The sequence below is a fragment of the Staphylococcus sp. AtDRG32 genome (genome assembly GCF_004365845.1).
Taxonomy (GTDB): Bacteria; Bacillota; Bacilli; order Staphylococcales; family Staphylococcaceae; genus Staphylococcus; species Staphylococcus hominis.
Window position 1 is genome coordinate 1 of the sequence record NZ_SODE01000010.1, and the last position, 47,007, is coordinate 47,007.

The following is a 47,007-nucleotide window of genomic DNA, read 5'->3' on the forward strand; positions in this document are numbered from 1 at the left end:
GTCCTCCTGGGTATGTTTTTGTCGTTAAAAACATTGTACCGTAAAAGGACTGTTATATGGCCTTTTTACTTTTACACAATTATACGGACTTTATCCATTATAATAAGTAATTTAAAAGTTAAATCTCTCTTTTATATCAAAAAAGCGGAATAGAAACTCATAAAGAATGCTATTCCGCTTTTTATTGAATTAATTTAGATTATTCTTTTAATGCATCTTCAATAGATGTATAAGTTAAATCAAAGGAGTCTGCAACACCTTTATTAGTTACATAACCTTTATACGTATTTAAACCTAATGAAAGAGGCTCATTTGCTTTAAATGCCTCTTTATAACCTTTATTAGCAAGCAACTGTGCATAAGGTAAAGTAGCATTATTAAGAGCAATAGTAGAAGTACGTGGAACTGCACCAGGCATATTCGCTACTGCATAATGTACAACACCATGTTTAACATAAGTTGGATCATCATGTGTCGTGATTTTATCAGTAGTTTCAAAGATACCACCTTGGTCAATAGCAATGTCGACTACTACTGAACCGTCTTTCATTTGTTTAATCATATCTTCAGTAACTAAACTTGGTGCTTTCGCTCCAGGAATTAATACTGCACCAATAACTAAGTCACTTTCTTTAACTGCATTTTCAATATTAAGTGGGTTAGACATTATTGTATTAACACGACCGTCAAACAAATCTTCTAATTCCGCTAAACGTTTAGGATTTACATCTAAAATAGTTACATCTGCACCTAATCCTAAAGCAATTTTAGCAGCATTTGTACCTGCTTGTCCGCCACCAATAATGGTAACTTTGCCTTTTGGTACACCTGGCACGCCACCAAGTAGAATACCCATTCCACCGTTAACTTTTTGTAAGAATTCTGCACCAATTTGAGCTGACATACGTCCTGCAACTTCACTCATTGGTGTTAATAAAGGTAAAGAACGATCTGGTAATTGAACTGTTTCGTAGGCAATACTTACTACTTTATTATCAACTAATGCTTGAGTAAGTTTTTCCTCATTAGCAAGATGCAAGTATGTGAATAAGATAAGACCTTCTCTGAAATATTTATATTCTTCCTCTAATGGTTCTTTTACTTTAATCACCATGTCTACATCCCAAGTTGTTTTTGCATCGTTAACTATTTCTGCACCAGCTTGTTTATAATCTTCGTCTTCAAAATATGAACCAGAACCTGCGTTTGTTTCTACAAGTACTGTATGTCCTTGTTCAACTAATGCATGTATACCACTTGGTGATAAACCTACTCTGTTCTCATTATTTTTTATTTCTTTTGGAATACCGATTTTCATTCCATTCACCTCCACTCCTTATAGTAACGCTAAATTAATGAAAGCGCAATCATCAAAGGTGCACAACGTCCACATAATTGTTGAATTATAAATATTAAATATTCAGAAATTTATGTTAAAATTGAATTAAGAAAAGTTAAGGGGGACTTAAGATGTTAACTTATAAAAATATTTTAATCGCAGTTGATGGTTCACATGAAGCAGAATGGGCTTTCAACAAAGCTTTAGACGTTGCTAAACGTAATGATGCTCAATTAACTATTGTTAATATTATCGATTCAAGAACTTACTCTTCTTATGAAGTGTACGATGCTCAATTCACAGAAAAATCTAAAGGTTTTTCTGATGAACTTTTAAAAGGCTATAAAGAAGTTGCTTCACGTGCTGGTGTTACAAATGTAGAAACTCGTCTAGAATTTGGCTCACCTAAAGCAATTATACCTAAAAAATTAGCAAATGAATTAGGTGTCGACTTAATAATGTGTGGTACTTCAGGATTAAATGCAGTAGAACGATTTATCGTTGGTTCTGTTTCAGAAGCAATCGTTCGTCATGCACCGTGTGACGTACTTGTCGTGCGTACTGAAGAAATTCCAGATGATTTCCAACCTGAAGTTGCAACTCCTGAATTTAGAAAACAATTTTCTTAATAAAGTAATGTATTTAAATAAAAAGGCCTGAGACATAAGGAATTGTCTCAGGTCTCTTTAATATGTTAGAGATACATCATCAGGGTAGGACAACAAATTCAACATGACTTTTGTCCTATTTCCCTGCTATGTTCTAAAAAAACGATGAGATAAGTTTAATCTCATCGTTTTTTTAATATATCTTATAATTCACCGAATTTTACTGTGTCTCTTGCAATCATGACTTCTTCATTAGTTGGAACAACAATTACTTTAACTGGAGAGTGTGGATAATTTATGAAAGCTTCTTCACCGTGAGTAGATTCATTTTTCTTAGGATCCCAATAAACACCCATAAACTCTAAGCCTTCTAAAATTTTAGCACGTATTGGTGATGAATTTTCACCGACACCTGCTGTGAAGACAATAACATCAACGCCATGCATTCTAGCAGCATAAGAACCAATATATTTGTGAATTCTAGAAGCAAAAATATCTAAAGCAAGTTCAGCTCGTTCATCGCCATTTGCAGCTTCACCTAATAAATCACGTAAATCACTTGAAGTACCAGAGATACCTAATAATCCAGATTCTTTGTTTAAAACTGTTAAAACTTCATCAGCAGTTTTACCTGTTTTTTCCATAATAAATGGAATTAAAGCTGGATCAATATCTCCTGAGCGTGTACCCATTGTTACACCTGCTAATGGAGTGAAGCCCATTGATGTATCGATAGATTTCCCACCATCAATTGCAGCAATTGACGCACCATTACCAATATGACAAGAAATAATACGTAATTCTTCAATAGGTTTTTCTAAAATATCAGCCGCACGTCGTGATACATATTTATGGCTTGTACCATGGAAACCATATTTACGAATACCAAAATCTTCGTAATAGTTATATGGTAAACTATACAAATAAGAACTTTCTGGCATAGTTTGATGGAATGAAGTATCAAAAACTACAACATGTGGAATATTAGGTAATAACTTTCTAAAGGCACGAACTCCCATTAAGTTTGCAGGATTATGTAATGGCGCTAATTCACTTAATGACTCAATTTTTTCTTCTACTTCATCAGTGACTAAAGCAGATTTAGGGAATAATTCTCCACCATGAACAACGCGATGCCCTGTACCAGCAATATCATTAATATCATTAATAATACCATGTTTTTTGAAGCTATCTAACATGATATTAATTGCTTCTTCATGATCTTTAATATCTTTAACTCTTTTTATTTTTTCACCATTTACTTCAATAGTAAATATTGAATCTTTAATACCAATACGCTCAATTAAGCCCTTTGTAACTAATTCTTCTTCAGGCATTCTGATAAGTTGGAACTTTAAAGAAGAACTTCCCGCATTAATCGCTAAAACTAATTTAGACATGATTCATTGTCCTCCAATTTATATATTAAATATCCATATCTATTTAACCACTAATACAGAAGTAATTCAAGAATATCACAGTTTATTTTTGTGAATGATTTGCGTCCATCCATTCATTTAATTCGTTAATAAAACCATGGAATTGATTAGGATTTTTAAAATCCGGAATATTAGCTAATAACACTTCTACAGGCTTAGTTTCATTTGCTTTTTTCTTTTGTAGTATTAAAATTGATTTACGTGCATTTTCATTTTTAAACAATGTTTTAGGAAGGTTTAAAAATGCTTGCATTTCAGTTTCTGTAGTAATAAAATTTTGTAGCTGTTTCACATGTTCATCTTCAAAAATATTACTAGGTACTACTAAAAAAGCATAGCCACTTTGTTTTAAAGCATAGACAGCTTGTTCGATAAGTAAAAAGTGTGAATAACTATGACCTTCTTCAAATCCAAGTTTCATTTCTTTACTACGCCCATCTAAAGGATAATATCCAATAGGAAAATCTCCAATAACAACATCAGCTTCTTCCAATGGTAATGGCATAATTGCATCTTGAGGATACACATCGAATGGTATTTCTAAAAAATTCGCTAGATGCACACTAACTCTCGATAAAACAGGATCTACTTCAATTAAGTGATGCATAACTTCGCTATCTTTTAATACTTCATTCACTGTAGCGCTTAAATGACCTGCTCCACTTGCAATATCAACAATCTGTAATTCTTTATTATTTTCTGTAAATTTTTGTACTAAAAAACCTAAAATCAAACCAATAGAATCTGGTGTAATTTGATGATTTGCTTGAATATTTTCTTCTTGTAATAAGCTCAAGTAAGCAAATTGAAATGCTTTTCGACGATCTTGGAACGTTGCTTGTTCTAACAGTGTACGTTGATTACGATATACATCTTCCATTGCTAAGCCTAAATTTTCTATAAAGCTTTGACCATTTTCTTCATTTAACGACTTAGCTTTATCATCTAAAGTTCGGAATAATCTTTCCATAATAGTTTGTTCTTCTGCCATATTCAATTCCTTTCCAATAAAAAAATGTCCATAATGCAAATGTCTTAAAACGAAATCATTCATTTTAAAATACATATGGACAATATTAGTATTATATCTTTAATTTAATCGTTTAGTAGTGACTTAAATATTACGATATGCTTCTAAAGCAGCCTCGAAATTTGGAAAATCAGTACCTTCTTGAACTAACTCTTTATAAACTACATGATTGTTTTCATCTAATACGAAAACAGAACGAGCTAATAATCTCATTTCTTTCATAACAACACCATAATGTTCACCAAATGATAAATCTTTATGGTCACTTAACGTAATTACATTTTCTAGACCATTTGATGCACACCATCTTTTTTGAGCGAAAGGTAAATCCGCTGAAATTGTAAGTACTACACCATTTTCTTGAGAAGCCTCTTCATTAAATTTGCGAGTTTGTTGATCACATACACCAGTATCAATAGAAGGAACGACACTAATCAATTTCTTTTGCCCTTTAAAATTATCTAAAGTAACTTCATTTAAACTATTATCCAAAACTTTAAAATTAGGAGCCACATCTCCTTTTGAAACCTCAGTTCCTTCTAAATGTATAGGGTTATTTTTAAAAGTAATTTCTGTCATATTATATGACCTCCCATTAGTTATTTAAATTATAGTTTAATGATACGATAGTATTTAAACTTATTTCAATCATTTAAAACGCTAACTATTATTTTAATTTGAAATGATTTGCATAATATAATCAAAGGTATTTTTTAAAATGAGTAAAATGGTGACTATTATAAATACAATTTTGACATATCCTACACCTTTTTTGATTGCAAAATGTGCACCAGTATACGACCCAATCACCATACTAACTGCCATAATTAATCCATATGTTATATTTACTTGGCCAAGAATAATAAATAATGTTAATGCACCAACGTTTGAAGCAAAGTTTAATACTTTTGCATTTCCAGCTGCACTTAAAAAATCAAATCCAAACATTAATAATACAAATAACATAAATGATCCAGTACCACCGCCTAAGAATCCGTCATAAAATCCAATTAAAAGCAGGAGTGATATAAAGGCAATCGCTTTACTAATAGTAAGTTTAGAAAACGTTCTGACATTACCCCATTCTTTCTTAAAAATGGTGTAAATTAAAACAAGTGTCAATATGACTATAACGAGTGGTTTCAAAACTTCTGATGGTAAGAAAGTTGCTAAACTTGCTCCACCAACTGCAAATATAAATACAAACGGAAATAGTCTAAATGCTATTTTTTTATCCACATTTCCAGATTTTAAAAATTTGATTGCACTCGTTAATGAGCCAAACGCACTCGCTAATTTATTTGTACCTAATGCTAATGATGGCGGCATTCCTATAGCTAAGAGTGCAGGAATTGATATTAAGCCACCGCCACCCACAACAGCATCTATAAATGCTGCCAAGAAACCAAAACTAATAATAATGAAAATAATATGAAAACTTAGTTCAATAACGCCCACCTCTTATTAAATGACTTTACTACTTTCATATTAAAATAATTCATCAATGAGTGCATCAGTATGTTTATCTTTTTCAGTTTTATAATCTTTATTAATCTCTATTGTTTCTACATTGTCTGCTGCTTCTTGGACAAGATCATCAAAATTAAACACACTTTCATATTTAACAACTTTATCAAAATCTGGTTCAGTTACAGGGTTTTCAGGCGTGAAAATCGTACAGCAATCCTCATAAGGTTGTATTGAAACTTCAAATGTTCCTATTTCTTTTGCTTTTTTAATAATATCTTCTTTATCTAAAGAAATAAGTGGTCTTAAAATAGGAGTAGATGTAACATCATTGATTGCGTACATACTCTTTAATGTTTGACTAGCTACTTGACCTAAATTTTCACCATTTACGATAGCATTCGCTCCAATACGTTCTAAGATAATATCTGTCACTCGTAACATCATGCGTCTAGTAGATGTCATGGTATATCGTGGATGCACAGACTTATTGATTTGTTTTTGAAGTGCTGTGAAAGGAACAATGTGTAATTTAATTGGTCCTACACGTTCAGATAGTATGCGTGTCAATTCAATCACTTTGTCTTTCGCTTTTTCACTTGTAAATGGTGGACTGTGAAAATGAATAGCTTCTATTTTTACTCCACGTTTCATAATTTCCATACCAGCTACTGGTGAATCAATTCCACCTGACAACTGAAGAAGTGTTTTACCACCTGTACCAGTAGGTAATCCGCCAGCACCATTGATAACTTTAGTATAGATATACACGCCTTTTTTACGTACTTCTACTTTAATATTATGTGTCGGACGTTTAACATCTACTTTTAAATGATCAACTGCTTTTAAAATGGCGCCACCTAGTTCTCTTTGTAGTTGATACGTATCTAATGAAAATGATTTATCTACACGTTTTACATCAACTTTAAAAGTATCTCCATTTGCAAAGTCTTTAGCTAACGAAATACAAAGTTGTTTCATATCTTCAAGATTTTGTGTTGTTTTAAATACTGGACTAATAGACTTTATGCCAAATATCTTTGTTAAACGATTCATGACTTCATTAACATTTGCGTCCTCAAAAAGCGAGATAAACATGCGATCTCTCTCACATTTAACTCGTGTACCTTCTAATGAACGTAATGACTGAATAACATTTTCTTTTAATACATTTGTGAATCTTCTTCTATTTGTTCCTTTTAACGTAAGTTCTCCATATCTAACCAAAATATGATCATATTTCATTTATTTCAACAACTCCTTTATTTGAGCATAGATTAATTCAAGTTTATCTTTAAATTGTTCGATATCTTTTTCTGTTGTCGTTTCACCCATGGATAAGCGAACACTTCCCTCTATTCTGTTATCCTTAATACCCATTGCTAACAAAACTTCATTTAATTTTTCTCTTTTAGACGAACATGCACTTGTAGTCGATACCATAATATCCAATTTTGAGAACGCATTAACAAGCACTTCTCCTTTTACTCCTGGAAAAGCGATATTTAAAATATGCGGAGCGCTATTTTCTGGAGAATTAATATACACTCCCTTATATTGACTTAAACATTCTCTAATTACTTTATTATAGCGTGATAGACGATGATTAAGCTCATTTAAATTTTGAATTGCAATTTCCATTGCTTTCACAAGTGAAACATTCATTGCTAAATTTACCGTGCCACTTCTAATTCCATATTCTTGGCCACCGCCAAATATTGTGGGTTCAATTTTTTCCTTATTATCGATAATTAATATGCCTTGACCTTTTAAACCATTAAATTTATGACCACTAAAACTAATACTATTTACATCCTCTAATTGCATTGGAATTTTCCCTAAAGCCTGTACGCCATCTACGTGAAAATGTGCCTTAGGATATTGTTTTAATAATGATCCTATTTCTTTTATCGGTTGTATTTGTCCCATAACATTATTGACATACATACATGTAACTAAGCCCACATTATCCCTCATTAATTGTTCTAAATGATTAATATCTATTTGACCATTTGGAGTCACATTCACATATTTCAATATAAATCCTTGTGTTTCTAAATAACGCATCACTTCTAATACTGATGGATGTTCTAAGACTGAGGTAATGATTACATTCGCAAACTGTTTTTTTCTTAATGCAATACCTTTGAGTGCAATATTATTAGACTCAGTAGCACCACTTGTGAAAATGATATCAGTATTTTTATTGAGGTTTAACATCTCTTTTACACGCGACTTAGCCTGTAATAATATTTTTTCTGATTGTAAACCCATTTGATGAGGACTATTAGCATTATAATAAGCTTTCTCACTTACTTTTAGAAATGAATCTAAAACCGCTTGGTTCGGTTTTGTTGTGGCAGCATTGTCTAAATAAATCATATATATAGAACACTCACTTTCATCAATAACATATCTAAAACATATTTTAACTTTCTCGACTTAAAAATAGACACTCAAGCATTATACTATTTTTTTTTAAAAATAAAAGAGAATAACCTAGAAATATGTGGATGTCTAGGTCATTCTCTAACTATAAAAATGTATTATCCTTTAATTACTTCATTTTCAATATGTTTTGTTATACCAGGTTCTACACTTTCAAGTGCTTGCTCTGATACTTCAATTGAGCGTTTATAACGGTTATTTTTAAATAAACGTTCTGCTTCGTTTAAGCTTTTATCTACAGTATGATGATCTTTACGATATCTATTTCCATATTGAATTAATCGTTCTGCATAGACTGCATTGACTAATATATCATTCGCTTCATCTTCAAAAGTATTCATTTGAATTACGATTTTTGAAACTTTATCTTTAAGTTGTTTAACATGAAGCGGACGTTCGTTAAATTGTTCGCTGACCGCTCTTACTTCATGGTCGATTTCATTTTTCATAATAACAAATCGCTCTGGAACACTTGTTAAGTTTGAAGCAAGAAGTCGACGATAAATCTCTTCTTTTTTCGATTGAATTTTTAATAGATTATCTTCAGCCTCAGCTTCATCTTCTCTAAGTTGAATCAGATGATTTTGTAATTTTTCTTGTTCTTCATTAATCACTTTTACATGTTCATCTAAGTATTCTAAATTATCTTTTACTTCACTATATCTCACAGCAGATTTAGACATTTCTTTTAGAATATCATCATATACTACAACTAGATTTTGAATTTCATTTTCATGTTGTCTAATACTATGAACATCACTTTCATTAATGAAATAGTTTTCTCGAATATAGTCGATTTCTGTTCTAAGCGTATAATTCATTTCTCTCGCTTTGAATAATTCATTTGTAATATCTTCTTTTGTTTCTTCAACTTCATTTTTAGCTTTTACTTCATGCTCAATTAAATCATACATTTCATCAAGCTTATCATTAATTTGTTGCAATTTATCATTAGCTTCCTGTAATTCAAGACGACTAATCATAGGTTCTACAAAATTTAATTCAGTTTTTAAGCTTTGTAATGTACCATCAATTTTTACATGATCCAAGTCATAACCATTTACTTTTAAATCTCTACAACCATATTTTAAATCTTGGAATTGTCCGGGTAACTCTTTTTGAGTTTCTCTAATTAAATCTGGAATTTCATCCATGTATTCTTTTGTTTCATTAATAGATTCATTTAATCCATTAATATGATTATGAGCTTGTACATAGTTACCTTCTTCTTTCAGCATGTCATACTGATCAAGTTCTGGTTCAAAAGCCTCAATACGTTTTTCAAGAGGAGCTGCCGCTTCTCCAAATTGATGTCTATTTGCTAAAACATCTCTTTTCATTTCACGATAATCTGTTTTACATTTTTCATAGATTGCTTCGTTATCTTTATGTAGAGAAAGAATTTCATTTACTTCATCTACTTGTGACTGATAACCAGCTTCATATCTATCCATTAATTCATGAGCATCATCAATTTCAGTTTGAGCTCCTGCAAATTGGAATTTATCAAGTTGAAGCTCAGCGTCATGAATTTTTTCTTCTACTGGTGCTAAATAGTTATTAGTGTGATCTAATGTGTTTTGTTTTAACGCGTCATATTTTGTTCTCGTTTCACCTTTAAGATTTAAAGCTGATAACTTTTCTAAATTATCTTCAAAAGGTAACTGTTGAACTTTTAATTTACGTTCTTCTGCTTGCTCAACTATTTTACGTTTGTTAGAACGTAAATAAAACATAATACCGACAGCAATCAATATAATAATAATAATTGCTAATATAATGTATAAAACCATCTCATTCTCCTCCTATATTATCATTATTATAACGTATCTTATCTCGTCATTAAAATAAAATTCAAAGAATTGATTGAAAAATTTTTTACATTTATACTAATAATCAAAATATTGATAGAGAGGTTTTTATATGCCGACAATTAAAGAAACAAATTACAACTTATTAGGTAAACAACTTGCAAGTCTTATTGAAGATGAAACAAATCTAATCGCAATTTTAAGTAATACTTCAGCTTTACTCAATGACAATTTAGATCAAATCAATTGGTTAGGATTTTATTTAATTGAAAATAATGAACTTATTTTAGGTCCTTTCCAAGGCCATCCTGCTTGTATGCATATCTCTATAGGAAAAGGTGTATGTGGAACTGCTGTTGCAAACAACCAAACACAACTTGTAGATGATGTAAATACATTTCCTGGTCACATCGCTTGCGATGCTAATAGTAAATCTGAAATTGTCGTTCCAATTCATGTTAATAATGAAATCATCGGCGTGTTAGATATAGATGCACCTATTACGCAACGATTTAGTAAAGACGATCAACAAGGACTTGAAGAAATCGTTTCTATCTTAGAACACCAATTATCAAAATAATAAATTTAAATGATTCCTTGACACTTTAAAAAATAATGGTACAATGAATTTTGTGTGAATTAACGAAAATAGCAGTTGTATATTATTAAGCTCTATGTTGTTCCCGATGTGGACGTGTCGCGTAACTGTAGCTATAAGGTGAAGACACATAAAACAATATATCTTAATGAGCATACAACACTCTTTTTTGTTTATTCATTCCAACAAAAAAGAAAAAGGAGGAGTCTTATTATGGCTCGATTCAGAGGTTCTAACTGGAAAAAATCTCGTCGTTTAGGTATCTCATTAAGTGGTACTGGTAAAGAATTAGAAAAACGTCCTTACGCACCAGGACAACATGGTCCAAACCAACGTAAAAAATTATCAGAATATGGTTTACAATTACGTGAAAAACAAAAATTACGTTATTTATATGGAATGACTGAAAGACAATTCCGTAATACATTTGATATTGCTGGTAAACAACACGGTGTACATGGTGAAAACTTCATGATTTTATTAGCTAGCCGTTTAGATGCAGTAGTTTACTCATTAGGTTTAGCACGTACACGTCGTCAAGCTCGTCAATTAGTTGGTCATGGTCATATTGAAGTTGATGGTAAACGTGTTGACATCCCATCATACGCTTTAAAACCAGGTCAAGTTATCTCAGTTCGTGAAAAATCACAAAACTTAGATATCGTTAAAGAATCTGTTGAAATCAACAATTTCGTACCAGAATATTTAGATTTCGATGCTGACAGCTTAAAAGGTACTTTTGTTCGCTTACCAGAACGTAGTGAATTACCAGCTGAAATTAATGAACAATTAATCGTTGAGTACTACTCAAGATAAGTTGATTAATATTCTACCACCCTTTCCATTTTGGTCAGGGTGGTTTTTTATTTATAATTTAAATATATCATCTGGTATATCTGAAATAATTCCATCTACTCCTAAATGAATCAATTTCTTCACATCTTTCACTTTATTTACTGTATAAGGTATTACTTTAAGATGATATTCATGAGCACGCTTGATAAATTTTTTATTTATTAATTTATAATTAGGATTTATAAATTGTGCAAAAGAAGCTATATTTTCATAATCAGGTTGTTTGTACCAGTATTGCTTTTTACTTATTAAAACACCTAGTGCATATTTCTTTGTGTATTCAGACATTTTTTTAACACTTTCCACATCAAATGACTGAATAACGACTCTATGAGAGGGAATTTGAAATTTATCTAGTTCCTCAAGTAACGCTTTTTCAATGCCAGGATACTGTTCTGGTTTTTTTATTTCAATAAGTAATGTTTTAGAATACTTTTTAAATAAAGAAAGTACTTCGCTAAAAGTAGAAATACAGGTATTTTTAAAAGATTCACCATGTTTGATTCCAAAATCAAATTGTTTTAATTCTTCTAAAGTAAAATCTTTTACTTTACCCTTTTGATTCGATGTGCGATCAATGGAGTCGTCATGAATGACTACTAATTGTTTATCTTTTGTAAAATGTACATCAATTTCTAACATATCAATATGTTGCATAAGGGCTGCTTTAAAACCTTCCAACGTATTTTCAGGATATTTCTGCGATAATCCACGATGTGCAACGATTTGAAATGATGTATTAGGCTTTTGTATTTTCATTTTTAAACACCATCCTTTAAATTAGTTATATGTTCAACTACACTTAAATTACCATAATGATATAGGAGGTCAATAATAATGGTTAAACACGATTTTGTAGTTCATACGTCATGGCGTGGAGGTCGTGAAGAAATCGGTAAAGTTAAAGGCGATGTAATTTCTGAGCAAATTTCTATTCCCTCTTCACTTGGGGGTAATGGAACTGGGACAAATCCCGATGAAATGTTAGTTGCAGCAGCCTCCTCATGTTATATTATCTCTTTAGCTGCTACACTTGAACGAGCTAAATTTACTAATATTCATTTAGAAATTAAGTCAATTGGGAGTGCAGTTTTTGAAAATGGAAAATTTAAAATGGAAAAAATCACTCATTATCCAACAATATCTCTTACAGAAGAAGAAAAAACGCGTCTTAATAAACGACTTCCTAAACTATTAGATATTGCTGATCATCATTGTATGATATCTAACTCAATTCGAAACAACGTTAAAATAGAAATTCAAGCAACCATTCAAGATGAGAACTAAAAGCGGTCAATTAAACTGCCGCTTTTTATTTTAGACTTTTAAAATTTCAGAATATTTGGTAAAATTAAAAAATCTTATATCAGGAGGAAGATTTACGATGTATTATTACGAACCTTTATTATTAACACCTGGACCAACCCCTGTACCTGATGAAATCACACATGCACTTAATTTATCAATGATAGGTCATCGTTCTTCAGATTTTGAAGCTGTCGCAGAAGAAGCATTTAATCATTTAAAACCTATGTTTGGAACTAAAAACAAAGTAATGATCCTTACTTCAAGCGGTACTAGTGTTTTAGAAGCTAGTATGTTAAATATAGTCAATCCTGAGGACCATTTTGTAGTCATTGTATCAGGTGCATTTGGTAATCGTTTTAAACAAATTGCTGAAACATATTATAAGAATGTACATGTTTATGATGTTGAATGGGGAAAAGCTGTCGACATTGAAGCATTTGAAACATATTTACATTCACTTAATCATGATATTACTGCTGTATTCACTCAATTTTGCGAAACTTCTACTGCTGTACTTCACCCTATACACGAATTAGGAAAAGTGATTAAAGCACTCAATCAAGACATTTACTTCGTTGTCGATGGCGTAAGTTGTATTGGTGCCGTTGATGTCGATTTAGAAAGAGACAATATTGATGTACTCGTGTCAGGTAGCCAGAAAGCTTTAATGTTACCGCCTGGCCTATCTTTTGTTGCTTATAATCATCGTGCACAAGAGCGATTTAAAGTAGTTAAAACACCACGTTTTTATTTAAATTTAAATAAGTACTTTGATTCTATTGAACAAAATTCTACTCCATTCACACCAAATGTTGGATTATTTAGAGCGGTTAACGCTTATGCTGCACTTATTAAAAAAGAAGGATTTAACAATACCATTCACAGACATTATTTGATTAGAGATGGTTTAAGAGAAAGTTTAAAAGCATTAGATTTAAAATTATTAGTTACTAAAGACTCATATGCCTCTCCTACTGTTACTTCTTTTATCCCTCACGATAAAGACGAATTAACATATATTAAATCAACACTAAAATCAAGATTTAATATTACTATTGCTGGTGGTCAAGGCAAACTAAAAGGAACCATTTTGAGAATTGGTCACATGGGAAAAGTGTCACCTTTTGATATTTTATCTGTTGTTTCAGCTTTAGAGATAATTCTTACAGATTATCGTAAAGTCAATTATATTGGTAAAGCTACGTTAAAATTTACGGAGGTAATTCAACATGACGCATAATATTTTAGTTTCAGATCCAATTTCAGAAGAAGGTTTACAAAGTTTAATCCATCATCCTGATTTTAAGGTTGATTTTAAGTCTGGTTTAACTGAAGAAGAACTTGTCGATATTATTCCTAACTATCAAGGGTTAATCGTACGTAGTCAAACTCAAGTCACAGAATCTATTATTAACCATGCTTCAAATTTAAAAGTTATCGCTAGAGCCGGTGTAGGTGTGGATAATATTGATATAAAATCAGCAACTCTAAACGGTATACTCGTTGTAAATGCTCCCGATGGAAATACGATTTCTGCTACTGAGCACTCAGTTGCTATGATTCTAGCAATGGCACGAAATATTCCGCAAGCTTACATATCACTAAAGAATAAAGAATGGAATCGTAAAGCATTTAAAGGAGTTGAATTATATCAAAAAGTATTAGGCGTCATTGGAGCAGGACGTATTGGTTTAGGTGTAGCAGAAAGATTAAAAAGTTTTGGTATGACTGTTTTAGCTTATGATCCTTTTTTGACTAAAGAAAAAGCCGAGCAACTTGGAATTGAACTAGCAACGATTGATGAAATTGCTCAACGTTCAGATTTTGTTACCGTTCACACACCGTTAACACCTAAAACAAAAGGAATTATCGATGCTCATTTTTTTAATCAAGCCAAACCAACGTTACAAATTATTAATGTAGCTAGAGGCGGAATTATTAATGAAAACGACTTGCTTAATGCTTTAAATCAACATCAAATTGCTAGAGCAGCATTAGACGTATTTGAAAATGAACCTCCCCTAGATTCACCGCTTCTCGATCATAAAAATATTATTGTAACTCCTCATTTAGGTGCATCTACGATTGAAGCACAAGAAAAAGTAGCTGTATCCGTTGCTGAAGAAATCATTGATATTTTAGAAAATGGTAATGTTACAAATGCAGTCAATGCACCTAAGTTAAACTTAAACCATATTGATGAGAAGACACAACAATGGCTTCGTATTAGCCAGCTTTCAGGTGAATTGGCAATTCAATTATTAGATGATGCACCTAGAGAGATTAAAGTGACTTTTAACGGAGAAAATGCTAAAAAAGAATCTGATTTAATTACTCGATCAATCGTCACGTCAATTTTAAAACAAAATTTAGGTGAACGCGTGAACTTAATTAATGCTATTGCATTATTAAACGAACAAGGTATCACTCATCATATTGAAAATCGTGCTTCACAAGGAACATTCAGCAATTATATTCAAATTAATTTGATAAGTGAACATGAAGAAGTAAAAATTGGTGCAACTGTAATAGATGGATTTGGTGCACGTATTGTAAGAATTAATGATTATTCAGTAGATTTTAAACCCAATACTTATCAATTTATTTCTTATCATAAAGACTTACCAGGAATGGTAGGTTTAACAGGTCAACTACTCGGTAAACATGATATCAATATTGCTTCAATGTCTTTAGGAAGAAGTTCTGAAGGTGGACAAGCAATGATGATTCTGTCAATAGATCAACCTATTACTCAACAAGTTATTAAAGAATTATATGAGATTGGTGATTTTGATAACATCTACGGTACAACTTTATCAATATAATAAATAAGAAAGGAACGACGATAATATTCGGCGTTCCTTTCTTTTTATTATTTATTAAGTAGAATATGTCTAATGTCACAAATATGATTAACAATATAGTCAGCACCGTGTTGCTCTAGGTCTTCTTTTGCTTCTTTCCCACTTAAACCAGTTAAAGTACCTATAAATGTTGCCCCAATCTTTTTAGCACATAATAAATCCGCTAATGAATCACCAACAATAAATACATCATTCTCATTAACAATATGTTTTTGATTTTGAATATAGTGCAAATAATCTCCCTCATTGTTTCCATAAAGAGTTGCAATATAACTAAATGGATTAGGTTTACCTAGTGGCCCTTCTTTTGGAAATACTGACTCAGCTTTCAATACTTCACTCGCTGTGACAATATGATTTTCATTAAAAAAAGATTTAAGACCAAAGGACTCAAATGGAACAATTGTTTCTGTTCTTGGTCTACCAGTTGCAATGGCAATGTTAAAACCTGCTTGTTTTATATCATTTAATAATGTTTTAATTTCTTCCACAGGACGTAAGATCTTTTCTTCATAAATAAAACCAGACTTAGGAATAGACAAAGGAGTAAGCTTTTCTACTTTTTCATATAAAGTTGTTCCTAAATACCATTCTTGATATATTGCTCTAGCTAAATTCCAAAGTGGACTTTTTAAATTAAATAATTTAGCATTTTCAATATTTAATTGATCTTTTGCGTAATCTTCTAATTCAAGATAAATATTCTCTTTACCACTTTGACTATTTTGAATAAATTTTAACGGTACTGCATAATTAACTTTAAATTGATAATTATAAGATTGTAATTCACGTAGAGTCTCAACTGAAAACGTTTCAACATGAGTCACTTGTCTAATTGTTTCTGAATCCAACTGTTTCAAGAGATGGATGAAATGAATACTAAATACAACAAATAACATATCCCAGTTAGAATTAAGGCCTAAAGATTTTAATTGATTTAAAATTTGATCGTTTAAAAATACTTGTGTTCTTATATCTTCAATTAATTCATCATTCATATGATTAAAATTTTGAGCGCTATCTAAACCTAAAAAATCATCACTCTTTAATAGTTCTTCAACTGTTAAGGCAGATACATCAAAGCAACGTTCTTCACTTAAAAACACACCATCTACATCAAATAAAATTGATTTCATCGACATCTCTCCATTTTTTGACTATTCTGATACTTATAATCATAACGAACATTTATATAAAGTCAATGTAATAAAAATAAGAGCCAATGCTTAAAATCTAGCATTAGCTCTTTTATATAAATAATATTTATCAATAGGACTATAGTGTAACAAATGATTTGGACATATAATGTCGCTTTTATTGTTTCTGTTGAATTATTTCATCTGTTTTTCAATTTCATCTGCTACTTGTTGAACATGTGTACCAATAATTACTTGTGTTGAATGGTGGCCATTTTTCGTCACCCCAACAGCTCCAGCATTTCTAATTTTTTGTTCATCAATAATCGTATTATCTTTTAGTTCTAAACGAAGTCGTGTAGCACAGTTTGTTAAACTATCGATATTAGATTTTCCACCTAAACCTTCTAATATTTGTGTAGCTGGTTGATGATATTTTCCACTTTTTGATTTATCTATAGTTGTCGTTTCTTCTACTATTGGATCAGCTAGTAAGTTATCACCACGTCCTATTGTATTTAAATTCAATACTTTAATCATAATTCTAAAAATAACATAATATAAAATAAAGAATACAATACCTTGAACTAATAGCATTAAAGGGTGATTAGCGACTGGATTAATGAGTGATAAAACATAATCAATTAATCCTGCACTAAATGAGAATCCCGCAGTCCACTGAAATAGAGATGCAATAAATAATGAAAGCCCTGTTAATAAGGCATGTATGATAAAAAGTACAGGTGCAACAAACATAAATGCAAATTCAATTGGCTCTGTAACTCCTACTACAAAGGCTGAAATAGCACTTGCTAAAAACCATCCCCATACTTGCTTTTGTTGCTTTGTCTCAGCACTGTGATACATTGCAAGTGCTGCTGCTGGTATACCAAACATCATAATTGGGAAGAAACCTGCTTGATAACGTCCTGTTATACCTTTTACTGCATCTACACCTGTTTGGAATTTACCAATATCATTAATTCCTGCTGTATCGAACCAAAATACTGCATTCAATGCATGATGTAAACCAGTAGGAATAAGTAGTCGATTAAAGACACCATATAAAAATGCTCCGAATGAACCAAAACCTACTAACCATTCTCCAAATGCAACAATGCCTGAAAAGACCATAGGCCAAATAAATAATAGTATAACTGCTAATATAGTACTAAAAAATACAGTCATAATAGGTTTTACCACTAAAAAATGACAAGGCCATAGGTAATTCAACTTCACTAAATTTATTAAAAGAATATGCTGCAATTAACCCGATAATAATACCAAGAAATACATTAGAATTATCCATTTTTGTAAAGCCTAAGTTAACTGCTTTTTCTTTTATATTAAATAACGTAGCCACATTTTCTGGATTTAATACTTTCGTTACCATGGCATATCCTAACGCACCTGCCAAAGCAACGGCACCATCGTTCTTTTTAGCCATACCAATAGCTACACCGATAGCAAAAATTAATCCTAATTGTCCTAAAATAGCTGTTCCTACAATTGAAAAGAACATGGCTACTGTGGGAAGAACATGAAGTGCATATAGTAAGTTACCTATCCCAGTTATGATTGCTCCTGCTGGTAAAACTGCTACAGGGAGCATTAACGATCTTCCGAGATTTTGAAAGAATTTAAACATCTTTTATCCTCCTTTATTTATTAAAAATTATATTTTTTATGTATTTAGTCCAATATATAATCTACCATATTTGTAAGCGGTTACGCTATATGTTTATTTTATATAAATAGACAATGTGATGACAAAATAAAAAAGATACGCTTTAACCAATAAAGATTAAAACGTATATATATTTAATAAGATATTATAAATGATTTTTATTATTGATTGAGATAATTAACTGGTATTTTACTTCAAATCTATTTTTTTATTAAATAATCTTTCCGCATTGACTAAATAAAAATGATTAAAGACAAAATAACAAGAACAATACGTTAGGTAATATATGGTACTAACGGAAAATAGATTTCTTAAAATCTGTCATTTTCACTCATGGTACTCCTATCATCCATTTATCAATTATTTATAAAAAAAGAAGATTCTCTATTTAGAAAATCTTCTGATGAATAATGCTATCAATATCTATTAAAGACGTTCTTGAATAAGATGAAGTTCATGTTGTAACTGTGCTGTACGTCTTTCTATTTCTTTAGTTAGAAAATCAATTTTTTCGTTACGCTTTAAATCTTTAGGTATGTCAGATTGATAAATAGGTTTACCAAATTTAATCATCGCTTGACCAGTGACTAAACCATGTAACTTCGTTGGTCCAACATAAGCAGCTGGTAAGATTGGTGCTTTACCTAACATAGCAATCGTTGCAGCTCCACGTTTTAAAGGCGCGCCTTCAACTGAAGTTCTATGACCTGTTGGGAAGATACCTACTGTTTTATGATCTTTCAATAATTTAACAGGTTGTTTTAACGTACTAGGTCCCGGATTTTCTCGATCTACTGGAAAAGCATTTAAAGATCTTAAAAATTTGCCACCCCATTTATTACTAAATAATTCTTTTTTAGCCATATAATGAATTTCATTTGGAATTAAAGCTAATCCTAATAAAATCACTTCATTATAACTTTCATGGGTACAAGTCACAACATATTTACTATCTTTAGGAATGTTCTCTTTACCTACAATGTGTAATGAACGTGCCGTTTTTACGATTATTAATTCTAAAAATTTACTAATAAATTTATACATTTTGTCACCTACTTCTAAGTTTCTACACTTAGTCGATTTTATCATTAACTTATCACGTGAACAAGATTTTAAAAGATACATCTTAAGACTGATAGCTATTTACTAGAAATATTTAAATATTTTCTTCATAATTGAGATAATGGTTAAAATATATACGGAGGTTTAATATGACAGAATATAATCAATATTTTCAATCCAGCGATTATCAGCATTCACGTCCACCTAAACCGAAGTTTCCATGGTTTAGAATTATTATTATTGCTCTAATCGCTGGTATCATAGGAGCATTAATTGTTTTAGGAGTTAATCGACTTATGAATGGAGATGATTCAAATAGTGGTGGATCTCAAGTCCAACAGGCTACGAATGATAAAGGTGGCAATGTGTTAGACGGTAAAAGTGATAAATATAAATCGGTTAATGCCATGATCAAAGATGTTTCTCCTGCTATTGTAGGTGTCATCAATATGCAAAAGGCAACAAGTTTTGACGATTTATTACAAGGTAAATCAACTAAGGCACAAGAAGCCGGTATCGGTTCTGGTGTTATTTATCAAATTAACAACAATTCTGCTTATATCGTCACTAATAATCACGTTATTGATGGTGCATCACAAATTAAAGTACAATTACATAACGGTAAACAAGTAGAAGCAAAGCTTGTAGGTACAGATGCAGTTTCAGATATTGCAGTTTTAAAAATCGATTCTCAAAAAGGAATTAAAGCAATGAAATTCGCAAATTCTTCTAAAGTTCAAACTGGCGATAGTGTTTTCGCAATGGGTAACCCACTTGGCTTAGAATTTGCTAACTCAGTAACATCAGGTATTATTTCTGCAAATGAACGTACAATTGAATCTAATACCACTTCTGGTGGAACTAAAGTAAATGTGCTACAAACAGATGCAGCAATTAATCCCGGTAACTCTGGTGGTGCATTAGTAGATGTTAATGGTAATTTAGTAGGTATTAATTCAATGAAAATTGCTGCTGACCAAGTTGAAGGTATTGGTTTTGCAATCCCAAGTAATGAAGTAAGAGTTACAATTGAACAACTCGTTAAACATGGTAAAGTAGAACGTCCTTCAATTGGAATAGGGTTACTTAACTTAAGTGATATTCCAGATTCTTATAAAAAAGAATTAAAAACTGATCGTGATACTGGTGTGTATATTGCAAAAGTTAGCCACTCTAGTGAATTAAAAGTTGGCGATATCATTACTAAAGTAGATAGTAAAAAAGTAGATGATGATACCGATCTAAGAACGTACTTATATCAAAATAAAAAGCCAGGTGAAACCGTGAAGTTGACTGTTATACGTGATGGTAAAACTAAAGACGTATCAGTCACTCTTAAAAATCAAAAATCAATATCTTCGCAATCATATAATTCTGAAGATAATAATAGTCAATTTATTCGATAATAAATAACGAGGTTAATCCAAAATAATGGATTAACCTCGTTTTCAATATATTCTTCTCAGATAAGATTATTTATAATTTACCATGAAGTATTTTTTCTTACCACGGCGAATAATTGTAAATTCATTATCAAATTTATCTTCATCAGTTAAGTTGTAATCAACAGACTGTTCTCTTTCACCATTAATATAAATTGCTCCATTGTTTACATCTTCTCTTGCTTGTCGTTTTGAGGAAGCAATTCTAGATTCAATTAAAACATCAATAATGTTAGTTGTTGCTTTAGAAACTTCAACTTGAGGTACTTCTTTAAACCCTGCTTTGATATCTTTACTTGATAAAGATTTTAAATCACCTTTAAATAATGCCTCTGAAATTCTAATTGCATCATCAAGTGCTTCTTTACCATGAATAAATTCTGTTACATTTTCAGCAAGTGCTTTTTGAGCTTCTCGTAAATGTGGTGCTTCATCTCTAGATTGTTCAAGGCGATTAATATCTTCTTTACTTAAGAATGTAAAGTATTTTAAGAATTTAATAACATCTTCATCCGATTGATTAATCCAGAATTGATAAAATTCATACGGTGTTGTTTTTTCAGCATCTAACCAAACAGCTCCAGATTCTGATTTCCCAAACTTTTTACCATCAGACTTTGTCACTAATGGAATAGTTAAACCATAAGCTTCTGTTTGACCATACATACGTCGCATTAACTCAATACCACTTGTAATATTACCCCATTGATCAGAACCACCAACTTGAATTTTACAATTCAGTTCACGATTTAAGTGGCCAAAGTCAATTGCTTGTAAAATAGTATACGTAAATTCTGTATATGAAATTCCATTTTCTAATCGTGATTGAATTGAATCTTTACCTAGCATATAATTGACACCTACATGTTTACCATAATCACGTAAGAAACTTATTAGTGAAATTTGACTTAACCAGTCTTTATTATTAACTAGTACGGCTCCTTTATCTGTACCAAATTCAAATAGTTTATGCATTTGAGCGCTTAAGCCTTCAACATTTTTTGCTACTTGATCTTCAGTTTGTAATACACGTTCTTCAGATTTACCAGATGGGTCTCCAATCATACCAGTGCCTCCACCAATAAGTACTATTGGACGATGACCATGTTCTTGGAATCGACGTAATGTCATAAATGGTAAAAGATGACCAATATGTAAACTATCAGCAGTTGGATCTGCACCACAATACAACGTTACTTGTTCTTTATTTAATAAATCTTCAATACCTTGTTCATCAGTTTGTTGATAAATTAAACCTCTCCATTGTAATTCTTCTAGTAATGCATTTGACATAGTTATATCCTCCTATAAAATTTATTTTTATTAAATAAAAAAGCACCCTCACAACAATGTAAGGGCGCTTATGCACGTTACCACCATACTTAACAATTCAAATAGAATTGTTTACTCTATTAATGATACGCTCATTAATAAACGTTGAATAAATAAGTATGAGGTGTATTCATATATAAACACATGTTAGTTCACAGCATCCACTAACTCTCTGTTAAGTTAATTTATATATTACTTCTCCTCTTATTCAATACATATTGAATTGATAATAATTATAAAAAAACCTCTTCTAAAAGTCAAATATGCTAGATATGATATACTGTATTTAATTTGAGGAGGACTACCATGAAATTATTATTTAAAGATATTCAATTTAAAACGTTTGAAAAAAATTATAAATTTATAAAACATATTATGGTAGGCCTTTTGAGTATTATAGTTTTAGGTTCTATACTTATTGTTCTTGGTACTGCTACTTATTTTCATCATCTTACTCAAGAAGCTTCAAATATAAGTGATACTGAATTGAAACACCGCGTACTACACTTTTCAGGTGATGAGATTTTGAATCACGATAAAAATATTTTAACTGAGTATGATCATTCTCAAAACTCTCTCATCGTAGGTCCAAAACATGTAAATTCAAACGTAATTAAAGCATTAATATCTTCTGAAGACACATTATTTTTTAAACATGATGGAATTTTACCAAAAGCGTTAATAAGAGCAATGATACAAGATGTTTTAAGTTTAAATTCTCGTTCTGGCGGAAGTACAATTACACAACAATTAATAAAGAATCAAGTCTTAACAAATGAAAAAACATATAGTCGTAAGGCAAATGAAATTATATTAGCGATGCGTCTTGAAAAAATATTATCTAAAAATGAAATTATTTATACATATTTAAATATTGTACCGTTTGGACGCGATTATAATGGTGCAAATATAACTGTAATTGCATCTGCTTCCTATAGTTTATTTAACGTTCCCCCCTCCAAGTTAAATGTTGCACAATCCGCTTATCTTGTTGGCTTATTGCAAAGTCCTTATACGTATACACCGTATGAAAATAATGGTGATTTGAAGGCTTATAACGAAGTTAAAATTAGTATTGACCGTCAGCATTATGTATTAAAACGAATGCTAGTGGAAGGGGTAATTACTAAAAAGACATATCAACAGGCAAAACAATATACTATTTATGATCATTTATTAACTAAGCCTCAATGAATCAATCAATATCTTTTATCGCACTTTATATTAATTTAAATAGTTTATGAGTATTGAATTTAAAAGACTTTTAAAATAAATGTATGATAGTAATAACACAAAATATCGATATATCATTTAAATTACCTGAAATTCGTCTTTTAATTGGTTTTGCCGCTAAATTACTTGTCTTTTCACATGCAGTTTTACCAACAAAATGATGAAATTTGTTGGTAAAACAAAGAAACGTCTGAGACAGTAAAAGTCTCAAACGTTTTTTCTTTAATCTAAATTAGAATAATCCTACTGCATGACCTTCATCAGTGACATCCATGTTTAATGCCGCTGGTTTTTTAGGTAATCCCGGCATTGTCATAATTGCACCTGTTAATGCAACAATAAATCCAGCGCCTGTTTTAGCTTCTAATTCTCTGATAGTTATATCAAAATCAGTTGGTGCGCCTAAAGCGGTTGCATCATCACTAAATGAGTACTGTGTTTTAGCCATACAGATTGGATATTTGCCCCATCCATTGTCGGTAAATTCTTTTAATTGTCTTTTTGCTTTTTTACTGAACGTTACTGAAGAACCACCATAGATTTCTTTTACAATTGTTTCAATTTTTTCTTCTAATGATTGATCTAAATCATACAAGAATTTAAATTCTTGTGGTTGATCGATGACTTCAAGAACTTGATTAGCAAGATCAACGCCACCTTTACCACCTTTCTCCCATACTTCTGTTAAGGCAATTCGTACATTATTTTCTTTAGCCCAAGCTTTAACTGCTTCAGTCTCATCTTCAGTATCATGTACAAATGCATTTAAAGCAACCACAGGTTCTACTCCAAATTTTCTAATATTATTAACATGACGCTCTAAATTAACAATACCAGATTTAACTGCTTCGACATTTTCTTCTTTTAGATTATCTTTAGCAACACCTCCATGCATTTTTAACGCACGAACAGTAGCTACTAGGACAACTGCAGAAGGTTCAAAGCCTGCTTCACGTGCTTTGATGTCTATAAATTTTTCAGCGCCTAAATCTGAACCAAAGCCTGCTTCTGTAACAACAATATCTGCCAAATCACGTGCAGTTTCAGTTGCTAAAATCGAGTTACAACCATGAGCAATATTAGCAAATGGCCCACCATGTACAAGTGCTGGTGTTCCTTCAATAGTTTGTACTAAATTAGGTTTAATTGCATCTTTAAGTATCATTGCAAGAGCGCCTTCAACTTTTAAGTCTGCAACAGTAATTGGTTTACGTTCACGAGTATAACCAACTGTAATACGACTGATTTTTTCTTTTAAATCATTAATATTACGAGCTAAACATAAAATCGCCATTATTTCAGATGCTACAGTGATATTGAAACCATCTTCACGTGGAACACCGTTAGTTGGTCCACCTAACCCAACGATGACATTACGTAATGCACGATCATTCATATCAAGTACACGTTTCCATTCAACACGACGTACATCAATTGCTAAATCATTACCTTGATGAATGTGATTGTCTATAAATGCTGATAATGCATTATTCGCTGTTGTAATTGCATGGAAATCACCGTTAAAGTGTAAATTAATATCTTCCATAGGTAAAACCTGCGCATATCCCCCACCAGTAGCGCCACCTTTAATTCCGAAAGTTGGCCCTAAAGCAGGTTCACGCAAAGCAACCATAACATTTTTATTTAACTCATTAAAAGCATCAGCTAAGCCTACTGTGACAGTTGATTTACCTTCACCAGCTGGTGTAGGACTCATTGCAGTTACTAAGACAACTTTACCTTTTTCATCTCTTGATTGAATTTGATTAATATCAATTTTAGCTTTGTAGTGTCCATATTGCTCTAAAGCATGTTCAGGTATTCCTGCTTTTTTCGCAATGTCTCCAATTGATTTTAATTCTGATTGATTAGCAATATCTAAATCTGATAAATGTGCCAAATTATTTCAACCCCTTGTTTAAAATAAATTTTATGTAATAAGATATTTAGAAATAACTACCAAACCATCTTACTACTTTATAATAACTAACAAATAAATATATGTCGAATACTTGATAGCGTTTACAAAAATTTAATTTTATTTATAATCAATTTAGCAATATTAAAAGGGTTTACATAATTTTATTATAGTAACTTATATATTAAAAAAGGATAAAATTTTGATTTTATCCTTTTTTTCACATTACTTTAATTAGTAGTGTTTCGATATTCAATTCTATGTGGTAAAACTACATTAGGTTCTGCAATGTCTTCTTCATTCATAAATTTAGTAAGAAGACGCATACCTACTGCCCCGATGTCATATAATGGTTGAATGACACTAGATAGTTTAGGTCTAACCATTTCTACCAAACGCGTATTATTAAAACTAACAATTTGTAGTTCTTCTGGAACTTTTATTCCAGCATCAAGAGCACTATGCAAAATACCAATTGCTTGTTCATCACTAATAGATAATATAGCATCAGGCAAATTATTTTTTAATTTTTCAAAGACATTCACTCCGTCTTTATAGCTTTCTGAACCTGATAATTCTATAGTGTTATTTAACTTTAATTGATGTTTGTTTAAAGCATCCTTTAAACCACTTAGTACATCTTCTTGAGCCTTTTTAGAATAATCTCCACTTACAAGTACAAAATCTTTTGCGCCTGTTTTAATAAGTTGTTCTGTAACTTCTCTGGCAGCTTTAGCAAAATCGATATTAACAGATGCGATATTGTCATCTTTACCATTTGTTCCAGATACTACTACTGGAACTGAAGAATGATTAATTAAATCTTTGATTTCATCAGAAATTGTACCACCTAAAAAGATAATGCCATCTACTTGTTTACTTAACAAATTATTAAAAATTTCTTTTTCTTTTTCTGGATCATTGTCTGAATTAGAAATGATAGAGTGGTACTTATACATTGTTGCAATATCTTCAATACCTCTAGCAAGTTGAGAATAATAAATATTAGAGATATCGGGTATAATAACGCCTACTGTAGTTGTACGTTTACTAGCTAGTCCTCTTGCAACAGCATTTGGTCTATAATTTAATCTTTGAATAACATCATTTACTTTTTTACGTGTTTCTGGTTTTACATTTTGATTGCCATTAACTACTCGTGATACAGTTGCCATAGATACACGAGCTTCTCTAGCTACATCATATATAGTTACCGTCATAATTTCCTCCTTGTAAGCGTTTCATTTATTATTATTACGTGTTTTCATTTCATTTTCAAAGTTTATCATAAATTGGTAATGTGTCAAATATATAAGACTTATATTCACAATTGTGTCAAATTTTAGTTAATAGATTTAATAAAATCAAAATAAAACTATTCGTTTTAACTAAAAAAGAACAATATAGAAGTTAAATATAAAACTTTCTATATTGCCCTAAATTTTAGTAAAATGAATAGCTAGTAAATTAAAGGATGATGTTTTATTTAAGTTGTTTAGAGTTGTACATGTCAGCTAATGGCTTTAATTCATTATAAAATTTATCAAACTCATTTAAATCCATTTGTTGACCACTATCACTTAAAGCTACTGATGGATTTGGATGTACTTCTGCCATTACTCCGTCTGCACCCACTGCAAGTGCTGCTTTTGCAGTCGGTAACATAATATCCTTACGTCCTGTACTATGTGTAACATCTACCATTACTGGTAAGTGAGTACCTTGTTTTAAGATAGGTACGGCAGAAATATCAAGTGTATTACGAGTAGCTTTTTCATAAGTACGAATACCACGTTCACATAGAATAATATTTTTATTACCTTGAGAAGCAATGTATTCAGCTGCAAATGTAAATTCCTCAATAGTAGCTGATAAACCACGTTTTAATAAGATTGGCTTATTTGTACGTCCAGCTTCTTTAAGTAATTCAAAATTTTGCATATTTCTTGCACCAATTTGGAAGACATCTAAGTATTCATCAGCAATTTCGAAATCAGCTGGATTTACAATTTCACTAACAACATTAAGATTGAATTTATCTTTAACATTTTTCAATATTTTAAGCCCTTCAATTCCTAATCCTTGGAAATCGTATGGTGATGTTCTTGGTTTAAATGCACCGCCTCTAATGAATTTCTCACCTTTGGCTTGTAAATCACGAGCTACTGCATCAACTTGTTCTTGAGATTCAACAGAACATGGACCAAATACAAATGATTTATTTCCATCACCAATAACTCCACCGTTATCAAATTTTACAATTGTATCTTCCGGTTTTAATTTTCTTGAAACATATAAGTGTTTTTCATTTTCTGATTTTTGTAAATCAGTAGACGCTTTAAAGATTTCTTTAAACAATTGTTTAATTACATTATCATTAAATGGTCCGTTATTACGATCCATTAATTCATTAATCATTTCTTTTTCTCGTTGAGGGTCATAAACTTTAGTACCTTGCTTAATTTTTTCTTCTCCTATTTTTTGAGCTAATTCCCCTCTTTTTGATAATAAGTCTAGAATTTGATTATTAATTGAAATTATCTCTTCTCTGTATTGTTCTAACTTTGTAGACATTCATACTCACCTCAATAAATTTTACTATACTTAATTATATTACTTTAAAGCGGTAAAATAATTGTATTTAGATAGTATTCTAACAATTACATTAAAAATGTTCAACTATAAATCGAATAAATTTTCTAATATTTCTGAATTATTAAAATTAATATAATTAATAATACTATATAAAGAATTAAAAGAGCAATGTAAAATATTACACTGCTCTTTTAAAAATATTAATCATTAAATGTACGTTTTTCTATTTTACTATTTGCTTTTTCAGCTCTTTGTTGTTGCTTTGGCGTTTTGTTTTTATTTTTATTTTTTTGATTCTGATTTTTACGTTTTTGATTATGTTTTTTATTTTTTTGATTTGAATTTGATTGAGATGGTTGATGTTGGTGAGTAATAACTCCTTTTTCAAATTTAGAATCATGGTGAGTTTGTTTATTTTTTGTTATTTCTTCATCTTTATTAAATGACTTATGATTTTTAGTTATCAAATTAGGCACTTTATCATATTTAGAAGATGTTATTGGTGCCTCCTCAAATAATTTTCGAGTATTACTTGCTACATCTTTATTATCTTTTAACTTAGCTTGCTTAGTTCTAGCTGCCGATGCAATTTTAGAAGTTTGTGACTCATTTTCGCTGTTTTGAGTTTGATGACTTCTTGCTGGATTAGATAATTGATTTGTTTCTGATTCATTTTGAATTGCACGACGTTGTGCTGCAAGTGCATCTTTTTCTTCTTGTTTTTCATCTTTAGCGATTGCTTCTTTTTTGGCTTCTTGTATTTCTTGCGCTTGTGGTGATTCGTCTGCTAAGTTACTTGATGTTTCTGATTGAATTGCTCGACGTTGTGCTACAAGTGTATCTGTTTCTTCTTGTTTTTCATCTTTAGTGATTGCTTCTTTTTTGGCTTCTTGTATTTCTTGCGCTTGTGGTGATTCGTCTGCTAAGTTACTTGATGTTTCTGATTGAATTGCTCGACGTTGTGCTACAAGTGTATCTGTTTCTTCTTGTTTTTCATCTTTAGCGATTGCTTCTTTTTTGGCTTCTTGTATTTCTTGCGCTTGTGGTGATTCGTCTGCTAAATTACTTGATGTTTCTGATTGAATTGCTCGACGTTGTGCTACAAGTGCATCTGTTTCTTCTTGTTTTTCATCTTTAGCAATTGCTTCTTTTTTGGCTTTTTGTATTTCTTGCGCTTGTGGCGATTCGTCTGCTAAGTTAGTTGACAACTCATCTTTAATAGCATTTTGTTGTGCTACAATTTCTTCTGCACTATTATGTTCATTATTAAAATAATTATTTTCTTTTACTGTAGTTTCAGCTTTAGCTTCTTGTATTTCTTTTGCTAATGGTGATTCATCTGCTAAATGATTTGATGTTTCTGATTGAATTGCTCGACGTTGTGCTGCAAGCTCATCGGAAGAAATACTTGTATTTTTTCTATTTTTTAAGTCTTCAATTTTATGTCTTACATTATCAATTGTTTCTTCTGTTTGTTGTTTAATACTATAATAATTATCTTTAACTTCTTGTTCTTTTGCTTTTAAATCCTCAATTTTTTGGTTTGCTTTATTTTTAGTTAAAAGTCCAATAGTTGAGCCAATGATTGCACCAGTAATAAAGCTAACAACAAAACGTTTACGAGACTTAAATCTCGGATCGTTATAATAAGTTTTATAATCAATCTCTTGATTAGTATCACTAGCAGCTTGATTTGAGAATTTTGGATGATTATAACTCTCATAGTCATCACGATTATAATGTGGTGTATTAACAAAGTTGTTTTGATCTAGTTGATTTACACCATGACCGTGTAAGTCATTACCTGAGTTATTTGTCTCAAATGCATCTCTATCGTAATGTTTTGTCGCATTTGTATGCACATCACCATTAGGTTGATTTACGCCACGACCATGTAAGTCATTACCTGAGTTATTTGTCTCAAATGCATCTCTATCGTAATGTTTTGTCGCATTTGTATGCACATCACCATTAGGTTGATTTACGCCACGACCATGTAAGTCATTACCTGAGTTATTTGTCTCAAATGCATCTCTATCGTAATGTTTTGTCGCATTTGTGTACACATCACCATTAGGTTGATTTACGCCATGACCATGTAAGTCATTACCTGAGTTATTTGTTTCAAATGCATCTCTATCGTAGTGTTTTGTTGCATTACTTTGCGCTACGTCCTCTTGTTGATTCGCACCTCTACCATGTAAATCATTGCTAGTGTTGTTCGTCTCAAATGAGTCACGATTATATTTCTTACTCATATTTATTCCTCCTATAAGAAATGCACTTAAACAAGTAAAAACCTCATTTAAGTGCATTTGATTGAATCATATTAAAAGTTTTTCTCAACGTTTGTAGTGTAATTTTGATTTGCATCATTAGCTACAGAGTTAGCTCTGTAGTTTGCACTTCCTCTACGATAGTGTCTATTTTGCCATTTGTCAGCAATTTCCATTGCAACATTTGACCATTGAACTACTTGAGAAATTTTATCTTCATTTTGAGAAATATTATGTGTGATTGAGTTAGTTACACGATCAACTGAGCTATTTAAAGTTTGAACTGAGTCGCCAATACCTTTAACACCATCAACAACAGAGTTTAAACGTTCAACTTTACCTTGAATGTCTTCAGTTAAGCGATTAGCTTTATGAAGTAAATCAGTAGTTTCACGAGTAATACCTTGAACTTGACCTTCAACACCATCAAGTGTTTTAGCCACATGATCTAAATTTTTCTTAACTGAAATTAAAACTACGACAATTCCAATACATAAAATTAAGAATGCGATTGCAGCAATAATTCCAGCAATTGGTAAAATCCAATGCATAAAAAACGCCTCCTAAATATTCTTTTAAAATAAAAGTCATTAATTATAAATACCCATAATAATTATATATAAACATATTAGAATTCTTTTGACATACCAATTTTTTCTTCATAAGCACGTTGAATTTTTTGAATATCTCCGGCGCCCATAAATAGAATAACAGCATTATCAAATTTTTCTAATACATCAATACTATTTTCATCGATTAACGCAGATCCGTCAATACGATTTATTAAATCTTGGATAGTTAATTCTCCAGTATTTTCACGTATTGAACCAAAAATTTCACATAAAAATACGTGGTCTGCTTTACTTAATGCATCAGCAAATTCATCTAAGAAAGCTTGAGTTCTTGAAAACGTATGAGGTTGGAATACTGCAACGACATCTTTATTTGGATATTTTTTTCGTGCTGTTTCAATTGTAGCACTAATTTCTCTTGGATGGTGAGCATAATCGTCTACTAATACTTGTTTTGAAACAAAAGTTTCATTAAAGCGACGTTTTACACCACCAAATGTTTCTAAAGCTTCTTTAATATTATTAACATCCATTTTTTCAAGATAACTAATTGTAATGACTGCTAAGGCATTTTGAACATTATGATTACCATATTGTGGTGTTAAAAATTGATTATAGTATTCTCCATTAATATACACATCAAACTGAGTACCATTTTCAGTTATTTGTATATTATCTGCATATACATCATCGTTTTTACTAAGACCATAATAATAAATAGGTACATCTGCTTTTAAATTTCTTAAATGTTCATCATCTCCCCAAGCAATAATAGCTTTTTTTACATTATTTGCCATTTCTTGGAAAGCACTAGCAACATCGTCGATATTTTTAAAATAATCAGGATGGTCATAATCAATATTTGTCATAATTGCATAATCTGGGTGATAGCTTAAAAAGTGACGTCTATATTCACACGCTTCAAATGCAAAATAATCACTACCTGGTAAACCCATTCCTGTACCATCACCAATTAAGAATGATGTTTTCTTGTCTCCATTCATAACGTGAGATAATAAACCAGTTGTAGACGTTTTACCATGAGCACCTGTAACTGCTACCGATGTATATTGATTAATGACTTGACCAAGAAAATCATGATATCTAATCACATCCAACTTTAATTCATGTGCTCTAACAATTTCTTCATGTGTATCAGGAAATGCATTACCTTGAATAACTACCATTCCTTCATGTATATTATCTACACTAAATGGTAAAATTTTAATCCCTTTATTTTTAAGTGCTCCTTCTGTAAATACATATTTTTCAATATCTGAACCTTGAACTTCATGTCCTAAATCGTGCATAATTTGTGCTAATGAACTCATTCCTGCACCCTTAATTCCGACAAAATGATAATGCGTCATATCCATAAAACTCCTTTAAAATTAATCTTTCTTTAAATCTGCCTCAGTAATAAATACATCTCTTGGTTTAGAGCCGTTTGCTCCAGATATATAATCTAGTTGTTCTAATTGATCGACGATTCTTGCTGCACGATTATAACCAATTTGGAAATGTCGTTGGATTAATGAAGTAGATATATGTCCTTCTTTGACCATAAAACTACAAACATCATCAAATAATTCATCCCGTGCTTGAGTTTGAGTCTTTTTCAATAATTCTTTTTCTTCAAATAAATATTCTGGTTCTCTTTGCGCTTTGATGAAATCAACGACATCATCAATTTCTTCATCAGAGACAAATGTACCTTGTACACGTATAGGTTTATTCATACCACTACCTAAATATAGCATATCACCATACCCTAATAGTCTTTCAGCGCCTCCACTATCAATAATAGTTCTAGAATCCACGCTTGAAGACACCATAAATGCAATACGGGTTGGTATATTAGCTTTAATAAGTCCAGTAATAACATTAACTGAAGGTCTTTGTGTTGCTACTAACATATGAATTCCACATGCTCTCGCTTTTTGAGCAATTCTAGCAATAGATTGTTCTACCTCTTGTGGAGCCATCATCATTAAATCTGCTAATTCATCAATAACAATGACTATTTTAGGCATACGTTGTTCGTAAGACGCTTTTTTATTAAAAGCAGTAATATTACGTACGTGATATTTTGCAAACAGTTTATAACGTCTTTCCATCTCTTCAACAGCCCACTTTAAACTTTGAGTAGCTGCTTTAACATCTGTAATAACTGGTGAAACAAGATGTGGTAAGTCATTATATGGCGCTAATTCAACCATTTTTGGATCAATCAATAATAATCTCAATTCTTCTGGATGATTTTTATATAATAATGACATTAATATACTGTTAATACATACAGATTTACCTGAACCTGTCGCTCCAGCTATTAAAGCATGAGGCGTTTTAGCAATATCCATTAATAATGGCTCGTTATTAATCCGATTCCCCATAGCCACTGTTAATTTAGATTCCGTATTTTTAAACTTAGGTGATTCTAAGATTGATTTTAAACTTACTTTTGAAGAATTTTGGTTTGGTACTTCAATACCTACTAAGCTTGTACCTGGAATAGGTGCTTCAATTCTTATATCTTTAGCGGCCAATGCCATCTTTAAATCATCTTGCAAAGCAGTAATTCTCGAAACTTTCACACCTTTTTCAACAGCTAACTCAAATCGTGTTACACTTGGACCTACAGTCACATTTTGAACTTCTGCAGGAACATTAAAGTAATAAAACGCATCATTTAATTCTTGTTTTTTCTCTTCAATCCATGAGTTATCAATTTGATGAATTTCCGGATCTTCTAATAATTCAAGACTTGGTAATTTAATATTAGGGCCTTTTCTAATCGTAGCTTTACTTTCGTGTTGTTCGTTTTCATCTTGCTCTTCATTCTGAGTATTTAATGTCATAGATATGGCTTGTGTATTTTCATTTTGTACATTTGAAAGTTCACTCGTTTCATCTTCTTGATTATCTTGAAGTGATTGTTCATTAATATTCTTTTTAATATGCTCTTCATGATTATTAGTCGCTTTTACTGATGGACTTGAACTTGGTATACTAACTGATTTACGTTCCAATTTTGTTTCTGGTTTTAATTCTGGAACGGTAACTTTATTAGATTTTTTGAATTTTTTAGCATCCATCAAACGCTTCTTGTCAGATGGCGTCATCACAACGTTAAAAGGTTTACTACCCGGAATGATTGAAGATTTAATAGATGATGAAACATCCTCATTTTCAACGATTTGTTTGTCATCATCTTCTAATTTTTCCCCTTCAGTGTTAGATGATGAGTCATGAACTGAATCATTGTTATGTTCAACTTGTTCAGAAGCATACTCAGTATCTGTTTCAATTGCATTATCAATTGAATGGTCAATGTCATCATCGTTATGATTTGATTGTTTAGTTATATCTTCATTCGAAGAAACGTTCATCTCATGATACTTTGCTTCCTCTACTTTTTCTTTTGAAGTATAATTATCTTCTTGCAATTTATTAACTTTACTTAAATGAGCATCTTCATTTTTATTAAAATGATGATGTTTGTCTTTAGTTGAATGTATAGGTGCTACGTTAAGATTATCTTCTGACAATTGATCATCATTATGTTCGTCTGTAGATGTCGTATCATTAACTTCTCGTATTTCTACATCTTTATCATTAACAGTTTGAATATTTGGGACAGATTTCAAATCAATTTCTTCATATTGATACTGCTCGTCATCGTCATCATAATTAGACGTATTTGAATCAGTTTGAGTCCCTTCATCAATCACATGATTATCCGTAGTATTCTCATTTGTGTCTTCCATTTTATCAGTACTATCTTCTGTATGTGTCGTTCTCTCTTCATCATTATTTTCTTCATGATCTAGAGAACTCTCTCCAGTGTACTGCTTAGCTTGATTTGCATACATTTCATCAATGACTTTTTGGATTTCGTTATCACTATCCGATGATTGTTGACGCTTATTCTGTAAAGCTTCTTTAAATTTACGTTTTTGTTGTGCTTTTTTTTCTCTTTCACGTCTAATTTCTTCTACTATTTGTGACGCATAAATATTCTCAATATTCACCGTATTATCTTTTTGAGAAAAATTAGGAACTTTACTTTTTGAAGATGTAGTTTCATAAATATTAGAATTTTGATCATTAATAATTGAAACATCAGTATCTTCATACTTAGTTTGATTCAACGGTTCATTTTTAGACTTGCTTATATTTGTTTTTACATCATTATCAGATACTCGTTGTGCTGTTTGATCTTGTGTTGAATTATTTTTATCGTCATTATGATTATCATCATTTTCATTCTCTTTTAATGGAGGGATAACACCATTTTCAATTGGTCGGCGTTTTTTTGTACCAAATACTGCAGATGGTACTTCTGAAGTTCTAAAGCTTGAATGGTGATATGTAGAATTCGATGTCGTTTTATAGTTTGATTTAAAACGCTCCGATTGTAATTTCACATGAGAATGATTATTTGTATACTTATGATATTGAGAAGTCGTTTTTCTATTATTGTTTTCATTTAATTGTGCACTATTCAACGACTTATTACGTTTATTAGAAGGTCTTTCTTTAATTGAAGGCACTCCAGTATCATCATGATTTGTATACTGTCTTCTTCTGCGTCTTCGAGTATCTGTTGCACTATCATAAGTTTGAGGATAGTCATTATTATCTATTTCATCATAACTATAAGCGTCATAACCAAATTCTTTATCACTTTTAGATGATTTCTGCGACATATATTCATCTTCATCAACTTCTCTGTAAACCGCTTCATCATATGTTTCAGCATCTTGCCCTAAATCAATAGGAAAACGAAATTTTCCACGCGGACGATCATAGATATCATCATTTTCAGGAAGTAAGGTATGCTCACCATTCTTTTGTGTTTCTGAGTTATGTCGACGTTTATTTTTTCGTCTTAGTAATTCTTCATCAGAATGTTTATCATTGCCAAATAATTCATCAAACCAACTCATACATCCACATCCTTCCTAGTTTTTTTAATCAAAAAATGCATTGCCTACTTTATAATCATCAGACAATACCATGATTCCTTTTTCTTGAGGTGCATTAGGCAAGTTCAATTCTCTCATTGAACAAATCATACCACTTGATGCCACACCACGTAATTCAGCATCTTTAATTACCATGCCACTTGGCATAACTGCACCAACTTTAGCTACGACAACTTTTTGACCTGCTTCTACATTTGGCGCACCGCACACGATTTGTAGTTTTTCACTACTAACATCAACTTTCAAAATACTTAATTTATCTGCATTAGGATGCTTTTCTTTAGTTTCTACATAGCCTACAACAAATTTAGGTGATAAATCCGCTTCAAGTTGATAATCAAAACCTGCATTTGTAATTGATTGCTGTATAGCTTCTACAAGCGTTTCATTTAATTTAATATGACCATTACTATTAACTGAATATACTTTTGAAAAATCGAAAATATTAAATCCAACAATTTGATTTTCATGTTTAATAGCAACCACATTATTTTTTATTTCATATTCAAAAGGCCCATCTGTTGGTTCAATTTGTAAAAATGCAACGTCCCCTACGCCTTCTTTATTATAAAATAAATTCATTTAAATTCTCCTTTTGACGTATTATTAGTTATTTTTTATTAAATTTTTTACGATTAGCTTCTAAACGTTGAATAACGTTTGGATCTCTTTTTTGCTTATTATTTTTTCCTAAAATAAAAATCGGCTCTAAATGTTCTTTTTTATAACCAAATGAAAGTGACGTTATAGGTACAAGTCCCTTAGTAAAAAATTCCATCGTCAAGTGTGCCATAACGTCATAGCCTGTTTTATTGCGTATATCAGCAATAATTAATACATCTTGATGAGGAACAGCGACTAACATTTCACCTTCACATTGAGCTTCAATTTCATTTAAAAATTTTGTATTTAAAATACGACTCGCATCATATCCGTCATTTGAATTGATAAAATAAAAAATATTTCCTTTTACTTCATCTGTTTTATATTTATTCTCAAGTTTACGTATATTAAACAACGACATTTCTTTAATTTGTTGTGAAGTTAAACCTAGTGTTTTTAACATACTTTCATCAATTAATCGGTACGATTTTCCTAAATCAAGTGCATAATAAATATTAGTTTCTGCAGTATGTTCTTCAATAACAAATTGATGACCTTCTTTAGTTTTTTTATCAAAACTAGTTGATCTTATTACAGGCATAACTTGAATATCTTTCATTTTAGATAGACCATTATCATCCATTTGCGCAATGGCCTCTTCAACATAATAGATAATTTCATCAATGATTTTCTCTTTTTGTTCTTCATACTTTGCTACAATTGCATTAAGCTTGATAGTTACGCCTTTAAAATTATCTCGTCTATATATACGTAATGTTTCTTCTTCACGATCAAACTTAAAATCAACGTCTAAATGCTTTAAACGTTGTTTTAATGTATCTCTCATTTGAAAGACGTTCATATTAAAACACTCCTATTTTCGCACCTTACAATATTTTACAATAAAAAGAGCTTCAATTACAGAAAAATTAGGCTATTCTTTCATATAGATAAGAAAATTTAAGTCCTAATTACTCATTTACACATATTGACTTAAAAATGAATCTATTTGTTCGATTGATTTTCGTTCTTTTCCAATATAACTTCCCATTAATTCACCATTTTTATATACGAGAAAGCTTGGAATACCCATGATATCATTTTCAATTGCTAAATCTATAAATTTATCTCGATCTACTGATACAAATTTAAAATTAGAGTATTTTTTTTCTAATTTCGGTAAATCTGGTTCAATCACTTTACAATCTGGACACCATCCAGCTGTAAATTCAAATACCGTTTGTTCATTTTTTAATTCTTCAAATTGTTTTTCAGTTTCTAATGTAATCATATTATTTCTCCTCACTTTGAAATTGTAATGTTAAAATGTTTTCATTTGTTAAGTGACTCACAGCTTGTTTTAATAATTCACGCGCAGCATAATAATCTCTAATATCAAATACCGCATCTGTACTATGAATATATCGTGCACATACACCTATAACTGCTGTAGGTACACCTTTATTTGCTTTATGGATTTCTCCCCCATCTGTACCACCTGGTGAAATATAATATTGTGAACGAATATCAAATGTATCAACTAACTCCAGTAGATAGTCTCTGAAACGTGGAGAGAGAATCATCGTACCATCTTTAATTCGAATTAATGTTCCTTCACCTAATTGACCAGATAATTGCTGCTTACCTTTAATATCATTTGCAGGAGAACAATCTACAACGAATGCTATATCTGGTTGTATTAATTCAGTTGATGCTTTCGCACCTCTTAATCCAACTTCTTCTTGGACGTTTGCACCCACATATAAATCTACATCTAATTCTACATCTTTGAGTAATTCTAATATTTCAATTGCTAAGACACAACCGTAACGATTATCCCATGCCTTAGCACTATATCGATGTTCAGATAATTGAGTGAATGGTGTAAAAGGAACAATTGTGTCCCCTATTTCTATTCCACGTGATCGAACTTCTTTATCACTTTCTGCTCCTATATCTAACATTAAATCTTTAATCTCAGGAACCGCTTCATTACCTGTTCTAAAATGTTTTGGTATATTCGAAACGACGCCTACAATTTTTTCACCATTTCTATTTTTAACCTGCAGTCGTTGTCCTTGCCATATATCATTAGATACACCGCCTAAGTTAGTAAACTGTAACATGCCATTTTGAGTGATGTTCGTAATCATAAAGCCAATTTCATCCATATGAGCCGCTACCATCACACGCTTTGCATTTTGTTTTTTTGATTTTTTTATACCAAAAACACTTCCCATATGAGTGGTTATCACTTCATCTACAAATGGGGTCATTTCTTTTTTCATGTAGTCACGTACTTCTTCTTCAAAGCCTGGCGCTCCATGTAATTCTGTTAATGTTTTTATATGAAGTAAAGTTTTATCATTTTCCATTACATAAACACACTCCTTAAATTTATTATATCATTTTGATTATGGTAAACTAATAATAAGAACTATTAATAGAAAGGTTAGATTCGATAATTATGACTCGTCAAACTATAAAATATATCTCCATTCCCATCGTAATAACTATAGGAGCATCTACGGCTTTTATACTCTATCATACATTGAAAAACAAAAAAGTAAAAAATCCCGATAGAATATTAGAGGAAGTAAAATCATATTTTATGGATATTAAAGGTTCTTACATACTTCATGAACCTTTGCAAAATAAAGAGCAATATTTAAATCGTTTTGTTTATCAAGGTGGTATTACTCAAAATAAAAACAACCGTGATATAGAGTATACCTTCTATGCTGATGCACACACAGGTAAAATACTTACTATTGAAGAAAATTAATATTATTTTTTGATATTTAAAAAATATTTTAATACTTTTTTCACTTCATATTTATATTTTAAATTACATTTGTTTGATGTTTTTATTAATTTTTTATCATTTTCGAACTTAACAGTAAAGTAACGATTACTATGATAATACAAAAATCAATAATCATTTTGGATGAGATATGGACTAAATTTTTCTTTTTTTCTTACATATTGCATTGGATGTTTATCATATGTACTTATCCATAAATTTAAATAACAATGTATTTAGCACATATGTACTTATATGTATCATAAAGAGCAATAAATGATAAAACAACACACGAGCGTAAGAATGTATTTTCTTCTTACGCTCGTGTGTTGGATTTAATATATTATTTATTAATTTTTATGAAATTTGGCTTCCATTCTATAAATACGGGAACCTTTATCAGAAAATTTTTTCTCATATTCAGTTAATATATTATCTTCATCATCTTCATCATGAAGATTTAAATTTAACTTTGTAAAATACATTCCATATTGTGACATGCTTTCAAGACTATAAGCAAATAAACCTCTATTATCTGTTTTAAAATGTATTTCTCCATCTTCTTTAAGAATTTGTTCATATAAAGCTAAAAAAGTTCGATACGTTAAACGACGTTTTGCATGTCTTTTTTTAGGCCAAGGATCCGAGAAATTTAAATAAATTCTAGATACTTCATTCTCTTTAAAGTACTCATTTAATTCAATTGCATCATTGCAAATCATTTTTAAATTTGTAAGTCCTTTATCTTTTACTTTATCAAGCACTTTATACATAACGCTTTTTTCACGTTCTAAAGAAACAAAATTAATTTCAGGATGTTGCTCTGCAAGTGTAGTTATAAATTGTCCCATTCCTGAACCGATTTCAATATAGATTGGCTGTTTCTTATCAAACCAATCACTCATTTTGCCAGCATGTGAACCATCCATGTCTACTAGGTCAGGATGTTCTTTCAAATAATCTTCTGCCCATGGTTTATAACGGACTCTCATGTATTAAATCTCCTTAAATAAATAAATTACTATTCATTACCTCATTTAAAAATTTGAGCCATGTGTTCATATCTTTAAATCTTTTTTGTTCTTCATACCATTGAATCATGCCGATTGATTGAATCACAGTATACCATTTCATACGTTTATTTAAGTCCATACTTTCTTTAACACCATAAGTATTAAACCAGTTAGACCATTGTTGTTTTGGAACGTAGTTGTATAGCAGCATACCAATATCGATGGCTGGATCAGCAATCATGGCACCTTCCCAATCTACTAAAAATAGCTCATCACGATCAGAAAGTAACCAGTTATTATGATTAACATCACCATGAACTACTGTAAAGAAACGTGAATCTAAATTAGGAATATGGTCTTCCAAGTAAGTTAATGCTTTTCGAATAATATGATGGGTTAATACGTCTCTAGATAAAGAAGCATTAATTTTCTTTAACATAATATTTGGGGTAATAGGTTCCATTTCCATACGTTTTAACATATTAAGTAGTGGTTTTGAACCATGTATTTTTTTGAGAAGTCCAGCAACTCTTCTTTGAGACATTTCTGATGATGTAAGTTCTCTACCATTTTTCCAATGTTGTGCTGTTACAACTTCGCCTGTTTCAATACGTTTTGTCCAAACTAACTTAGGCACAATACCTTCTGCAGATAATGCTGCAATAAATGGATTTGAGTTACGCTTAAGAAATAATTTTTGTCCATCTTGTTCAGCCATATACGCCTCTCCAGATGCTCCACCTGCAGAATCAAGCGTCCACCCTAATTGATAAAACTGCTCCAACTCGTTCACCTCACTTTTAACTAGAAAATGGCTCGAGAAATATAGTTTTTCAAGAGCCATATATCTAATTTAATCATCGCTTTTTATCTAACGATTATATTTCTAACTTTGTTTTTGTTATAATGGTAAAATTATTATTTAAATGTCCCCAAATTATTTGAATTTTTTACCTTATCTCTTTAATCACTCAATGATGATTTTATAATTTTTAGCTTGATTTTTCAACTGAAAATGAGAAACAAAATGATACATTTTACTAGTATGAAAAAGCTAAAATCCCGAATGCTTTATAAATATTATAACATATCATATACATCATCGTTGAAGAAATTTAAAGTTAATTGATACTTTTTGATTCAATATATTTTTCGAATCCTTCTTGTAATTTTTTAGTAATTGGACCTACTTTACCATCATTTACAATTTCGCCATCAATCTTTACGACAGGTGTTACTTCAGCAGAAGTACTAGACACAATGACTTCATCTGCATTTTTTAAGAAATCAACTGTAAATGTTTCTTCATTAAATGGTATGTTGTAATCTTCAGCAACCCATTTAATTACTTTTCGAGTAATACCATTTAAAATGTAATTATTAACGGGGTGTGTATAGATTTCGCCATCTTTAATCGCATACACATTACTTGACGCACCTTCAGTAACAGTTTCTTCTCTATGTTGAATGGCTTCTGTTGCGTTATATTTAACTGCATATTCTTTAGCAAGAACATTTCCTAATAAGTTTAAACTTTTAATATCACAACGTAACCATCTAATATCTTCAACAGTTACAGTATTAATGCCATTTTCAAAGTCGTCATATGGACGATCATAACTTTTAGCAAATGCCATAATAACAGGTTTAACTTCTGGAGTTGGGAAAGAATGGTTTCTTGGTGCTACACCTCTTGTCGCTTGAATATAAATTCCACCATTTTGAATGTCATTGATTTTTAAAAGTTGTCTTACAATATCTGTTAGCTCCTCGACAGTATAACCTAAATCGATTTGAATTTCACTCGCACTTCTAAGGAACCTTTCAAAGTGTTCAGTTACTGTAAATAATTTACCGTTGTATGCACGAATATATTCATATATACCATCTCCAAATACATAACCCCGGTCTTCATAAGAAACTTTTGCGTCTTCTTGATTTAAAAATTCTCCGTTAATAAATACTTTTGTCATTATTTATCCCTCCACACATAGTGAATAAATTGCTTCTAAATAGATACTTGTTGCGTTGAATAATTGTTTTTTAGTAATATATTCATTCTTTTGATGCATTAAATCCTCTGAATCTTCAAACATAGCTCCAAATGCGACACCTTTGTCTAAATTACGTGCATAAGTGCCTCCACCAATTGTATAAGGTTCTGTCATATCACCCGTTTGATTTCTATAAGCAGTGACAAGTTTTTGTACAAATGGATCATTTTTATCTACAAAATGAGGTTGTTGAACTTTACCTAATTCTATTTCAAACCCTTGAGATTTGATTTCATTTTTAAAACGTTCTAAAGCAGTTTCAAATTCGAAGCCTTTAGGATAACGTAAATTGATACCAAATTTGCCACCTTTTTCTTTATCATACGTAATGATACCTACGTTTGTTGTCACGTCTCCCATGACATCAGTATGGAACTTCATACCCATTTTTTCGCCAAAATGAGATTCATGTAAATAACGATTACTAAATTCAGCGAATTCTTTTGCAGTTTGATTAAGATTCAAAGTTGATAGGAAGTCAATAAGATATAAACCAGCATTCATACCAAGTGAAGGATCCATACCATGGACGGCTTTCCCTTCAACAGTTAATACCAATTCACCATTATCTACAACCGCTTCACCTTCTAATTGTTGTTGGTCTAGATAATATTCGAAATGTTGAACTACGTCTGTCATATTTTTTTCAACCAAAATGTGTGCTTTAGCATGATCAGGAACCATATTATAGCGTTGACCAGATTCAAATGAAAGAAGTGTTGCTTCTGAATGATCAGTATGAGGTGAGCTTACATTTTGGACTAAATCAAATGTTGTAATTCCTTTTTCTCCATGAATAGCAGGGAATTCAGCATCTGGTGCAAAACCTAAAGCAGGCATTTCTTCTGTTTCGAAATATCTTTCTGTACATTTCCAGTCAGATTCTTCATCTGTACCAATAATAATATGAATACGTTTTTTCCAATCTACATTCATTTCATTTAAAATTTTAACTGCATAGTAAGCTGCGATAGTTGGACCTTTATCATCAAGTGTGCCTCTTGCCACAATAGCATCATCTGTTACAACAGGTTTAAATGGATCAGAGTCCCAACCGTCTCCAGCAGGAACAACATCTACATGACATAAAATTCCCAATACATCTTCACCTTGACCTGCTTCAATTCTTCCAGCAATATGATCAACATCATGGGTAGAAAAACCATCTCTTTGAGCAATTTTATACATATAATCAAGCGCTTCACGAGGTCCAGGACCAACTGGTGCTTCCTCTGAAGCTTGATTATCATCTCTCACACTCTTGATTGAAAGTAATCCATTTAAATCTTCAATAATTTGACTTTCATATTCTTGTACTTTTTCTTTCCACATTAGAGATCAACTTCCTTTTCAATAGATATACCTATTATTTTACATAAATCTAGTATTAAATGACAACAAGATGTCAGAAAATTTCATAGTATATAAAAAAAGAAGTGAGAAAAAATTTTCTCACTTCTTTAAAATTTAAATTTAATGTCTATCATCTAAGGCATTATGATTGTTTTTTAAATCTTCTTCAGTGACTACTCTTAAATTATTATTAACAGTTGCGCCACCTTCATCATCGAATTTACCTTCTGCTAATTCATGTGTGTCATTTTTTTTAGTATTCACATTAGTGAATTTAGATTTTTCATCTTGTAATAAAGATTTAGGATCATTTTTTAAACGATTTGCATAACCTTGTGGGTCATTCTTTACATTTTGAATTGTTTCATTTGCTTTTGAACTAATATCATTAACTAGTCCTTTCGCATTTTGTTTATAGCCTTCTGGATTTTCTTTATATTTATTATACTCAGCTTTTAATTTATTTCTGCTACTTTCACGTGATAATGCTACTGCAGCTGCTGCTGCACCAATTCCTGCCACAATTCTTAATAAACCTGCACGTTTAGCCATCATATTACCCCTTTTCTCTTTTATTACTATAAAAGTTTTAACTCTTCTGAAGTTAGTAAACGATACTCTCCAGATTTTAAGTTTTCATCTAACGTCAAATTAGAAATTTTAAGACGTTTTAATTCTAATACCTCATTATCAATTGAATGAAACATTCTTTTCACTTGATGATACTTTCCTTCATAAATAGTAACTAAAGATACATTATGATCTAGTTTTTCAAGTTGTGCTGGTTTTACTTTGCCATCTGATAATTCAATTCCATTTTTAAAAGCAATAATATCTTCGTTTTTAATAGGGTATTTAGAGGTTACTTTATAAGTTTTAGACACATGTTTAGATGGACTCATTAAATTATGGTTAAATTGTCCATCATTAGTAATAAGTAATAAACCTTCAGTATCTTTATCTAGTCTGCCTACTGGAAATATATCAAGATGGCGGTAATCAGCAATAAGATCTATCACTGTTTGATTTATATCATCATAAGTAGCAGAAACATATCCTTTAGGCTTATTTAACATAATATAAACATGATTAATATACTCTATTATTTTGCCATCTACAGTAATTTCATCTTGCTCAGGATTCACTTGGTATTTAGGTGATTTTTCAACTTTATCATTAACTTTGACACTATTTTTCTTTAAAAGCTGCTTTACTTCAGTACGCGTGCCAACTCCCATATTCGATAAAAATTTATCTAATCTCATTTTAAAAATCCAACTTTACGTCTAATTTTTTCTGGTAATTCACCAAGAAATTGATCAGCTAATCGATTTTTAATTGTGATACTACCATACACTAAAGCACCTACAATAACCCCAACGAGTAATATAATCATTGCTCCAAATTTACGTTCTACAGGGACAAAATGACCTAAAATTAAGTAAACAATTTCCACACTAATCATCATGATTAAACTATAAATAAAAATTTTCGCTACTTGCACAAATGTTTCTGTAAATTCATATTTCGCATATATTTTTAAAATAAAGAAATTTGCTGTAATCGCAAAACTCAATGCAATAGCAGTACTTAAAATTGCTCCTGCAGTATGGAAAGTCATAATTAATGGAATATTAAGTGCTAACTTTAATACAACGGCTCCTAAAATGACAAACACTGTCAATTTTTGTTTGTCTATACCTTGTAACATCGAAGCAGTAACACTAAGTAAAGAAATTAATATTGCTACAGGGGCATAGATAAATAACATTTTGTTTCCATCTGGATTATATTGATAGAAAACTGTATATAAAGGTGCAGCCAGTGCCATTATCCCTAAACTTGCTGGAACTGTAATATACATTAATACACCGATTGATGTTTTAATTTGACGATGCATTTCAGTTAAACGACCTTCTGCATATGTTTTAGTAATATATGGTATTAAACTTACCGCAAAACCTGCTGCAAGTGATGTTGGAATCATTACAATTTTATTGGTTGTAAAGTTTAATATCGTAAAGAAATAATCTTTATTTGCATGGAATCCTGCTGCATCTAGTGCATTGTTATGTGTAAATTGATCAACAAGGTTAAATAATGGGAAGTTTAAACTAACAATTACAAACGGAATACTGTATGCAATAATTTCTTTATACATTCTTCCATAAGAAATGTCTAATCCTGTACGATCAGACTCTACCATTTTTTGAATGTGAGGTTTACGTTTTTTCCAGTAATACCAAAGAGTAAATAAACCTGCAATTGCTCCCACAGCGGCTGCGAATGTAGCTACACCATTGGCTTGTAAATATGTACCATGAAAAACATTTAAAACTAAATAACTACCTATTAATATAAATATAATTCTGGCTAACTGTTCAGTAACTTCAGATACAGCAGTTGGCCCCATCGATTGATAACCTTGGAATACCCCTCTCCATGTTGCTAATAGTGGGATAAAAACCACTACTATACTGATGATACGAATAATCCAAGTAATCTCTGGTACTGTCCATCCACCTTTTCCTTCTTTTTGACCTAAAGTAATAACTGCAATATCAGGTGCTAAATAAAACAATATTAAAAATCCTATAATACCTGATATCGACATTACGATAAAACTCGATTTATAGAGTTTCTGTCCAACTCTATATGCTCCTATTGCATTATACTTTGCTACAAATTTTGAAGCTGCTAAAGGCACTCCAGCTGTCGCGACAGCAATAGCAATATTATAAGGAACATAAGCATAGTTAAATGGCGCTAACTTTTCCTCCGCATTTGCACCCATAATCGCATAAAAAGGAATTACAAATAAAACACCTAGAATTTTAGTAATTAAAATACTAAATGTTATCAAAAAGGTTCCGCGCACCATTTCCTTATTTTCACTCATATTCAATCTTCCTATCTTTAATTTAATCAAACTATGTCGTTATACATCTGTCTAAACTAAGGACTTGCATTACTATAAAATATATCACAAAATACTTATTGTTTCTCGTTTCTTTTTAAGTTTTTTTGTCAATTATTCTCACTATTATTAACTAAAAATATTGTAAGTTCTTTTATTTAAGTCAAGTCCAGACTCCTGTGTAAAATGCTATACAATGTTTTTACCATTTCTACTTATCAAAATTGATGTATTTTCTTGAAGAATAAATCCATTC

Annotated in this window: 40 protein-coding genes and 1 pseudogene; 10 read left to right on the forward strand and 31 right to left on the reverse strand. The window is 31.0% G+C overall.

The window, feature by feature from the left end:
- Positions 1-199 precede the first annotated feature (199 nt).
- Complete coding sequence (gene ald / locus BDW25_RS10180; RefSeq protein ID WP_065581317.1) at positions 200-1,318, reverse strand: alanine dehydrogenase; 1,119 nt, start codon at positions 1,316-1,318, stop codon at positions 200-202.
- A gap of 152 nt (positions 1,319-1,470) precedes the next feature.
- On the opposite strand from ald, the gene BDW25_RS10185 reads away from it, so the two are divergent.
- On the forward strand, positions 1,471-1,968 hold the full coding sequence (locus tag BDW25_RS10185) for a universal stress protein (protein ID WP_002448964.1): 498 nt from the start codon (positions 1,471-1,473) through the stop codon (positions 1,966-1,968).
- 182 nt (positions 1,969-2,150) lie between these two features.
- Here the strand turns inward: BDW25_RS10185 and BDW25_RS10190 are convergent, their stop codons facing one another.
- The 7 genes from BDW25_RS10190 to ezrA all read right to left on the reverse strand — a co-directional run bounded on the left by BDW25_RS10190 (position 2,151) and on the right by ezrA (position 10,124).
- On the reverse strand, positions 2,151-3,347 hold the full coding sequence (locus BDW25_RS10190) for an acetate kinase (RefSeq protein WP_002448289.1): 1,197 nt from the start codon (positions 3,345-3,347) through the stop codon (positions 2,151-2,153).
- 82 nt (positions 3,348-3,429) lie between these two features.
- Positions 3,430-4,377, reverse strand: a complete 948-nt coding sequence (locus BDW25_RS10195) for a class I SAM-dependent methyltransferase (protein WP_002487979.1) — start codon at positions 4,375-4,377, stop codon at positions 3,430-3,432.
- Between the two features lie 123 nt (positions 4,378-4,500).
- Positions 4,501-4,995 (reverse strand): thiol peroxidase, encoded by a 495-nt coding sequence (gene tpx, locus BDW25_RS10200; RefSeq protein WP_002448307.1) that lies wholly within the window; start codon positions 4,993-4,995, stop codon positions 4,501-4,503.
- Between the two features lie 93 nt (positions 4,996-5,088).
- Entirely contained in the window at positions 5,089-5,874 is a 786-nt protein-coding gene (locus tag BDW25_RS10205; RefSeq protein WP_002448299.1) for a sulfite exporter TauE/SafE family protein, read from the reverse strand.
- 30 nt (positions 5,875-5,904) lie between these two features.
- Positions 5,905-7,128, reverse strand: coding sequence for a tRNA uracil 4-sulfurtransferase ThiI (gene thiI, locus BDW25_RS10210; protein ID WP_133945527.1), 1,224 nt, complete (start codon positions 7,126-7,128; stop codon positions 5,905-5,907).
- Positions 7,129-8,265, reverse strand: coding sequence for a cysteine desulfurase family protein (locus BDW25_RS10215; protein WP_133945529.1), 1,137 nt, complete (start codon positions 8,263-8,265; stop codon positions 7,129-7,131).
- A gap of 164 nt (positions 8,266-8,429) precedes the next feature.
- Positions 8,430-10,124: a septation ring formation regulator EzrA gene (gene ezrA, locus BDW25_RS10220; protein WP_002448287.1), complete on the reverse strand. Its 1,695-nt coding sequence runs from the start codon at positions 10,122-10,124 to the stop codon at positions 8,430-8,432.
- 130 nt (positions 10,125-10,254) lie between these two features.
- Between ezrA and BDW25_RS10225 the strand changes: the two genes are divergently transcribed.
- Both BDW25_RS10225 and rpsD read left to right on the forward strand, forming a co-directional pair.
- Positions 10,255-10,722, forward strand: coding sequence for a GAF domain-containing protein (locus tag BDW25_RS10225; RefSeq protein ID WP_049335921.1), 468 nt, complete (start codon positions 10,255-10,257; stop codon positions 10,720-10,722).
- Between the two features lie 231 nt (positions 10,723-10,953).
- A complete protein-coding gene (rpsD, locus tag BDW25_RS10235) occupies positions 10,954-11,556 on the forward strand; it encodes a 30S ribosomal protein S4 (RefSeq protein WP_049418496.1) in 603 nt (200 codons plus the stop codon).
- A gap of 51 nt (positions 11,557-11,607) precedes the next feature.
- On the opposite strand, the gene BDW25_RS10240 is transcribed toward rpsD, so the two are convergent.
- Positions 11,608-12,354 carry a glycerophosphodiester phosphodiesterase gene (locus BDW25_RS10240; RefSeq protein ID WP_049418498.1) on the reverse strand — a complete coding sequence of 249 codons (747 nt, stop codon included), beginning with the start codon at positions 12,352-12,354 and terminating at the stop codon, positions 11,608-11,610.
- 78 nt (positions 12,355-12,432) lie between these two features.
- Here BDW25_RS10240 and BDW25_RS10245 point away from each other — a divergent pair, with 78 nt between their 5' ends.
- The 3 genes from BDW25_RS10245 to serA all read left to right on the forward strand — a co-directional run bounded on the left by BDW25_RS10245 (position 12,433) and on the right by serA (position 15,728).
- Positions 12,433-12,882, forward strand: coding sequence for an OsmC family protein (locus tag BDW25_RS10245; RefSeq protein WP_049418500.1), 450 nt, complete (start codon positions 12,433-12,435; stop codon positions 12,880-12,882).
- Between the two features lie 97 nt (positions 12,883-12,979).
- Positions 12,980-14,143 (forward strand): pyridoxal-phosphate-dependent aminotransferase family protein, encoded by a 1,164-nt coding sequence (locus tag BDW25_RS10250; RefSeq protein ID WP_049418502.1) that lies wholly within the window; start codon positions 12,980-12,982, stop codon positions 14,141-14,143.
- Complete coding sequence (serA, locus tag BDW25_RS10255) at positions 14,133-15,728, forward strand: phosphoglycerate dehydrogenase (protein WP_133945532.1); 1,596 nt, start codon at positions 14,133-14,135, stop codon at positions 15,726-15,728. Before BDW25_RS10250 ends, serA begins: the two co-directional genes overlap by 11 nt.
- A gap of 47 nt (positions 15,729-15,775) precedes the next feature.
- Here the strand turns inward: serA and BDW25_RS10260 are convergent, their stop codons facing one another.
- The 3 genes and pseudogenes from BDW25_RS10260 to BDW25_RS10270 form a co-directional block, all read right to left on the reverse strand.
- Positions 15,776-16,903, reverse strand: coding sequence for an HAD family hydrolase (locus BDW25_RS10260; protein WP_002448292.1), 1,128 nt, complete (start codon positions 16,901-16,903; stop codon positions 15,776-15,778).
- A 195-nt stretch (positions 16,904-17,098) separates the two neighbouring features.
- Positions 17,099-18,551, reverse strand: a pseudogene (gene nagE, locus BDW25_RS11175) (N-acetylglucosamine-specific PTS transporter subunit IIBC).
- A 465-nt stretch (positions 18,552-19,016) separates the two neighbouring features.
- A complete protein-coding gene (locus BDW25_RS10270) occupies positions 19,017-19,634 on the reverse strand; it encodes a lysophospholipid acyltransferase family protein (RefSeq protein WP_133945535.1) in 618 nt (205 codons plus the stop codon).
- A 167-nt stretch (positions 19,635-19,801) separates the two neighbouring features.
- Here BDW25_RS10270 and BDW25_RS10275 point away from each other — a divergent pair, with 167 nt between their 5' ends.
- Entirely contained in the window at positions 19,802-21,058 is a 1,257-nt protein-coding gene (locus tag BDW25_RS10275; RefSeq protein ID WP_002455201.1) for a S1C family serine protease, read from the forward strand.
- Positions 21,059-21,124: 66 nt separating this feature from the next.
- Here the strand turns inward: BDW25_RS10275 and tyrS are convergent, their stop codons facing one another.
- Positions 21,125-22,387 (reverse strand): tyrosine--tRNA ligase, encoded by a 1,263-nt coding sequence (gene tyrS, locus BDW25_RS10280; RefSeq protein WP_133945537.1) that lies wholly within the window; start codon positions 22,385-22,387, stop codon positions 21,125-21,127.
- A 345-nt stretch (positions 22,388-22,732) separates the two neighbouring features.
- Between tyrS and BDW25_RS10285 the strand changes: the two genes are divergently transcribed.
- Both BDW25_RS10285 and BDW25_RS10290 read left to right on the forward strand, forming a co-directional pair.
- Positions 22,733-23,620, forward strand: a complete 888-nt coding sequence (locus BDW25_RS10285) for a transglycosylase domain-containing protein (RefSeq protein ID WP_133945540.1) — start codon at positions 22,733-22,735, stop codon at positions 23,618-23,620.
- A gap of 83 nt (positions 23,621-23,703) precedes the next feature.
- Positions 23,704-23,820 carry a hypothetical protein gene (locus BDW25_RS10290; protein ID WP_002448298.1) on the forward strand — a complete coding sequence of 39 codons (117 nt, stop codon included), beginning with the start codon at positions 23,704-23,706 and terminating at the stop codon, positions 23,818-23,820.
- A 71-nt stretch (positions 23,821-23,891) separates the two neighbouring features.
- Here the strand turns inward: BDW25_RS10290 and BDW25_RS10295 are convergent, their stop codons facing one another.
- From BDW25_RS10295 to BDW25_RS10345, 11 genes are all read right to left on the reverse strand, one after another.
- On the reverse strand, positions 23,892-25,559 hold the full coding sequence (locus tag BDW25_RS10295; RefSeq protein ID WP_002448301.1) for a formate--tetrahydrofolate ligase: 1,668 nt from the start codon (positions 25,557-25,559) through the stop codon (positions 23,892-23,894).
- A gap of 248 nt (positions 25,560-25,807) precedes the next feature.
- Complete coding sequence (ccpA, locus tag BDW25_RS10300; RefSeq protein WP_049335900.1) at positions 25,808-26,797, reverse strand: catabolite control protein A; 990 nt, start codon at positions 26,795-26,797, stop codon at positions 25,808-25,810.
- Positions 26,798-27,059: 262 nt separating this feature from the next.
- Positions 27,060-28,151 carry a bifunctional 3-deoxy-7-phosphoheptulonate synthase/chorismate mutase gene (locus BDW25_RS10305; protein WP_002448300.1) on the reverse strand — a complete coding sequence of 364 codons (1,092 nt, stop codon included), beginning with the start codon at positions 28,149-28,151 and terminating at the stop codon, positions 27,060-27,062.
- Positions 28,152-28,372: 221 nt separating this feature from the next.
- Entirely contained in the window at positions 28,373-30,430 is a 2,058-nt protein-coding gene (locus BDW25_RS10310) for a coiled-coil domain-containing protein (protein ID WP_133945543.1), read from the reverse strand.
- Between the two features lie 71 nt (positions 30,431-30,501).
- Complete coding sequence (locus tag BDW25_RS10315) at positions 30,502-30,999, reverse strand: DUF948 domain-containing protein (protein ID WP_002449680.1); 498 nt, start codon at positions 30,997-30,999, stop codon at positions 30,502-30,504.
- Between the two features lie 77 nt (positions 31,000-31,076).
- Positions 31,077-32,390, reverse strand: a complete 1,314-nt coding sequence (murC, locus tag BDW25_RS10320; RefSeq protein ID WP_049418236.1) for a UDP-N-acetylmuramate--L-alanine ligase — start codon at positions 32,388-32,390, stop codon at positions 31,077-31,079.
- A 21-nt stretch (positions 32,391-32,411) separates the two neighbouring features.
- A complete protein-coding gene (locus BDW25_RS10325; protein WP_065581326.1) occupies positions 32,412-35,969 on the reverse strand; it encodes a DNA translocase FtsK in 3,558 nt (1,185 codons plus the stop codon).
- A gap of 24 nt (positions 35,970-35,993) precedes the next feature.
- Positions 35,994-36,590 (reverse strand): YtpR family tRNA-binding protein, encoded by a 597-nt coding sequence (gene ytpR / locus BDW25_RS10330; RefSeq protein ID WP_002449679.1) that lies wholly within the window; start codon positions 36,588-36,590, stop codon positions 35,994-35,996.
- Between the two features lie 28 nt (positions 36,591-36,618).
- Positions 36,619-37,473, reverse strand: a complete 855-nt coding sequence (locus BDW25_RS10335) for a DUF1444 domain-containing protein (RefSeq protein WP_002449685.1) — start codon at positions 37,471-37,473, stop codon at positions 36,619-36,621.
- A 117-nt stretch (positions 37,474-37,590) separates the two neighbouring features.
- Complete coding sequence (locus BDW25_RS10340) at positions 37,591-37,902, reverse strand: thioredoxin family protein (RefSeq protein ID WP_002449688.1); 312 nt, start codon at positions 37,900-37,902, stop codon at positions 37,591-37,593.
- A gap of 1 nt (position 37,903) precedes the next feature.
- On the reverse strand, positions 37,904-38,986 hold the full coding sequence (locus BDW25_RS10345; protein WP_133945546.1) for a M42 family metallopeptidase: 1,083 nt from the start codon (positions 38,984-38,986) through the stop codon (positions 37,904-37,906).
- 92 nt (positions 38,987-39,078) lie between these two features.
- On the opposite strand from BDW25_RS10345, the gene BDW25_RS10965 reads away from it, so the two are divergent.
- A complete protein-coding gene (locus BDW25_RS10965; protein ID WP_065426806.1) occupies positions 39,079-39,396 on the forward strand; it encodes a PepSY domain-containing protein in 318 nt (105 codons plus the stop codon).
- Positions 39,397-39,764: 368 nt separating this feature from the next.
- Here BDW25_RS10965 and trmB read toward each other — a convergent pair whose 3' ends face one another.
- From trmB to BDW25_RS10385, 7 genes are all read right to left on the reverse strand, one after another.
- Entirely contained in the window at positions 39,765-40,406 is a 642-nt protein-coding gene (trmB, locus tag BDW25_RS10355; RefSeq protein WP_002449690.1) for a tRNA (guanosine(46)-N7)-methyltransferase TrmB, read from the reverse strand.
- A 13-nt stretch (positions 40,407-40,419) separates the two neighbouring features.
- Positions 40,420-41,211, reverse strand: coding sequence for a phosphotransferase family protein (locus BDW25_RS10360; protein ID WP_133945549.1), 792 nt, complete (start codon positions 41,209-41,211; stop codon positions 40,420-40,422).
- 337 nt (positions 41,212-41,548) lie between these two features.
- Complete coding sequence (gene dat, locus BDW25_RS10365; protein ID WP_002449691.1) at positions 41,549-42,400, reverse strand: D-amino-acid transaminase; 852 nt, start codon at positions 42,398-42,400, stop codon at positions 41,549-41,551.
- A gap of 3 nt (positions 42,401-42,403) precedes the next feature.
- Positions 42,404-43,813, reverse strand: a complete 1,410-nt coding sequence (locus tag BDW25_RS10370) for a Cys-Gly-3M3SH dipeptidase (RefSeq protein ID WP_002449683.1) — start codon at positions 43,811-43,813, stop codon at positions 42,404-42,406.
- A gap of 141 nt (positions 43,814-43,954) precedes the next feature.
- Positions 43,955-44,386 (reverse strand): YtxH domain-containing protein, encoded by a 432-nt coding sequence (locus tag BDW25_RS10375; RefSeq protein WP_002449677.1) that lies wholly within the window; start codon positions 44,384-44,386, stop codon positions 43,955-43,957.
- Between the two features lie 26 nt (positions 44,387-44,412).
- Positions 44,413-45,099, reverse strand: a complete 687-nt coding sequence (locus tag BDW25_RS10380) for a pseudouridine synthase (protein ID WP_064207009.1) — start codon at positions 45,097-45,099, stop codon at positions 44,413-44,415.
- Complete coding sequence (locus tag BDW25_RS10385; protein ID WP_049431071.1) at positions 45,096-46,733, reverse strand: putative polysaccharide biosynthesis protein; 1,638 nt, start codon at positions 46,731-46,733, stop codon at positions 45,096-45,098. Before BDW25_RS10385 ends, BDW25_RS10380 begins: the two co-directional genes overlap by 4 nt.
- Positions 46,734-47,007 lie beyond the last annotated feature (274 nt).

Coding starts and splice junctions, on each gene's coding strand:
- tyrS (WP_133945537.1), bottom strand. CDS start 22,387: ATGTCAAATGCATTACTAGAAGAATTACAATGGAGAGGTTTAATTTAT.
- dat (WP_002449691.1), bottom strand. CDS start 42,400: ATGACAAAAGTATTTATTAACGGAGAATTTTTAAATCAAGAAGACGCA.
- BDW25_RS10225 (WP_049335921.1), top strand. CDS start 10,255: ATGCCGACAATTAAAGAAACAAATTACAACTTATTAGGTAAACAACTT.
- trmB (WP_002449690.1), bottom strand. CDS start 40,406: ATGAGAGTCCGTTATAAACCATGGGCAGAAGATTATTTGAAAGAACAT.
- serA (WP_133945532.1), top strand. CDS start 14,133: ATGACGCATAATATTTTAGTTTCAGATCCAATTTCAGAAGAAGGTTTA.
- BDW25_RS10345 (WP_133945546.1), bottom strand. CDS start 38,986: ATGGAAAATGATAAAACTTTACTTCATATAAAAACATTAACAGAATTA.
- BDW25_RS10270 (WP_133945535.1), bottom strand. CDS start 19,634: ATGTATAAATTTATTAGTAAATTTTTAGAATTAATAATCGTAAAAACG.
- BDW25_RS10285 (WP_133945540.1), top strand. CDS start 22,733: ATGAAATTATTATTTAAAGATATTCAATTTAAAACGTTTGAAAAAAAT.
- murC (WP_049418236.1), bottom strand. CDS start 32,390: ATGACGCATTATCATTTTGTCGGAATTAAGGGTGCAGGAATGAGTTCA.
- ccpA (WP_049335900.1), bottom strand. CDS start 26,797: ATGACGGTAACTATATATGATGTAGCTAGAGAAGCTCGTGTATCTATG.
- BDW25_RS10190 (WP_002448289.1), bottom strand. CDS start 3,347: ATGTCTAAATTAGTTTTAGCGATTAATGCGGGAAGTTCTTCTTTAAAG.
- BDW25_RS10195 (WP_002487979.1), bottom strand. CDS start 4,377: ATGGCAGAAGAACAAACTATTATGGAAAGATTATTCCGAACTTTAGAT.
- BDW25_RS10310 (WP_133945543.1), bottom strand. CDS start 30,430: ATGAGTAAGAAATATAATCGTGACTCATTTGAGACGAACAACACTAGC.
- BDW25_RS10325 (WP_065581326.1), bottom strand. CDS start 35,969: ATGAGTTGGTTTGATGAATTATTTGGCAATGATAAACATTCTGATGAA.
- ytpR (WP_002449679.1), bottom strand. CDS start 36,590: ATGAATTTATTTTATAATAAAGAAGGCGTAGGGGACGTTGCATTTTTA.
- BDW25_RS10185 (WP_002448964.1), top strand. CDS start 1,471: ATGTTAACTTATAAAAATATTTTAATCGCAGTTGATGGTTCACATGAA.
- BDW25_RS10375 (WP_002449677.1), bottom strand. CDS start 44,386: ATGGCTAAACGTGCAGGTTTATTAAGAATTGTGGCAGGAATTGGTGCA.
- BDW25_RS10315 (WP_002449680.1), bottom strand. CDS start 30,999: ATGCATTGGATTTTACCAATTGCTGGAATTATTGCTGCAATCGCATTC.
- rpsD (WP_049418496.1), top strand. CDS start 10,954: ATGGCTCGATTCAGAGGTTCTAACTGGAAAAAATCTCGTCGTTTAGGT.
- ald (WP_065581317.1), bottom strand. CDS start 1,318: ATGAAAATCGGTATTCCAAAAGAAATAAAAAATAATGAGAACAGAGTA.
- BDW25_RS10260 (WP_002448292.1), bottom strand. CDS start 16,903: ATGAAATCAATTTTATTTGATGTAGATGGTGTGTTTTTAAGTGAAGAA.
- BDW25_RS10335 (WP_002449685.1), bottom strand. CDS start 37,473: ATGAACGTCTTTCAAATGAGAGATACATTAAAACAACGTTTAAAGCAT.
- BDW25_RS10275 (WP_002455201.1), top strand. CDS start 19,802: ATGACAGAATATAATCAATATTTTCAATCCAGCGATTATCAGCATTCA.
- BDW25_RS10215 (WP_133945529.1), bottom strand. CDS start 8,265: ATGATTTATTTAGACAATGCTGCCACAACAAAACCGAACCAAGCGGTT.
- BDW25_RS10370 (WP_002449683.1), bottom strand. CDS start 43,813: ATGTGGAAAGAAAAAGTACAAGAATATGAAAGTCAAATTATTGAAGAT.
- BDW25_RS10290 (WP_002448298.1), top strand. CDS start 23,704: ATGATAGTAATAACACAAAATATCGATATATCATTTAAATTACCTGAA.
- BDW25_RS10245 (WP_049418500.1), top strand. CDS start 12,433: ATGGTTAAACACGATTTTGTAGTTCATACGTCATGGCGTGGAGGTCGT.
- thiI (WP_133945527.1), bottom strand. CDS start 7,128: ATGAAATATGATCATATTTTGGTTAGATATGGAGAACTTACGTTAAAA.
- tpx (WP_002448307.1), bottom strand. CDS start 4,995: ATGACAGAAATTACTTTTAAAAATAACCCTATACATTTAGAAGGAACT.
- BDW25_RS10340 (WP_002449688.1), bottom strand. CDS start 37,902: ATGATTACATTAGAAACTGAAAAACAATTTGAAGAATTAAAAAATGAA.
- BDW25_RS10965 (WP_065426806.1), top strand. CDS start 39,079: ATGACTCGTCAAACTATAAAATATATCTCCATTCCCATCGTAATAACT.
- BDW25_RS10240 (WP_049418498.1), bottom strand. CDS start 12,354: ATGAAAATACAAAAGCCTAATACATCATTTCAAATCGTTGCACATCGT.
- BDW25_RS10305 (WP_002448300.1), bottom strand. CDS start 28,151: ATGTCTACAAAGTTAGAACAATACAGAGAAGAGATAATTTCAATTAAT.
- ezrA (WP_002448287.1), bottom strand. CDS start 10,124: ATGGTTTTATACATTATATTAGCAATTATTATTATTATATTGATTGCT.
- BDW25_RS10250 (WP_049418502.1), top strand. CDS start 12,980: ATGTATTATTACGAACCTTTATTATTAACACCTGGACCAACCCCTGTA.
- BDW25_RS10380 (WP_064207009.1), bottom strand. CDS start 45,099: ATGAGATTAGATAAATTTTTATCGAATATGGGAGTTGGCACGCGTACT.
- BDW25_RS10385 (WP_049431071.1), bottom strand. CDS start 46,733: ATGAGTGAAAATAAGGAAATGGTGCGCGGAACCTTTTTGATAACATTT.